The sequence below is a fragment of the Microcoleus sp. w2-18bC1 genome (assembly GCF_036700365.1).
Classification (GTDB): Bacteria; Cyanobacteriota; Cyanobacteriia; order Cyanobacteriales; family Microcoleaceae; genus Microcoleus.
On sequence record NZ_JAUBOS010000016.1, the window covers coordinates 1 to 57,671 of the forward strand.

Sequence of the window (57,671 nt, forward strand, 5' to 3'; positions counted from 1 at the left end):
TTTAGTTACCTCAGTAGATATATTCTCTTTGTTTACTTATCTTAACATAGTTCGGTTTTTTTGCGCCGACCTACTTACAGCAATATTGTTGATATTAATGCGAAAAATTATTATATCGAAAGTAATCCTAAAATCAAAAGTTTTTCCATTGAAGGTGGCAACTGGTGTTTTTGCTGAAGTTCCTGAGTTTGTGATCGCGCAAATATAAAAGCCAAGTTGAAAAATTCTTAAGCTACCTGATTGCTACTCAAGATTTGTTCCAGCAGACAACATCCACAATTTGCGGGATGTTGGAAATCGAACAGGTGGAATTGAACCGGAAGAAGAGAGGGAACGTCAGCGCGATCGCGAACAACTAGAATTATACAAACAAAAGGAACAAGAGCAGAAATATAGCACTCAAGAACAAATGGAAATCGGCAGGAAGAACGAAGACAAATAAACAAAAAACCGGGTTTCTGCTCAAACCCGGTCACCATAAACCCAAGCAATACTAACACAGATTAAACCTCAATTTTTTAATAATTTCACCCCCATTTTCACCTTATCCAAAATCGTCTTTTGCGAGACACAAGTAATCAGACAAAGCTTGCCGCAATTCAAAGTATCGCGACGGACTTCCTGAGCTTTTTCTCCGTACCAAATCTCGCGGGCGCTGGCATTTTTCACATTACCAATTACCGGGAACTCATCGCACAATTTCACATCGCCGCGCGTATCAATCCAGTAATTGCGGAGTCCAACGCGACAAGGACGAGTTGAATCAGGAGCTGTTTCTTCGGCAAAGTGAGGAATCATCAATCGCAACACTTCATCGCTGTTCATAATCGGAGCACCGTTGTTCTTCATTTCAATTAGCTGCTCGATTACTTGTGCAAATTCCTCCATGTCTTCTTTTTCAATCCACAATTCCTCGTATGTTTCTGGTGTCCAGCGGTTGACTGGTTGGAAGTTCACCGTCGTCGCCCCAATTCCCTGAGCCCAGGTGACTATTTCCGGGAGGTGGCGGAAATTGAGTCGGTTCATTGTCGGTTTGACGTTGATCGGAAACAGGACGTTCTGTTTTTCTTGTTCTTCGCGCAGATAACCGATTCCTTTAGAAAGCCGATCGAACAACCCCGGTTGACCCCGCAAATAATCGTGCAGTTCTGCATTCGGCCCGTCAACTGACATATTCACATTAAAAGGACGAGCAGCGACAGTTTTGGCTGCGTTTTCCCTGGTCATGCAATAGCCGTTGGTGGTGACGCCGGCGTGAATGCCATTTTTATTCGCAAAGGCAAGTAAGTCTAGAAAACCTTTTTTAATATAAGGTTCGCCGCCACTAAAGTTGATTGAAAATTCGCCCACAAATTCTTTGACGCTCAAGAGGGCATTTTGCCATTCTTCGATCGTCATTTCGTCTTTATATTCTTTGAGCCGCCAATACTCGCACTGCCGGCATTTTACATTGCAGCGCTCGTTGACAATCCCGTAAAAAGTGACTGGGCTTGTCACGTCGTATCCTGTATTGATCCGCAGCGATTCGGCCACTGCACTCTTGGTGTGCTTGACGCCCAGTCTCGATAATGTTAAAGCATCCATGTCTTTTTTTCCTTACGTGTTGTTACTTAAGTCAATTTCTCGCTCCCTCTTTTGTACGTATGATTACGTATTTTTGATTGCGTATTCCTTTTGAGTACGTATGCCCCATCCTAAGTGTTTAGTTTGGGTATGGCTAGATGTTTGTCAAATATTTATAATATTAAAACTTGTAACATATTAGTATTTCCAATTAATTAAGCAGATTTTTGTCTCCAAACATGAACGATGCTTAATAATTGCCAAAATATAGGGGTTTAAGATTGACTTAATTTAATAATTTTAGTTTTTGTTTAAATTGTGTTAAATAACTTAATATCAGCCCTCAGTAAAATTACTTACGCAAACAGTATCAATAATTTATTGTTATAGTGAAATGAGCAGCCATTACAGCAGTTAACTTCACACAAGCTTTACAATATGGGAATTTAAGTATTTACACGGCAAAAAATGGCGACAAACATGGGACGATATTTGCACGTACTGAAATTGTTCTGGGGTGCGGCGATCGCAGCCGAACTAGAATACCGAATCAACTTTGTCCTCGCGGCCATCAGCAGCCTCGGAAATCTTGCGGGCAGCTTGTTTGGGCTATTTTTGTTCTACCGTACCGGTTACACGTTTTCTGGGTGGAAATGGGAAGAAGCCTTAGTTGTACTCGGTATTTTCACCATTTTGCAGGGGTTTTCGTCAACGTTTCTCGCACCTAATCTCAGCCGTATTGTCGATCGAGTCCAGCAAGGTACTCTCGATTTCGTACTCCTCAAACCCATCAGTTCCCAATTCTGGCTATCTGCAAACACAGTTTCGCCTTGGGGAATCCCAGATTTAATCTTGGGAACAGTATTGCTGCTGTATGCTGCTAACAAATTGGGAGTAGCAATCGGCAACTATTTTTTAACAGCAATACCGCTGTTATTCGGAACTATTACTCTTTACAGTATATGGTTTATGTTAGGGGCAACCAGCATTTGGTTTGTCAAAATTTACAATGTTACCGAAGTTCTCGAAGGATTGTTAGAAGCGGGTAGATTTCCCATGGCAGCTTATCCTGCAGCTTATCGATTTTTCTTCACTTTCGTAGTTCCCGTTGCCTTCTTGACGACGGTGCCTGCAGAAGCCATGCTGGGGAGAGGTGAGATCGTTTGGATCGCAGGGGCGGGAATATTGGCGATCGGGCTGTTATTTTTCTCCCGCTACTTCTGGCAATTTGCCCTCCGCTTTTACACCAGCGCTTCCAGCTAGTTAAGTAGGTAGGTAAACTGCTGCACATCTAGATTGTTTATTAGGTTTGAGAGGGAGAGAATTTGACACGGGAATAGGAAAGTGAAATCTACATTTTCAAGGCAAAACAGCTTATCTAAAAAATATTTTACTCTATTTACTTAGATAGTTAAATAAATGTAATATTTCAACCTATCCTGGAAATGTAAACTGGAAATAAACCACGCAAACGCAGGCAAACCAATGAAAAGAAAAAAACTGGGTAACAGTAATTTTACTATCAGCGCGATCGGTCTTGGAGGTATGCCAATGTCCTTAAGCGGCCGGCCGCCAGAATCGCAATCAATTGCGGTAATTCACCGCGCCCTCGATTTGGGTGTCACCCTAATTGACACCGCAGATTCCTACTGCCAAGATCAATCCGACAAACACCACAACGAACACCTGATTGCCAAAGCTTTGGAACAGTATAGCGGAGATGTTAGGGCCGTTACAGTGGCCACTAAAGGTGGCTTAATGCGGCCTCAAGGTGCGTGGACGCGCAACGGCAATCCCCATCATTTACGCAAGACAATTCGGGAAAGTTTTGAAGCATTAGGCGGCAAGGAACCGATCGACCTTTGGCAATATCACTCGCCCGATCCCGCTTATACCATCGAAGCAGCCCTAGCACCCGCAAAAGAAGCCGTAGAAGCAGGAATGATTCGGTTTATTGGAGTTTCCAACTTTTCTGTAGAGCAGATCAAACGCGCCCGCGATACAGTAGAAATTGTCTCTGTTCAGAATCAATATAATCCGTGGCACAGACAGCCAGAATCAGACGGCGTACTGGAATATTGCGAAACCGAAAAACTGACATTTTTTCCTTGGAGTCCTTTAGGAGGAAGCCGTCGCGCCACAAGCTTGCAAGATATGCCCGCGATCGCCAAATTAGCTGCAGAAAAAAACGTTTCAGTTTATTGTATAGTATTAGCTTGGTTGATGGCTCAATCGCCCTGCGTCGTTCCGATTCCCGGTGCGACCAAAGTATCGAGTATTGAGGACTCTGTGCAGGCGCTCGAAGTTAAATTGACTGACGAGGAATTGCAACAAATTGCCGTAAGTTAAGTAGATAAGGGCAAAAAAACAATAGAACAGGCGAGATGCCTGTTCCACAAAGAGAACTTTATTGTGGGGTGGGCATCTTGCCCGCCCCTGAAAGCGGGATTTAATGAGTAAAGTTGACATTTTTTGAGGAATTGGGTTTTATGGAAGCTAATCAAGTGAATGCCGATCGAGACGTAGCAATTGAACATCAAAACGTACCTGTCGCCCATGAAGGACTGCACAACTTTTTATACAGTTCCGACTCAGAACACAGCGCAGCAGCGACTATTTCTGAATTAGAAAATGACGGCACGCAAGTAATGTCGATCGATACATGGCGCGATTTGGCAACTAACGCGAAAGTCGCCGGCGTTTACGCTGTAATGGACACTTCCCGCAACACTCAGTTTATAGGTTATTCGCGAAATATCCTGCTTTCGATCAACGGTCACATTGCCCAAAATGGCGTTGAAAATTGCGCTTTTCTGCGTGTGCAAACTTTCAAATTCCCAAAGCGGGAAGAAATGGAAAGTTTGCGGGATGCTTGGATAGCAGAAATTGGCAGCATTCCGCCTGGAAACGGTGCTGAAAGCGAAATGTGGGCGGCTACGGTAGGTCAAGCTGCGCGCGCTGCTATGTCTGCTGAGGAACAAAAAGCTTATGAAGAAAAAAAGCTAAAATTACGCAAAGCAATGGCAGATTCCACTCTTACCAAAGAGTTAGAAACAGCCGCCAAAAGTGATGGCGAACAGGCTAAGGATTTGGAAGCTGCTGTTAACAATGATGACTGGAGTGCGGTGATTCAATCCCAAACACAGGAAACAAAATCCGGTTCCTAAATTGGAAAAATGTTTGTAGTGCTGATATCTTGTACTATTGTTAGAACGGGCAAGATGCCCGTTCCACAATATATCAATTTTATGGTGGGGCGGGCATCTTGTCTGGGCAAAATACTCAATCTTAATCCTCAACAACTGCTCGGAATTAATGACTAACTTTTCGTTCAGTAACTAAAGTCAAACTTACCCATTCACCCCGATCGTTGTAACTGCGAATCATCCGAAACCGCAAGTCAGGTTCTACCAACCAACCAGCCTCGAAAAATATAGGTTTTCTGGATTCAATCTTGACAGGTAAAGTGCAAGAACCACCGTCAGGAAGCAGCACAACTTGCACGGGCATAGCACCTTTGTTAAAATTTAATACAGAACCGTCAATGCTGGCGCTAGAACTGATAACAGTAGCATTACTGCCAAAAGTAATTTTCTGCACTAGGCGATCGCTACTTTCCAAATGCAATTGTAAATTGGTAGAATAAAAGTCAGGAGAACGCGAATCTGGATACATTGTCACGGCCTCGCCCTGCCACTCTCCGAGCAAATCTTCAACAGTTAAAGGCGGACGTTCGGGGACATTTTTATCCGGCTGTTTTTCCCGAATTAAGGTAAGTTTGGATAAATTGCCGTCGGTATTGTATGTCAGAGGGAAGCGCAATCGGCGATAATTGTAGATAAAACCAAACTCGGCACCGCACTCAGAATAAGGCGCTAGTTGAATAGTTCCCTGACAAAAAGCTCCATTCTCAAAAAACAGGATATCTCGTCCCAAACTTTGATATTCTCGAACAAGTTCGCTCACTTCCGGTTCGCCGACACCGCTAGGATTTGGGGAAAAACGACGGAGTTTCAATCGCACTGTTTTGTTGTCATTGAAACCTTCGAGAGAAATAATGCTAGGAGTATCTTGAAGTACCTCTCCTCGTGGCGATAACTGGGTAAAAGAACCGTGCCATTCTCCCAAGTTTTGCAGAAAGTTTTCCCATTGTGATACCATATTTTTACTTTTGGATATATGTCTAAAAATAGAATTATAACTCTGCTGACGGATTTTGGATTAAGCGATGTTTATGTGGGAGTGATGAAAGGTGCGATCGCCCAAATTAACCCGCAGTTAAAAGTCATTGACATTACGCACCAAATACCATCTCAAAATATTGCGGCGGCGAGGTTTTGTTTGATGACTGCTTTTGCTTATTTTCCGCCGGAAACCGTACACGTTGCTGTCGTCGATCCGGGGGTGGGAAGCAAGAGGCGCCCGGTGGCGATTAAATGTGCTAATTGCTTTCTTGTCGGGCCGGATAACGGGTTGTTTAGCGGGGTGTTGAGTCGGGAAAGTGCGATCGCCTCTGTCGAACTCACGAATTCTCAATACTGGCGATCGCCTCAACCCAGCAGCACTTTCCACGGTCGCGATATTTTCGCTGCTGCGGGCGCTCACTTGGCGAATGGGGTGGCGTTGGAAGAGTTGGGGGAAAATCTCGACCCTGCAAGTTTAGTACAGTTAGAGATACCAAATTGTGCGGTTACAGCCACAGGTTTAGAAGGCAGCATCCAATATGTCGATCGCTTTGGTAATCTAATTACTAATATCCCCAATAATTGCATTATAGGTAATAATTGGTCAGTAACAATTAGCAATAGTTCTGATGCAATTCGCATCCCCAGCGGTAAAACCTACAGCGACAGCGAACAGGGAGATTTGATTGCCATAACTGGTTCTGACGGTTGGGTAGAGATTGCCGTTAATGGCGGCAGCGCTCAATCAGTATTAAAATTGGAATGCGGAGCGATCGTGCAATTGCTTTTTGAAACAAACAATTAAAACCATCTTTTTCAGTCCCTCTCTGCTGGAAATTGGTTCGTGTAGAAGCGATTTCAATATACTGTTTAATATCTGAATAAGAATTTGACTATTTAGCCAAATTAACAACAATAATTATTAACTTCAAAAAGGAGCCTATTTTGAGGTAAAATCACTCCTGATGCTTCCTCAGTTAACAATTCGTTGTATATTGTATTCGCTTCACCAAAAGATTCTTGAGGCAAAAATCTAAATATTGATGCAGCAACATATTGTTTTTCTTTTTCAAAGCTTATCCAGTTTCTTGATAATTGTTCTGCTGCATAACCCGTAGTATTAGAACCCGAGAAAATATCTACTACCAAGTCTCCCGCTTCAGTAAGAAAATTTATAAAAAATGACGGTAATTTTTGGGGAAAACGTGCCGGATGCGCCTTAACATTAAACTCTTTGCACCAACGCAAGTATTGAGAATTACTTTCCGAATTAGAAATTTCTAGCAAATTAGATGGAATAGCACCTCCGTTATCTTTGGCAAATCGATCGCTAATATTGTGACCGGAAGGACGTTCTTTGGGGGTGTAAAATTCATCAGCATTTTTTAAAAGTTTTTTCATTCTCTCAGAATACTCTACTTTGACTTTAGTAATATTCGCTTGAGGCTGATTAGTTTTGGAAAGCCACCAAACAGTATTCACTGAATCTTTAGCCCGGATTTTCTTTTTATTCACCCACTCTATAGGAGAAGGAAGTTTGGAAGGATTAAACCAGAAAAACTCTTGAGCAAGTTTAAATCCATACTCGTCGCATAACCTAATAAGGACGCGGTAATTATACAGCGACCGTACAGGTATTCCTTTTTGATAAGCACCTCCAAGGTCTATAACAAAACTTCCAGTATCCTTAAGAACTCTTTTAATTTCCGGAGCAAAGCCCAGCAGCCAATCAACATATAAATCTTGATCTTCATTTCCATAACTCTTTTGGCGTTGCAATGCAAAAGGAGGGGACGTAATCAACAAATCTACAGAATTGCTAGCCAGACTATTCAGGAGATGAAGAGAATCTCCCAAATAAGATTGACCGTATTGGGTGGTGTAAATTGGGGTGGGCAAAATGTTACTCATGCTTAATTTAGATTAGTTTAAGGTACAACAGACACAGCCTACTGTCATTATATCAAAATCCGTACTCTTAGTTCTACTAAATCCGTACTTTCAGTACGTTGTTTTATCAAAAAATTCTTCGTACCATTCAAAAAGCGAACTTTCAGTTCGTTTTTATGAATTGGGAGGGGTATGAATTACAAAGCAGCCAGACAACAATTTGCGGCCAAGGTAAGTCAGTTACGCAGAGAAAAAAGGATGACACAGGACGAGTTAGCAGAACTCATAGACAAGACTACTGACTATATCAGCTTATTGGAACGCGGTGAAAGATCGCCATCCTTTGAAGTTATTTTCGCTCTAGCTGAAGCGCTTGATGTACCCGCTACTTATTTAATCAGTTTTAGCCAAAGCGGCGAGAGTACAGCTCTCATTAGCACCCTAATAGCTGAACCAGTTTCTCCGTCAGTTGTAGAGCCTGTTGAAGAGGCTGTTACCACGGAAGCAGAACGCATTTCAGATGCTAAACGGCTAGAAAATGCTATGAAAAGCATCCAAGAATTGCAAAATCTGGCTAGTGAATATGGTATTGCGGATATTTTTCAAGATAACGGGGGAAAGACCTTACAGTTATTAATCCTTTTAGGGTTGCGGATATCGCCGGGACGTGAAGGAAACGATGCTATTGATGCTGAAGGAAAAGAATACGAACTTAAAACAATAAATATTGCTCTCAATAGAAGCGGTGGGGTCACTACTCACCATCATTTGAATGAAATTATACTTGACAAGTATCGCAGAGTAGAAGCTTGGTATATTGGACTGTATGAAGGCATAACTCTCAAAGAGATTTATAAACTTACACCTGAAATGCTGGAACCTAAGTTTAAAGAATGGGAAGAAAAGGTGAGGCTAAGAAACGAGCCGCTCAACAATCCTAAAATTCCCTTAAAGTTAGTAAAAAAAGGGCAACTTGTCTACTCTTACAGTAAATAATAGTTGCCCGATAGTGTTTAAAGGGGATTAGGTTGTGTTTGTGTAGAAACGATACGTTGCCTACAGGTAGCGACTTTTACACTCAAGCTACCACGAAATTAACCAACTTTCCCGGCACCACAATTACCTTTTTAATCTCCTTACCTTCAAGGTGACGCTTAGCCAATTCCGACTCGCGAGCAAACTTTTCCAACGCAGCTTTATCAGCACCAGAAGGCACTTGAATTGTGCCGCGAGTCTTGCCCATAACTTGAATTACCAGCGTAATTTCATCGGTAATTAATGCAGATGGATCGACACTCGGCCAAGTTTGCGTATGCACCGATTCACTGTTACCAGTATTATGCCACAATTCATCAGCAATATGCGGCGCAAAAGGCGCTAACAAGCGAATCAAAGTGTTAATTCCTTCTGCATAAATTGGCGAATCTTTACATTTAGCATCATTCAAAGCATTGCTGAGTTTCATCATTTCAGAAACAGCAGTATTGAACTGATAATCACCCTCCAAATCTTCGCTCACTTCCTTAATGGCAGTGTGAATTGCCCGCCGCAAATCCTTCTCAGATTTACTTAACACCTCTTTCTCCCCCCCTTGGCAAGGGGGGGCTGGGGGGGGTGAACCAAACTCTGTCACCACGCGCCAAACGCGATTTAAAAAGCGAAATTGCCCTTCCACATCAGCGTCGTCCCACTCCAAATCCTTCTCTGGCGGCGCTTTGAATAAAATAAACATCCGCGCCGTATCTACCCCATATTTGCTCATAACTTCCAAGGGGTCAACGCCATTGTATTTTGATTTAGACATCTTCTCGTAGAAGACTTCCAAAGCTTCGCCAGTTTGAGGATCTCTGGGATTTGCGGGGTCTATATCTGCTGGGGGAACGTATTTGCCAGTAACAGGATTTTTATAGGCCATTGCTTGCACCATGCCTTGAGTTAACAGGCGTTTAAATGGTTCGTCACAATTAATCAAACCCCGATCGCGCAAAACCTTGGTAAAGAACCGCGAATACAGTAAGTGCAAGATGGCGTGTTCGATGCCGCCGACATATTGGTCTACGGGCATCCAATCATTAGTTTTCGTACTGTCGAAGACTTGCTCTTGATTTTGAGCATCGGGATAGCGCAAGAAATACCACGAAGAATCTATAAAAGTATCCATCGTGTCTGTTTCCCGCTTCGCCGCAGTGCCGCAACTCGGACAAGGAACGTTTACCCATTCTTCCATCTTTGCCAAGGGCGAACCTTTGCCCGTAAATTGTACATTCTCCGGCAACAAAACGGGCAAATCCGATGCGGGGACGGGGACTGTTCCGCAGGTGGGACAGTGAATTACGGGAATCGGAGCGCCCCAATAACGCTGTCTAGAAATTAACCAATCTCTCAAGCGGTATTGGATTCGGGCTTTGCCATAACCTGCATTTTCGGCATGGTGAATAATCGCTGCTTTGCCTTTAATTGAATCCATGCCGTTGAAGCTTTCGGAATTAATCATAATTCCTGGTTCTGTGTAAGCTTCGGTCAGCGGAACTTCATCATCATCTACAATTACTACTTTAATTGGCAGTTGATATTGATTGGCAAATTTGAAATCTCGCGTGTCGTGGGCGGGTACTCCCATAACTGCGCCGGTGCCGTATTCGTACAGCACATAATCGGCAATCCAAATGGGAATTTCTTCGCCGCTGAAAGGATTGATTGCTTTGCCGCCTGTGGGGATGCCGCGCTTTGGTTTGTCTTCGGCTGTGCGATCGATCTCGCTTTGAGCGGCGACTTCTTTGATGAAGGTTTCTACGGCGGCTTTTCTGTCTGCAGTTGTCACGCGCTGAGTTAGTGGATGTTCCGGCGCTAAAACAAGGTAACTGACGCCGTAAACTGTATCGGGACGTGTGGTGAAAACGGCGATTTTTTCATCCATTCCGACAATGGGAAATTCTAAGTAAGCGCCGACTGATTTGCCGATCCAGTTGGCTTGCATTAATTTGACTCTTTCTGGCCAATCTGGCAATTTGTCTAAGTCGTTTAATAACTGTTCGGCGTAATCGGTAATTTTGAGGAACCACTGCCGCAATAATTTGCGCTCGACTTTGGCACCGGAACGCCAGGAACGACCTTCGTTATCTACTTGTTCGTTTGCTAAGACTGTTTGGTCTATGGGGTCCCAATTAACAGCGGCTTCTTTTTGATAAGCTAATCCGGCTTCTAAAAATTGCAAGAAAATCCATTGAGTCCACCGATAATAATCGGGAGAACAAGTTGTAACTTCTTTTGTCCAGTCGAAAGAAATACCCAGGCGGCGAAATAAGCCTTTCATTTGGGCGATGTTTTGATAAGTCCATTGTGCAGGAGGAATTCCTCGCTCGATGGCAGCATTTTCTGCGGGCAAACCAAAAGCGTCCCATCCCATCGGATTCAATACCCGATAACCTTGCATTCGCTTGAGTCTGGCAATTACATCAATGATTGTGTAGTTGCGGACGTGGCCCATGTGCAAGTTTCCCGACGGGTAGGGGAACATGGATAAGGCATAAAATTTAGGCTTTTGCGTATCTTCTGGCATCTGGTCTAAGTTTTGCTCAGCCCATGTCTGCTGCCATTTTTCTTCTATGGATTGGGGGTTATATCTGGAATCCACAACAATTGCTCCGTGCAGGGTTTAGTAATGTTTGCTTCAGTATTTTTACACATTCAAGGGGCCTCGATTCTGATTTTTCTGAGCTCCAAGGATTTTGGCTCAAATCTATGTATTATATATTGTAGTATATGTAATTTTAACTGGGGGGCGATCGACCAAATATCCCCGTTCGCCCTGAAAAAAGTAAATAACTGCAATCCCCAGAAACCAGATTTCTTTGACAAACCGGGTTTATTCTCCTGGTTCGAGCTTAGATGCTATCTGGATCGATGTTCAATTCGCGCAGTTTGGCGGCTAAACGTTAGGCTTTTTGAGCTTCTTGTTCGGCACGCTGCGAGGATTCTTCTGCGCGCAGAAATTGTCTTTCTGCACGCAGAAATTCTTGTTCGGCGCGCAGAAATTCTTGTTCCGCACGCCGTCGCTCTAATTCTCGCTGTTCATCTAATTCGGAATAGGAAAGAAACTTTTGTCCATCAGGTCGATAAATTTCTAACCCTTCCGATTCTAACTCAAACCGCACTCCCAATCTTGGACTTATCCAGCCCTCCATCGGTTCAATCACTTCTAACATTCCTTCAATTCTCTGCCAACCTGTTAACTCATTTTTTGCGGGATCATAAAGGTAATACTCCTCGACTCCGTAGCGATTGTAAAATGAAAATTTTTTGTTCATTTTTATTTGGCTGTCGCTGAAAGAGCGAATCTCAAACACGACTTGAGGAGGAATATTATCTTCACGAAATTGTAGATAAGAACGCCGATCGCCCTTTGGCCTCCCAAATACCACCATTACATCGGGCGCTTGAGAAATATCTGTTCTACCTTCAACCGGATACCACAGTAAATCGGCTGCTATAAATACGTTTGGGTCATCTTTCAACAGCGACTCGCAACCTTATTTGATTGTGACAATTAATTTGTATTGAATTGTGCTATCTGCCATCGGCTGACCGTCGCTGCCTGGATAAATAATTTCTTCGGTTGTGACTTGCATTGTGGTTGTCTCCGAGAAGTATCTCAGCTTAATTATACTATTGTTTGAAACCGCTATCAGCGCCGGAAATGGCACTGCTAGTTTCCTACTAACAGAATATTTAAAATAGCGAGCAGCGGCGCTTCAAAGCTGCTTGTAAAAGAGTGTTGTACAGTTTTTCCTTAACAGTATAAGCTCCGAATCTTTCCAAGTGCGGATTGTTCATTTGAGCGTCGAACATCAGATAAGATCGATCGCGCAATCTCTCCACCAACTTCACCATCGCCACCTTAGAACCCTCGGGAATTCGGTAAAACATCGACTCCCCAATAAACGCACCGCCGATCGACAATCCTAAAATACCACCCGCCAATTCGTCCCCGCACCAAGTCTCGAAGCTGTAAGCCCAACCGGCCTCATACAAACCCCAGTAAATCTTCTTGAGCTCCTTAGAAATCCAAGTCGTTTCGCGATCGGCACAACCCTCAACCACCGCCCCAAAATCGCGGTTCACAGCCACCGAAAATCGATTTTGATTGATTTGGCGACGCAGGGATTTCGGATAGGTAAATCTTTCATCCAGGGGAATCAGCGCCCGCTGCCGACTCGAATACCACCCCAAACTTTCCTCGCCGTCATTTGCCATCAAGAAGTAGCCTTGGGCATATCCTTGTATAATTGTCGGTATATCATATTGCATATATTTATCAGTTGTCATTTCTCAGTTAACTTTTCAAAGTCAACATTAGCAATTAGGAATAATCATGTCTGAAACCATTGAACCTATTACCTTACCGCCCGCCAAAAACCCCGAACAAGAAGGCCAATGGCTGCAACAAACGCTGCTGGCTTGGCTAGACTCCGAGTTTATCCCAGAAGCAGCCAACCAGCAAATAGCTAAAAGAGCTGCCCAAATCTATGTCCGCCAGCGCATGGAAGGCGAAAATGACGTGGGCAGCCTCGTAATTGCGATCGTCACCGAAATGCAGGCCTATGATTTTTCTAAAAGCTTCTACGGCGAATTTGCGATCGCCAACGCCGTCAGCGACTTGTTACTCGAAAGTCTCGGCATCGATAAATGCTGCGGCCAGTGAAGCAAGAAGGAGGAAAATATAACTCATAAGTCTGAAACAAAAATCAACCCCAAACCTAATCCTGCCGATTAATTGTGAGTTTTTTTCTTCCTTCTTCCTTCTTCCTGACATCCGTTACATCCGTTACATCCGTCGAGCGAATCCGTTGCCGAACTTCCTTCTTCCTTCGTGCTACCAGCTAGACTTCACAACACCGGGCAAAAGACCTTCGTGAGCCATTTCTCGCATCATGTTGCGAGACAGTCCGAAGTCACGATAGTAACCTCTGGGCCGTCCAGTTGCCCAGCAGCGGTTCCGCAAGCGAGTCCGCGAACTGCTGCGGGGTAGCTGTTGTAGTTGGCGGTGAATCGCCATTTTGTCCATCTGATTGTTAGCTTGGTCAAACTGGTCTTTCAGGTCTTCCCGCTTGTCGGCGTACTTGTCTACGAGTCTTTGGCGCTTTTTCTCGCGCTCGACCATGCTCTTCTTAGCCATAATCTGTTGATATCCTTAGATTAATCACAATCTACTATTGTACTATATTTTGGTGATTTCAGATCGCTTTTATTTGAATTATTTCTTTTGTTAACAAGATTTTTAGCAACAGGCAAGATGCCTGTTCCACAATAACTCAACATTTTTGTGGAACAGGCATCTTGCCTGTACTTAACATTGGTGCAACACCAAACTATTAGCAAAAGGGTACAAATCTGGAATAACTCAACATTTTTGTGGAACAGGCATCTTGCCTGTACTTAACCTTGGTGCAACACCAAAATATTAGCAGAAGGACACAAATCTGCAAGTTCGCAAATATTGCAAGCCGGATTTCTCGCATTACAAACTGCCCTGCCGTGATAAACCAACCGAATCGACCAATTTTCCCAATCCGGCTGCGGCAACAATATCATCAAATCCCGCTCGATTCTTATAGGATCGGTATGTTCGGTCAATCCCAACCGCTGAGTCAAACGTTTGACGTGAGTGTCTACGGTCACGCCCATATTAATACCAAAAGCGTGGGCGAGAACGACATTAGCCGTTTTGCGGGCAACTCCGGGCAATTCTAACAGCAGTTCCATCCGCTGCGGCACTTGATTGTTAAATTTATTGACGATCGCCTGACAAGCACCTTTAATATTTTTAGACTTATTCCGGTAGAAACCCGTCGATCGCACCAGACGTTCCAATTCTTCTAAATCAGCATTTCCCAAAGCTACCGCATCGGGAAAACGCTCAAACAAAGCCGGCGTTACCAAATTTACTCGATCGTCCGTACACTGAGCAGAGAGAATCGTCGCCACCAGTAACTGCACGGGAGTTTCGTAGTTGAGAGTGCAAGGAGCTTCGGGATAGAGGCGTTTGAGGCGAATCAGAATTTCGAGCGATCGTTGTTTCAAACTTAACTTTTTAGTCATTAGTCAGTAGTCATTAGTCATTAGTCAGTAATCAGTAGTCATTTGTTATTTGTTTTTAACTGGTTCCCATGCACAACCGGGGAACCCATAACCAGAGGCTCTGCCTCGCTTGCGTAGGAAAAAAAGAGAGGGAAAAATAGGAAAATCGGAAAAAGGAAAACTAGACATAATTCTTCCTTCTTCCTTCTTCCTTCTTCCTTCTTCCTTCTTCCTTCCTTCATTTACTATTGCATGAAATTTCGCAAATCAAACCCAGCCAAATTAGCAGTATCGCGAATAATCAAGAACACTCCCAAACCCAGCAACAACACCAAACCAGTCTGCATGACATTTTCCTGAATGCGGTTCGGCAGAGGCTTGCCCCGCAGTCCTTCTATTAACAGAAAAGCTAGCTGACCGCCGTCCAAAGCAGGTAAAGGCAAGATATTAATCACAGCCAAATTGACGCTAATTAACACCGCATATTGAAACAAACTCGCAGCATCCGATTTGGCAATCCCTGCACCAATCGCCACAATCGCCACAGGCCCGGACAACTTGTCGGCAGTCTGGCTGAAATTGCTAAGTAACTGCCCGAAACCTTGAACCGTCAGCACCACAATCCGCTCAAATTCTTTGGCGGCCTTGCTAAACGCCTCTACAAATCCGGCCCTCTGCCGCACCACAGTGCCGTTAGAAGTTAGCTGCACACCAATGCGACCTTTGCCGTCGGGCGACTCTTCAGGAGTTACTGTCACCACAAATTTTTGTTCTTGGCGCTGAATTTCCAACGCTAGGGGTTGGTTGGGATGATCTTGAATTGCTGTGACCAATAATTTGACTGCTTCGCGGGAAGCGCCCAATTCCTTGCCGTCAAGAGACAGAACAACGTCGCCCGATCGAATTCCGGCTTGTTTCGCCGCCGAACTGACTTCTGCGGCGACTTCCGGGACTTTAACTCCCGGTAGGTAGTTCATTTCTGCAGCGCCGACAGTGCTCAATTGCACCACCAGCAGAAAATAAGCAAAAATTAAGTTGGCAATTACCCCTGCACTAATGACGATCGCCCGATCGAGCACGGGGCGATTTTTGAGCAAATTCGGGTCATTTGGGGGAATTGTACTGTCTGGATCGTCATCCGGGAAACCCACGAAACCTCCCAGGGGAAAGGCGCGGAGGGCGTATTCAGTTTCCGGGCCTTGGTACTTCCAGAGGATGGGCCCGAAACCGATAGAGAAGCGGTTGACGTGGATGTGTTGAAGTCTCGCCGCCAAGAAGTGGCCGAGTTCGTGAACGACAATCAAGATACCTAAAACTGCGATCGCTGCCAAAACTGACATGAAGGATTCCACTAACACTTTTATTGGACTTTGATTTATTTTAATATCTTTTTAATATCGGTGGCTTCGGAGGGGCAATTTTCAGTCAAACTGGAAGGTGGTGTTTTTGTCGGAAGTCCCGGCTGCTGCGATCGACCCGACGCTGCCAAACCGATCGCGCGATCGTACCTGAGTTTACCTCTAAAACCAATTCCCATTACCAATTCCCTATTACAAATTACCCATTACCAATTCCCAGTTACCCATTCCCAATTATGAAAGACACTTCTTTGAATATTATCGCTATTTCTATCTTTGCCATCACCGTTTCAATATTGTTGGGTCCCCTATTCAACTTGCCAGAAGCCGTACCTGCGATCGCCACTTTTTGCCTGTTGGGGCTAGCAACCCTTGACAGTTTCCAGTGGCAAGGTCAAGGCGGTACTATTTTATTAGATTGGCTGGGGGGAACTTCCAAACAAAAGCGCGATCGTATCCTTCACCACGAAGCCGGACACTTCCTAGTCGCCCACCTGTTGGGAATTCCCGTAACCAGCTACGCCCTCAACGCTTGGGAAGCATTTAAACAAGGTCAAACAGCCCAAGGCGGCGTCCGATTTGAAGACGAACAATTAGCATCTCAACTGCAAAACGGCACTCTTTCCTCCCAACTTTTAGACCAATACTGCACCGTGTGGATGGCCGGAATAGTCGCAGAAAAATTTGTTTACGGCAGCGCACAAGGAGGAGCAGAAGACCGCACAAAAATTAGCGCAATTTTAACACAACTGCGCCGTCCCATTTCCGAAATTCAACTAAAACAAAACTGGGGTTCGCTGCGAGCAAAAAACCTGATCGAAAGCCACCACTCAGCTTACGAAGCCCTAGTAGCAGCAATGAAAAAAAGAGCCACTGTTGCCGAATGCTGCGACATAATTCAGCAAAATTTATAGGAAAAAGATTACGGAATCTTGCCTAATAAACCCGGTTTCTATCTAGATTATAGATATTTTTTTGCATAAAAACCGAGTTTAACAGCGTATTATAGGGATTAAAAATTCATGTCAGAACCAAATATTTTCCCAACAACACTGCAAACAGCGAACCCAAATACAGAAAAATTGTTGTGGCTGTTCGGTTTTCGGATCGACCCCGGCACCGAAATACCAAATCTATATACTCTAATTGTCTATGGAGAACAAGAGCCGCCCTTAGTAGCCGGCGGTCAACTTGTATTTTTTACCCGTCCAGAACTAGCGATTAACGCTCTCCAATTGTGCAATATCGATGTCAGCGAACTGGGAAAGCCACCCACACAAATAGACGCTATTTGCGACATTGCAGAAACGCTATACTTGCTCGATGCCGAAGATTTTGACGAGTCAGCTACTATCCTCAACTGTTTGAACGCGCTTTTCGATTTAGTGAAAGCTACTTTAATACCGATGCCAACGGAATACAAGCGCATACTTTATGATTTTGCCGACCATTTGAATATTGAGGAAGAGTTTGCAAGTTTTTTAGATGCAGAAGATATTCAGCGATCGGAAATTGTCAATGCCATTTTGTGGTGTGTGGGAGCAATTACAGCTAAATCTAGAGTGCTGACCTAGCAATTTCAGAAAAACTAGAATGTTAATCGATAATAGATAATATCCCCAAAGGAAATTGTGCCATGACTGTAACAGATGTACGCTTGTGGACTGTAGAGGAATACCGCCGCATGACGGAAACTGGCATTCTCAATCCCGATGAACGAGTCGAATTAATTGACGGGCAAATTATTTCAATAAGTGCAAAAAATCCTCCCCACGCAGCAACTAATCTCTGTGCAGCCGACTATCTCAGAAATCTGCTGGCAGGACTTGCTTTAATTCGCATCCAAGACCCGGTTACTCTAAGTTATAATTCAGAACCAGAACCGGATATTGCTGTAGTGCAAATCGACCCTCGGCTTTACCAAGATTTTCATCCCGCACCCGACAATATTTTCTTATTAATAGAAATAGCTGACACGACTTTAGAAACAGACCGCAGGCGGAAAACACCGGCTTATGCTAAGGCGGGAATTACTGATTATTGGATACTGGATGTTAATACGCGGCAAGTTTATGTTTTTCGCGAACCGGGCGAGGCAAACTACGGACAAGAAACAGTATTTAATGAAGATGATGTTTTGTCAATGCTGGCTTTTCCAGAAATAGAAGTTCAGATTTCGCAACTGTTTCCTTAAGTAGCGGCAGGTTTTACCAAAAATAATTGCTTCAGACAAATAATCTGGTAAACCCGCCCCCACTAACCTATCAATATAAATTTTCAGGCTCGTCCCGATCGCTACAAAAAACTTAGTATTAAGGCGTAGCATGAGCTATACTCCTACTGGAAAGACTATGACAGCCAAAAAATCCCAAAATCAAAGTTTATGAGCAACACTTCCCCGCCTCAACCAGCCGCCAACAATCCTGCAAGACAAAAACTCAGTTTATCAACAAAATTAGCTTACGGTGCCGGCGACCTCGGCCCGGCAATTACCGCTAATGTTTTGGCATTTTACCTCCTAGTTTTCTTTACCAATGTCGCTGGTTTACCTGCTGGCTTAGCCAGTAATATTTTAGTAGTTGGCAAGGTTTGGGATGCCATAAATGACCCGATTGTGGGGGTTTTGAGCGATCGCACTTCTCATCCTTGGGGCCGCCGATATCCTTGGATAATATATGGTGGCATTCCCTTCGGCATATTCTTCTTATTGCAGTGGATTGTACCTAGCACGGATCACACAGTGTTATTTTGGTACTATGTTGCGATCAGCATTTTGTTCAACACCGCCTACACGGCTGTCAATCTTCCCTACACTGCCCTCACTCCAGAACTTACTCAAGACTACAACGAACGCACTAGCCTTAATAGTTTTCGATTTGCTTTCTCCATTGGCGGCAGCATCTTTTCATTAATCTTAGCTCTAATTATCTTTCGTGTATTTGAAAAGGACCCGAATCAACAATATTTAGTATTAGGTTCAATCTGTGCAGTTATCTCTGTCTTGCCTTTGTACTGGTGCGTTTTGGGAACTCGCAAGCACGTCGCAGCCCAACTATTAGAAAACGCAGATCTAGATAATTCTACATCCTTGCCACTGAAAGAACAGTTGCAGATTGCATTTAGCAATCGCCCTTTTTTGTACGTCATTGGAATTTATCTTTTTTCTTGGCTGGGAGTGCAATTAACTGCTACTATTATTCCCTACTTTGTTGTTAACTGGATGCAACAGCCACAGTATGTTTTTAGCTTGGTTGCGATCGCAGTTCAAGGCACTGCATTAATCATGCTATTTGTTTGGAGTAAAGTCAGCGAGAGATACGGCAAAAAAGCCGTATATTTTATGGGCATGAGTTTGTGGATTATTGCCCAAGCTGGACTGTTTTTCCTGCAACCAGGACAAGTATTGCAAATGTACGTATTAGCAGTCATGGCAGGTGTCGGAGTTTCCACGGCTTATCTCATACCTTGGTCGATGATACCGGATGTGATCGAACTCGACGAACTGCAAACAGGAGAAAGACGCGAAGGCGTTTTCTATTCGTTTATGGTACTGCTGCAAAAAATCGGATTGGCAGGGGGTTTGTGGTTGGTAGGCCAAGCATTAGAAGGAGCTGGATTTTTATCTACAGTTCCGGGACAGCCTGCACCCGTACAGCCAGAGTCTGCACTGTTTGCGATTCGAGTTGCGATCGGGCCGCTGCCGACAATTGCTTTAATTGCTGGCATGATTCTTACCTATTTTTATCCTATAACCCGCGAAGTTCATGCAGAAATATTGTTGAAACTGCGAGAAAGAAAAGCACAAAATCAGTAAGCGCTAATAAGGAGTTGTTGGTAATTAGTCAAATCAAAAAACAACAACTACCGATAGCTAATCTGATCAAGATCAATAGCAATCCTCCCACCCTGTGCGAACTCTTTTTTTTCTTTAACAATGTGTCATCTTCTTATGGCATTGGTTAATTTCCCAAAAAGCCCGTTGCGCGTTTACCGAAAGGATTGCTATAGCTTGCTCGGAGGGCGAATAAAAGCGATAGTTTTAGTAATAGCCCCGGAACCCAGAAACCTAGCTTTTTTAGGAAAATACATAAACCGCGCCGCGCCCTCCGCCCCGGTAGAAAAACCCCGAAGGCTGGAGTTGTTCGAGATGTCGATCGAGCTTGAGAACACAACTTATTAAATTTTATGTCTGTCGCGCACTATAGAGATGAGGTGGTGATATAATTACCACGGTTAACTAAGTATATACACTTAATAAGTCATCCAACTCCTCAAAAAGTTTATAATTAAAAGAAGAAACAGATTTTTCTCGGAAATTGATTGGATTAGTTGCCGTTCCAAAAAATCTGCTGACTGTGGCTAATTATATCGACATGGGAAATGCAAAATCTTTTAGCCGATCAGTTAGCGCATAAGTTAATAAGTGCTTCTGCCGTTGACTCTGAACCGAAAAATGACATAGAGGACAAATCAATACCAGCGCAAGCAGCGGCTGAGGTGTTACGGTCAATTGTAAAAGTTTGGTAAAGTTATGGAACCCCCTGTCGGGAAGCTGAGCGACACCTGAAAAAGTTTGCTTCGTCGCCCGGAAACCCGAAATACAAGCACAACGCAGCAGAGCCAAATGCAGTCTGATATAACTCTCCAGCAGTTGTAAAAGAACTTTTACTGCCGACCTAGCATAGGGATTTAGTTATTTTTGTATACTATGTGAAAGTAGTGAGAACTATTAGAAGGAAGTGGGCTCAACCAACCAATAATTTCGTGTGATATCCTTAAGCCAATGCTCAAAGTATCAACCCGAAGGCTCGCAGAAGAAAGCTGATTTTACCCACAAAATATCCAAGAGGTCAACATGGAAAGAGAACAGGACGCTCATATCGTACCCATTAGCAACCAGAGCCGACAGGTGCAGCAATTTTCCGTTGACGAGGGAGAAGATTTAAGCGCGCAGCCTCAGAAAGGATTGAATGTAAAGCCGTTGTTGAGGACTTTTCAGCGACAAGCCCTAATCATTATTGGGATTATAAGTCTAGTTGGCGCTGGAGCTGTTTATCAGATCAAGGGAGGCAAGAAAACATATCAAGGCGATTTTCGGATGCTAGTGGAACCCGTGACAACGGAGGCCAGAATTGCTGATCCCTCTGCCCTAGCCAATCGCGGCGAGGGGGGGGCGGTGCCTAATCGAGATTTTTTTAGTTTGGACTACGCAACTCAACTTGAAATTCTCAAGAGTCCTCAGATGCTGTCGGCTATTGTTAAACAAGTCCAAAAACGATATCCAAAAGTAACCGAAAAAATTCTTGAAAAAGAATTAATCGTTTTGCGGATAGGAGAAGATGAGAGGACGCTGACTAAAATTTTGGAAGTTCGCTTCATGGAGAATGATACTAATTTAGTTGAGTTCGTTTTACAAGAAACTAAAAAGAAATATTTAAAGTACAGTCTTGATGAACGCAAGACTCGCATTGGTGAAGGTGTAAAATTTATTGAAGACCAGCTTCCGGGACTCAATAAGCGCGTAAACAGCCTGAAATCGGAGTTACAGGTGATACAGGAGAAGCAAAAGATTACCAATCCTCAAGAACAAGGCGCGCAATTAATCCAGCAAGTTCGTACCGTAGAAACTTTAGAGTTAGAAACTCAAAGGCTACTGCAAGAACAGAAAACGCTGTACGCTAACTTGCAAAAACAATTAGATTTTACACCAAATGAAGCTATTGCCGCTTCAGCTTTAAGCGAAGAGCCTCAATATAAAGAGTTGCTGACCAAGGTTAAGGAAGTAGAAGGTCAGATTGCTGTAGAAACAGCTCGTTTTAAATCTGCTAACCCTATAGTGGAAGCTTTAGAGCGCAAGCGGGCAAATTTAGTAGCTTTGCTCAACCAGCAAACTGATCGAATTTTGGGGCAAAATTTAGTCGGCACCCAAGCTAATTCTAAAGTTCAAAATTTTCAAAATTCTATTCGCATAGGCTTGATTAAACAATTGGTTGATACTGCTAACCAAGTTGAAGTCTTAGAAGCTCGCCTTCAGGCAATCACTCAAACTAAAAACAATTTAAACAGGCAAGCAACAGAATTCCCCACCATAGCCCGCCGCTACAACGAACTGCAACAGCAATTAGAAGTAGCCGCCCGCACCCGCGATCAACTTTTAAGCCAGCGGGAAACTCTGCGCGTCCAAGCAGCTCAAAGCCAAGTACCTTGGGAAATAATTTCTGAACCACGGATACCGCGAGATGAGAAGGGCAACCTGATACCAGTTCCATCGAAAGCTAAAAATAAATTAATGATGGCAGTTATTGGAGCGCTAGTTTTGGGTCTGGGAGCTGCTATCCTCATTGAAAAGTTCCGCAATATTTTCTACTGTGCTGATGACGTTAAAGATGCGGTTGATGCGCCTTTATTGGGAGCAATTCCTCTGGACAAAAATGCTAGAAAATTGCCGCCTTCTATTGCTAATGCCTATGCTTATATTGAAGGAAAAGAGGGTAATAAGAAAATTGCTGCAGAATTTATAGAAGCTTTTGACTCTCTTTATACTAATATCCGCTTTCTTTCTTCAAATCGAACGATTAGCTCTGTGGCAATTGGTTCGGCTACAGTTGGCGAAGGCAAATCTACCGTTGCTTTAAACTTAGCTCACGTGGCAGCGCTGGCGGGTCAGCGAGTGCTGTTAGTAGACGCTAATTTGCATTCCCCCAGCCTGCACTTGCTGTTGGAACTGCCTAATGTCAAGGGATTGAGCAACTTGCTCGACCATAAAAACGAACCCAATGAAATTATCCAACGATCGCATCTAGCAGATAATCTTTTTGTATTAACTGCAGGTCTCCCGAATCCTGGTACTGCCAGACGGCTGGCATCATCTCAGATGCAGTATTTAATGGAAGAACTTCAGGCAAAATTTGACTTAGTTATCTACGATACGCCGCCGCTCGTTGACAGTAAAGATACGAATTTTTTAGCGGCGCGCACCGATGGCATACTGATGGTTGTAGCAATTCAGCAGGTTCCCTTTTCTGTAGTCAAAAAAGTTTTCAGTCAATTAGAAAATTTTGGCATACCATGCTTGGGCACAGTTGCGAATCATGCCCCTAAACGCAAGAAGTATCCAGCATCGAGATCATCAGTTGTTGAAGATAAAAATGAATATTTGAATTTGACGCCAGCACCGTCTCGTATTCAAAAACTAGCTCCTAAAAAAGAGTGACACCCAACAAAGATGACCCCAAAAAAAAGGATACAAGCCTCCGATAGTAGTCATGGAACTCCCAAAATCTTAGACTCTTGTTCAATCTCCCAGATTTGTCTGTGGAGTAAATCGAAAATCTAAAATCGTTGGACTGAGCGCGACTTGACGCTCGCGCTCGCCGAACCTCTTAGGCCGAAGTCTAAAATCTAAAATCTAAAATCTAAAATCTAAAATCTAAAATTGACTCAGGGCGGACTAATTTCCATCTGGGTTGGTAGGAAATGTGACGATAAAATTAGTCCAGCCATTGCTGCTTTCAACCTCAATTTTTCCCTGCAACTGTTCCACAAGTTTTTGAACCAAAGCTAAACCCAAACCTGTACCTCCTTGTTTCCAAGGATCGGCGTTGGGAACTCGATAAAATTTCTCAAAAATTCGAGGCAATTCCTCTATGGAGATGGACGATTGATTGCGGAGTGTAAATTGGATTTCTGAAGCCATAGCACTTGCTTGTCGCGAATTTTTTCTTTGTCCTCTTTGTTCACCGTCTCCGTTTTTGCACTCGACTTTCAGAGAAATTTCGCCGTCATTGGCAGTATATTTGCAGGCATTGTTGAGGAGCTCGGCTAAAATTCGTCCCAAACTAGCGCGGTTGGAACTGATCGTGGGGAGGTGACGAGCGCACTCTACTCGCAAATCCTGGTGGCGGTCGTGGGCCCGGGTGTAAAACGGGTCGATAATAGTAGGCAGCCAGACTTCTAAGTTTACTGGTTCGAGGTCGATCGGACAAGTTGCGGCTTCGAGCCGCTGCAAATCTAGCAAAGCATTAATCAAATCTGTTTCTCTAGTACATTCTGTTTCTAAAATTCCTAGATAAATCTGGCGTCGCTCTGGTGTGGGAGAAATTCTCAGCATATGAATAGCCATTTTTATATTAGCTAAAGGCGTCCGCAGTTCGTGAGAAACGGTGCTGAGGAATTCATCTTTGAGGACGTTTAAATGCTGGAGTTCGTGAACTTTTTGCTGTAATTCGGCGGTGCGTTCTTGGACTTGGCGTTCGAGGTCGGTGTTGAGATTTTGGACTTGCTGATAGAGTTGGGCTTGCTGAATGGCGATCGCGATTTGAGTTGCCAGTTGCAGCAGCAAATCCACTTCCGAAGGTTGCCACTGACGCGATTGGGAACACTGATGAACACACATCATTCCCCACAAATTGCCGTCTTGCAAAATTGGTACAATCAAATAAGCTTTGATTTGCGCTTGCTGGAACCGCGCATATTTTTCGGCGTTCAAACAGGCTTGGTCGAGGTCTGGAACCGCATAAATTTCCTGTTCGATCACGGAAGCAGATTCTTGCCAAATATTATCCGGCATGATTTCTCCCAAGATTGAAGGCCAATTTTCGGCAACGGATTCTGCCACTACAATGCCGTAATTGCTGGACTCTAAATGCAGGATTGCTACTCGGTCAGCTTGCAAAACTTGGCGGACTTCATCGACGCTGGCGTGGAGAATTTCTTCGAGGTTTAAGGATTGATGAATCCGCAAGGAAATGTGAGTTAACAGCCGATCGCGCTGCAATTGTTCGTGGAGTTTTGCAGTCCGTTCCCGCACCTGCTGTTCCAGTTTGGCGTTGCGACTTTGCAACAGTTCCACTTTTTCGGCTTGCAATTGATAAACCGACTGCTGCAACTGTTTGACAACTCGGTACATTTCCGTGGGATCGAGGACTCTGAGCAAGCTGGTCTGAGTAATAATTCCCAACAGTTCTCCGCGCCCCCCGCACACGACCAACCGCTGCACTTGTTGCTGCTCCATTTCTTTGTGCGCCGTCCATAGGGAATCGGAAGGTTGAAGAAATTGCAGGGGAGTTCTCATGACTTTTTGAGCTGGGGTTTGCTCGAAATTTAGTTCGAGAAACTGTGCCTGCACAAGGTCATATTCGGTAATAATTCCCAGGGGTTGGTGAAAGGAATAGTGAAAAATGGAGGTATAGTCATCTTTGGGCTTCTCCATTGTTAATTCTTTGTTTTTTGTAATCACTACACAACTGACTTGATGCTCTGACATCAGTTCGGTTATGCTCAGCAGTGAGGCGGTGTGGGGCGCTGTAATTGGCGTAGTCATTAATTCTGCTACCCGCCGCAATTTAAGAATGTTTGAAGGCTGCAATACTTGGCGAATTCTTTCCCGTGTCAGCACTCCTACCAAGTGGCGAAATTGATTGACGATCGGCAAATAGCGAATCTTGTGCTGGCGAAATAAGGATAAAGCGGTAAACACGTCTTGGTCATCGGATTCTGTGAGGGATACCGACACCGGGGACATCACTTCGGAAATTGGTATTTTGTGCAGGGCTACTTTGTGCTGGCTGTCTATTTTGCCAGAAGCTATCAGCCTCACTAGGTCGGCGGGTGTTAATATGCCGATTAACAGCCCGCGGCTGGGGTTTTCGGATAAGTTGCCTGTGGTAATAGTCTGCTGGTTCTGCACGACGAAAACGCACCGGGCCCGCATCTTTTCCGGCGCCGATGTTTCGGTTATCGCCCCCCGGTCTGAGGGTACAGGTGTTTTGACTAGGGGACAACTGTTTTGCAACTGGCTCATCAGGGCGATCGCCACTGCTAAGGAAGTTTCTGGCCCGGCAGTGAGGGGGTAGCGATCGATCGCTTGTTCTAAGGCTGAGGAGTAAAAGGGCGGGTGGTAGAACGGCATAGTTGATCAGGTTGTCAGAGGGCGGCTAACTATCGGGCAAAGCCTTAGGGAACGGCAGAAACACCTCGCCTGTGCTTGGGATTTAAATAATAAACTTTCTCATTGATTATTTCCAGGCAATCTGAGCTTTAGATTAATCGTCTCACTAATCCGCAATCTTACTCATCTCAAATACGCAGGGCGGTTTTTACTGCCTGCTTTTCCCCTGAGACTCCCCTATAATCAAAATAACCCGAATGTAAAGTTTTACTACAAGATTTATCCATAATGACAACTTTAAGCTTAGAGCAAATTGCAGCCAAGTTAGAAAGCGAAAATTCCGCCGATCGAATGGTGGCTTTGGCCAACTTGCGGAATGTGCCTGCTGCAGAGGCGGTGCCTTTGATTAAAAAGGTGTTGAACGACGAAAGTTTGCAGGTGCGATCGATGGCTGTGTTTGCTCTTGGGGTAAAACCGACAGCAGAGTGCTATCCCATTCTAGTCAAATTGCTAGAAACAGACCCGGATTACGGCATTCGCGCTGACGCTGCGGGTGCTTTGGGCTATTTGGAAGATATCAGAGCTTTTGATTCTTTGGTGCGGGCTTTTTACGAAGATACTGAATGGCTGGTGCGCTTCAGTGCTGCTGTTTCTCTGGGAAATCTCAAAGATCCCCGAGCCCGCGATGTGCTGCTAAAAGCTCTCGACAGCGAGCAAGTGGTGATCCAGCAGGCGGCAATTTCGGCTTTGGGGGAAATTAAAGATCTTGGGGCGATCGATCGCATCCTCAATTTTGCTCAGTCGGAAGATTGGCTGATTCGCCAGAGGCTGGCTGAAGCTTTGGGCAATTTGCCGAGTGTTAAGAGCGTTTCGGCTTTGAAATACTTAGAAAAAGATAGCAATTCTCAAGTATCTCAAGCTGCAAAAATTTCTCTCGATCGTTTATCAAAAGCAGAAATGTGACATAAAAGTTTTAGTATGTTAAAAAACCCGGTTTATTCAATAAACCGGGTTAATCAGTATGTTAGCAATCTTAATAAAATTTATAGACTATTCAGTAAAACCAGAATGTATTATTTAAGCTGCGAGGCTAAATCGCAAGTTAAAATAGTTGTCGATCTCCTTTAACCGAAACTAACCATGAATCAAGCGCCCAATCCCTTTAACTCAAATCCCTCCAATCCGCTAGACCCCTTGGAGCAAGAAGTTGACGAGCAAGGTGAAGCATTGCCAAGACAGTACCACCCAGCTACTAAAAAAACTCTGCAAAAAGTCTTTATCATCCTGATAGTTGTTGGGGCAATCGTTGGGGGAATTCTATCTATAGGGGTGATTTCGCTGATGCAGAAAGCCGGACTCACTGATGTGCCGGCGCGGGTACAGAATCCGAAGTAATCAACTCCGAAGAATCTGTCGATTCTGAATGCACTGATTTTCTAGGATGAAGCTTGAGAAACTATGATGTTTTGTATGGATGTTTTCTAAATAATTGATGCTTAAAAATTCTACGGCTGCGCCCGATCGCATTTCACACCGACAGATTTCTGAAAAACTTGTCTCCGCAGGCTTTCACGCTCTTTCTGACCCCCTGCGGATTCAGATTTTGGAGTTGCTGCGAGAACAGGAGTTGTGCGTGTGCGAATTGTGCGATCGACTTTCTGTCCCCCAGCCTAAACTCTCTTTTCACCTCAAAGCCTTGAAGGATGCAGCTTTAGTCCGCAGCCGCCAAGAAGGTCGCTGGATTTACTACAGCCTCAATTTAGCTCAGTTTATCGCCCTCGAACAGTACCTAGCCGAATACCGCCGCTTCAGCCAAATCCTGCCGGCTCGTCCTTGTTCTGACGCGGGTTAACCCATCAATATTTCTTAATGTGTTTATGGGCTATTTGTCTTCCCTCATACTTGACATATCAAATTTTATTGATATGATTCCAGTGTACCCCTTAGTTATGGCATTGGGTGAGGTCAATGAACCCAGCAGAAAAGCCCAAAGTTTTCGCACTAAGTATAATTGCTGTGACCATAGGTGCGATCGGGCTTCTCAACTCCTGCGGACAAGTCCAGTCGCCAGAATCGCAAAGCATTAAAATTGACGGTTCCAGCACTGTGTATCCAATTACGGATGCGATCGCGAAAAAATATCAAAATACCAATCACAAAAAAGCATCAATTACTGTTGATTTTTCCGGTACAGGTGGAGGGTTGAGAAAGTTTTGTGCTGGCGAAACTGACATCAGCAACGCCTCGCGACCCATCAACCCAGGGGAAATGGAAGCCTGCAACAAAGCTGGCATCCGCTACTACGAATTACCTGTCGCATTTGACGCTCTCACAGTAGTAGTCAATCCCAAAAATAGCTGGGCAAAAGACATTACTGTAGCCGAACTAAAAAAACTTTGGGAACCCGCCGCCCAAGGAAAAATTACCCGCTGGAATCAGATCCGACCCAGTTGGCCAAACCAACCCATCACCCTCTATGGTGCAGGTCAAGATTCCGGTACATTTGACTACTTCACAGAAGCAACAGTAGGTACTGCGAAAGCTAGTCGTACCGACTACACAGACAGTGAAGATGATAATGTTTTAGTCCAGGGAGTTATCAAAGACCCAAATGCCTTGGGTTACTTTGGCTTAAGCTATTACGAAGTCAATCAAACTCAATTAAAAGCATTAGGAATAGACAATGGTAAAGGGCCAGTTCTACCCAGCATCGAAACTGTAGAGAAAGCTCAATATCAACCCCTCGCTCGGCCTCTTTTTATCTACGTCAGTTACACCGCTGTCCAAAATAAACCAGAGGTGGGCGAATTTGTGCAATTTTACATGAAAAAAGCACCAACTTTACTCCAGTCGATCGGTTACATTCCACTACCAAGCGAAGGCTATCAACTGATTTACAAGAATTTCTACAATGGCAAAGTTGGGACTTTTTTCGATGGCAAAGCTAAGTTTGACTTAACCATAGGAGAGTTATTACGAAAAGAGGCTAAATTTTGATTTTTTCTCATAAATTTTCACTTACCAGTTAACTAAAATGAACCATCCTCAAGCGACTAACTCACCTGTCCAAGCAGGAAGCAAGCTCAGTTTTTTTGAAAGATACCTCACCCTTTGGGTATTCTTCTGCATTTTAGCCGGTATTATTCTCGGTAGATTATTCCCCAGCGTCGCCGTCACCCTTGATGCTCTCAGCTTTTATCAGGTGTCAATTCCTATTGCCATTTGTCTATTTTTTATGATGTATCCTATCATGGTAAAAATTGACTTTACCCAAGCGGCTCATGCAGCGCGAACGCCCAAACCAGTGCTCTTAACATTGGTCGTCAACTGGCTCATCAAACCATTGACAATGGTAGCATTTTCTCAGTTTTTCTTAGGTTGGCTATTTCGCCCCCTCATTACCGGCACCGAAATAATTCGTGGCAGTGAAGTCTCCATCGCTAGTTCCTACATTGCGGGTACAATATTATTAGGAATTGCCCCCTGTACTGCGATGGTTTTAATGTGGGGATATCTGTCCTACGGCAATCAAGGACATACCCTCGTTATGGTTGCCATTAATTCCCTAGCAATGCTGTTTTTATATGCACCATTAGGCAGATGGCTGTTAGCAGCAAATGATTTAGTTGTTCCTTGGCAGACAATAGTATTGTCTGTATTCATTTATGTCGGTTTGCCCTTAGCCGCCGGAATGTATAGCCGTTTCTGGATTTTCAAACATAAAGGGCGAGAATGGTTTGAACGAGAGTTTATGCAATATCTGAGTCCAGTTGCTACGGCTGCCCTTTTGATTACGCTAATTCTTTTGTTTGCCTTCAAAGGAGAGTTGATTGTTAACAATCCTCTGCACATTCTTTTAATTGCTGTGCCTCTGTTTATCCAGACCAACTTCATTTTCCTGATTTCTTATGTAGCAGCTTTAAAACTCAACCTGTGCTACGAAGATTCAGCACCGGCCGCCCTGATTGGGGCCAGCAATCATTTTGAGGTAGCGATTGCTACGGCTGTGATGCTGTTTGGCTTAAACTCAGGTGCAGCCTTGGCTACAGTTGTCGGTGTTTTAATTGAGGTTCCAGTAATGTTAATGTTGGTAGAATTCTGTAAGCGAACAGCATTTTGGTTTCCCCGAAAACCAGAAACTGCCTCGCTGCGAGATCCTCGTTGTATTCCCCATTCCCATTGCTAAAATCTCATGAACGACTTTACTCATAAACCTCGAATTCTCTTTTTATACGGCTCTTTAAGAGAGCGTTCTTACAGTCGCTTGTTGGCGGAAGAATCGGCGAGAATTATTGAGGGTTTCGGTGCCGAAGTTAGGTTTTTTAATCCTCTGGAATTGCCGATTTACGGCAGCGTTCCCGATACGCATCCGAAGGTTCAGGAATTGCGGGAATTGAGCCTGTGGTCGGAGGGTCAAGTGTGGTCTAGTCCAGAAATGCACGGTAATATTACTGGCATTATGAAAAACCAAATTGACTGGATTCCTTTAAATATTGGGGCCGTCAGACCAACTCAAGGTCGAACTTTGGCGGTGATGCAAGTCAGTGGCGGTTCGCAGTCTTTTAATGCTGTGAATACTTTGAGAATTTTGGGCCGCTGGATGCGGATGTTTACGATTCCGAATCAGTCTTCGGTTGCTAAGGCTTATCAGGAGTTTAACGACGATGGAACGATGAAGGATTCGCCTTATCGCGATCGCGCGATCGACGTAATGGAGGAACTGTACAAGTTTACCTTGCTGTTGCGGGAGCAAACCGACTATTTGACCGATCGCTACAGCGAACGCAAGGAACAAGCAGCTAAAGAGGCGATCGCCCTAGCAAATCGCGCCCTTGAAACATCTAACTAACGACCAACAACTAACAACTCACACCCAACAAAAACCATGAAAAAAGTAATGTTTGTGTGCAAAAGAAACTCCTGCCGATCGCAAATGGCAGAAGGATTCGCTAAAACCATCGGCGCCGGCAAGATTGGAGTCACCAGTTCCGGGTTAGAATCAAGCAGAGTTCATCCAACAGCAATTCAAGTCATGTCAGAAATCGGCATTGACATCACCGATCAAACATCCAATCCATTAAACGAATTCAATGCAGAAGACTACGATGCAGTAATTTCTCTCTGTGGCTGCGGCGTGAATTTACCCGAAGCGTGGGTATTGCGAGAAGTGTTTGAAGATTGGCAACTCGACGATCCCGACGGACAACCCATCGAAACTTTTCACCGCGTTCGAGATGAAATTAAAGCACGAGTTGAAACATTAGTTGACTCTCTCAAGTAAGATTAAGTAGACGGGCGGGCAGGATGCCCACCCCACAAGAAAATTAACTTTTGTGGAACAGGCATCTTGCCTGTTCTTAAGAATGGTGCAAGATGTGAGTTTCAATTAACTTTGTTGCCAATCATTCAAATTAGTCGCTGTCGCATCCACATAATTAGTGCTAAATTATGAGAGGCGTTCCCCCGGAACGCCTCTACATTCGTTGCGAGCAGAGACCAAAAGGTTAGCACATGATTCAGACCGCAGTCACGCCTTTCAAAAACAAAATTCACTCAGCTTTAACTAAAAAGCAGATTACAGTTTTACAAATAAATCTCGGCAAACGCTGCAACCTCGCTTGCACTCACTGCCACGTAGAAGCTAGCCCAACACGAACAGAAGAACTTTCCCCGGAAATTTGCGACCAATTAATTGAAATCATTAGCCGCTTTCCTCAAATTCAAACTGTTGACCTGACCGGCGGTGCTCCCGAAATGCTTTACGGTTTTAAACCGCTAGCGGAAGCTGCCAGGGCTGCAGGTAAAGAGGTAATTGTTCGTTCTAATTTGACGATTTACTTTGAAAAAGGTTTTGAAGATATTCCCGCATATTGCGCGCAGCACCAACTCAGAATTGTGGCGTCCCTTCCCTGCTACCAAGCTGACAATGTGGACAAAATGCGTGGCAACGGTGTTTTTGACAGTTCGATTCTGGCGCTGCAAAAGCTAAATCAGTTGGGATACGGGAAAAACCCAAATTTAACTCTGGATTTGGTGTACAATCCACAAGTGCCCGCAACAGATAAATTTTCGCTAACACCGGAACAAGGTCAGTTAGAGCAAGATTACAAGGTTTATTTAGCCGAACATTTTGGGATTTGTTTTAATCAATTGTTCGCGATTACTAATTTGCCGGTGGGACGGACTAAGTTTCATTTGGAACATAAGAAACTTCACAAGCCTTATCTGGGGTTTTTGGAGGATAATTTTAATCCCGGTACTCTGGAACATTTAATGTGCCGCAACGAATTGTCGATCGACTATTTGGGCAATGTCTACGACTGCGATTTTAACCAAATGGAAAATCTGCCAGCGAAAACTGGCAGCGGGGAAAAGATAACTGTTGCTAAATTGCTCGCATCTGGCAGTTTAGATGTGATTCAAGAGGTGCAAACTGCTGCTTATTGTTACGGCTGTACGGCAGGTTGCGGTTCTAGCTGCGGCGGTACTTTGATTTAATTTAAGGGAAAAGTTGCGCTTTATTACAGAGTATTGCAGGGCTAAAGCGCAACTGCCAAGCTTAGGGTGTATGCAATGTAGACAGGGGAGTTTAAGCAATGAATGATTCGCGATCGCCCGATGAAAATCCGCCGCCATCAAATAGGTGGAAGCTGATTTTAGGGATTGGTTTAGCTGTGGCTTTGATTGCAGCGACCCAGTTTTTCAACTTTCAAGGAATTCTGAAAAATGCGCTGGAGTCGATCGCGAGTCTCGGCCCTTGGGGCCCGGCAGCTTTTATTCTAATTTACATTGTCGCAACGGTTCTATTTATCCCCGGTTCTTTGCTGACTCTTGGTTCTGGCGTTTTGTTTGGAGTCGTTGGCGGTTCGGTTTGTGTTTCCATCGGATCGGTTTTAGGCGCAACTTGCGCTTTTTTGGTAGGGCGGTATTTAACTCGCGACTGGGTTTCCAAACAGATAGAGGGCAATCAAAAATTTAAGGCGATCGACTCCGCAGTTGCTTCTGAAGGATGGAAAATTGTGCTGCTGACGCGACTTTCTCCCATTTTTCCGTTTAATTTGCTGAACTATGCTTTTGGAGTCACGCAGGTATCTTTAAAAGACTATTTTTTGGCATCTTGGATCGGCATGATTCCCGGAACAGTCATGTATGTTTATATCGGTTCCCTGGCCGGGAGTTTGGCTGCACTTGGATCTAGCGGGCGATCGCGCACTGCTGCTGAGTGGACTCTTTACGGCATTGGTTTGCTAGCAACGATCGCCCTCACCGTTTATGCAACCCGCTTGGCTAAAAAAGCTTTAGACGAAAAAATTTCCCCTTGAAACCACAGCACAAATCAGTAAAATTGTCAAGAGAGTTTTGCTCATACATTATAATACATTAGCAATCTAAAAAACTCCGTATTTTCTCTGTGTTATTTACAATTATTTTGTTATACAAACGAGATAGATATTAAAGATATCGTAAAGCACAAACCTCAAATAGGTAAATCGAAGGTCGAAATATAAAATTGATGCCAAAATAGAAGGCGAGTGCCCAACCATAAGAAAAATTGTTTGCAATCCGGAATGTAAGTCATATTATTTTAAATTTTAGATTTTAGATTTTAGATTGCGAATGACTGATGACTACGAGGGTTTGAATCTTGGCTACAGTTGCATTCTTTTCTTAAATTGTCTCACTACTTGCCTGATATTAAATCTGCCGAATGACGAAGACCGTTTGATGAAGTTGACTCTGAGGGAACATTTGATGATGCAAAACCCAGCAAATCAAGCCGGATCTGTGTCTGCGCCGCCGCCACAAACAAAAAAGCTGCGCCGCTTTTGGCAAAACATCAGCAATTCGACTCAATCGCGGTGGCAGCAAGCGCACAGTCTTTGGCAACACAGACGGCAGCGCCGCCATTTGCTGACCCTGCTAATTCTGGCCACCACCGCTTTAACCATTAGCACAACTGCTTGCATCAGCTATTTTTTTGTACGCGGACTAATCCTTGACAATTTAAAGCAAATAGCACTATTAAAACTAGAAAAAGGCACCGATGAAATCGACCGCTGGCTAAGCAGCCGCAAAGCAGAAATAGAAACCATTGCTTACGATCCTACGGTTGGCACTCTCAATTGGCAATTAGTCGAACCCCGGTTGCAAGGAGAAATATACAGATTAAAAGAGTATTTCATCCTGTCATTAACTCAATCGGACGGCTCATTTATCAACACTTTAGGCAACCGCGCGAACAGTAAAGACCGCCAACACTTTCAAAAAGCAATGGCCGGACAGCTCAACGTTTCCGACCCGCTGATAGGCCGCAGTACAAAAGTTTCTACGATTATTATTTCAGCTCCTATTTGGGCCTTGCCCCCCGCTCCCAATCAAGTAATGGGAGTCCTTTCGGGCAGCATTAAATTAGACCGAGTAACATCTGTCGCTAACAGCTTGCTGTACGGTTCCGACAGTTATGCTTTTGCGCTCAATTCACAAGGAGTGCCAATTGTTCATCCCAACAATAACTTAATCGGAAATATCGACCGGGAGGCCCCAAGCTTTTTACAGTCAAAAGACCCCGCACTCTCCACAATTGCGCGGCAGATGATCGACCGTCAGACGAACATCGAACTGGTAAAAATAGATAACAAATGGGTGTATGTAGCCTATGCTCCCCTCAAGGAAGTTAACTGGTCTATGGCTTTAGTAATTCCCCGCGAAAATATTGAATCCAAACTCCAAGCATTAAATTTGCTGACATCCGTAGTCGCCGGACTGCTCATCCCGGCAATGCTAGCAGCAATTTGGCTAATTTACTCCTCCGAAAATAATCGCGCTCAAGCGGAGCGAGAAGCCATGCTCAACCGGATTGCCGGACGCATTCGCGCTTCCCTGGAACTAGACAAAATTGTGCAAAGTACGGTCGAAGAAATAGTAAGTTTGCTGCACCTAGAACGGGCGGCTTTTGGATGGTACAAACCGCAAGAAAAAACGTTACAAGTTCTGTGGGAATGTTGTCCATCTGATTCTCCGACACAAGCCATAAAGTTTGAGTCTTACTTTCTCGAAAATGTGTTAGTACGGAGTGGTCAAGGCGAACCAATTATTCTTTCGAGCGACACTTGGGCGAAGGGTGTAACTCAACCGCCGGAACTTAAAGCTAATAGCTATTTAGCCGTACCTGTTCAGACTCAGAACCAGCCGCAGGGTTATTTAATTTGTAGCCACGCTACTCATTGGCTTTGGAGCGGGGAGGAAATCCAACTATTAAAAGCTGTGGCAGACCAATTGGCGATCGCAATTACTCAAGCTCACCTTTACAGTCAAACCCAAGATCAAGTAAAACTGCTTAATAGTGCCTTAAATGAACTGAAAAAAACTCAAACTCATTTAGTGCAGAACGAAAAAATGTCATCCCTAGGTCAAATGGTGGCTGGAATAGCACACGAAATCAATAACCCCGTTAACTTCATTTCGGCTAATTTGCCTCACACTAGCAAATATACTAAAGATTTATTAGAATTGGTGAGTTTATACAAAGAAGCCTTCCCAGAGGTTCCCCAGGAAATCGCAGATTTTACCGAAGAAATTGAGTTAGAATTTATCGAGGAGGATTTGCCGCATATATTGGATTCTATGAAAATAGGAACCGAACGCATTCGCAGCATAGTTCTTTCTTTGCGAAACTTTTCTCGCCTTGATGAATCTGACAAAAAGCAGGCGGACATTCACGAAGGTATAGAAAATACCTTACTGCTGCTCTCCAACCGCATAAAAAATAGAATTTATATAGTTAAGAAATACGGAAAAGTGCCTTCAGTCGAATGCTATCCGTCTCAGCTCAATCAGGTGTTTATGAACTTGCTGAGCAATGCGATCGATGCTTTGAACGAGATCGCTCGCCTGGATAAAATTATTACTATTTCCACGGGGGTAGTTCGCGAACATGGGGCTAAATTTCTGAAAGTGGCGATCGCCGACAACGGCCCCGGCATTCCCGACAGCGTTAAAGATCAAATTTTTAACCCATTTTTTACGACTAAAGAGGTGGGCAAAGGCACTGGTTTGGGATTAGCAATTAGCTACAAAATTGTAGTGGATGGACACGGCGGCAGCATCACAATTTCTCAACCTCCGGGCGGTGGTACGCAATTTTTGGTCAAAATTCCTATTAGTAACGGGAACTAAGACGATTTAAGATTTAAGATTTAAGATTTGAGATTTGAGATTGGGAAAGGACTGATGAAATAAGAGTTTAGAGCTTGTCTATAGTTGCATTGATTTGGGAAACTTCTCTAAGAAGAAAGTGGGAAAGGAAGCCCAGGGATTTTGTAACGGAGGTAACGGATACAGGGAAAAGAGAAGAGAGGATCAACAATTTTAATTAATGCTAAATTTACGGCCTTTGGCTAAAATTAGAAGAGTTTTTGTTAAAGGTGTTTTATGGCTGTTGGCAAGGATACAATTTTCGAGCGCTTTTTGTCGCCCCTGATTCGACTGGCGATCGACGAAGAAGCACTGAAACGACTCTACGAAGGTATTGACTGGGAAACAGCGGGCGATCGCTACCGACAACCCGATTTAGTTTATCCCGAATATTACAGCAGCCAAAACTTTCACGGCATTAAACGCGGCTACCTCAACCCCAGTGCCGCCGTTTCCTACGATCCAATCACGCAATATGTTTTGCCTCCCCACGAAACAGTCGTCAGACAAGGCTTAATTGACGCTGTGCGGGTGAAACCGCGCCGAATTATCGATTTGGGATGCGGCACCGGTTCGACAACGCTCATGCTCAAGCAAGCCTTTCCCGAAGCGGAAGTTGTCGGCTTGGACTTGTCGCCTTATATGCTGGTAGTTGCCGACATGAAAGCGCAAAAAGCCGGCTTAAATATCCAGTGGTTGCACGGAAATGCCGAAAGCGTTGCTTTTGGCGATGCCAGCTTCGATTTAGTCGCAGCTTCCTTGCTGTTTCACGAGACGCCACCTGCTGTATCGCGGGCAATTTTGCGAGAAAGCTTCCGACTGCTGAAGGTTGGGGGACAAGTGGCAATTTTGGACGGAAATCAAAAAACTTTGCAGCAGACAGAGTGGCTGACTGATATCTTTGAAGAGCCTTATATTAAGTCTTACGCGGCTGGCAGCCTTGATGCTTGGGCGGGGGCGGCTGGATTCGCGGCGGTGCAAACTCACGAACACTGGTGGGTGAATCAGGTGACGCAGGGCGTGAAACCTTTGCCTGGGGAAGATTTGGAAGAGGCAAAGGTGGCGAGGGGGTGGAATTGGGGCGATCGAACTCCTGATTTTGATGGCGATTTACCGGGCATTCCAGCTCCCGCTTGATGTATTAACTGTTGACTGTTGACTGTTGACTGCTGACTAATGACTAATGACTACTAACTAATGACTACTGACTACTGACTACTGACTAATGACTCTAAAAGCTGTTTTATTTGATTTTAATGGCGTGATTGTTAATGACGAGCCAATTCACGAGAAAATCATCGATCAATTGATGCTCGATGAAAATCTCCAGCTCAAACGTGGGGAGTTTCGAGAAATTTGTTTGGGAAGGAGCGATCGCGCTTGCATTACCGAACTACTCAAGCGCCGGGGACGATATCTAACAGAAACATATCTCGATCGACTGATGCAGCGCAAGGCAGAAGCTTACAAAGCTCAAATAGATACTTTGGAGAAACTGCCGATTTATCCCGGTTTGGCAGAATTTATTGATAAAATTCGGGTTGCCGGACTGAAAATGGCCGTTGTTAGCGGGGCAATGCGATCGGATATAGAATTGGTGTTAGATCGGGCCGGTTTGGCGGCAAACTTTGAGTTGATTGTCGCAGGGGATGACTTGACGGCGAGCAAACCAGCACCGGATTGCTATTTATTGGCTGTGGAACTTCTCAACCAGAAATATCCCGACTTTAACCTGCAACCGATCGAGTGTTTGGCGATAGAAGATACTTTTGCGGGGATTGAAGCGGCGAAAAAAGCGGGGATTCAGGTTGCGGGTGTGACTCACACTTACCCGTTTCACATGATCCAGCGCCAAGCTAATTGGACGGTGGACTATTTTGCTGATTTAGAGTTGGATAGAGTGGCGACACTTTGCTCGATCGCCCCCAATGAGCCGGCAGCAGAAAACACTTGACCTTTTTAGCAGTTACGTGCTAGTGTAAGTGACGGTCTGCGAACGTGAGAGCCAGCAAGACCTGTAAGCCTTTTAGATTCGGCAATCCGGCATCTAAAATGCTAAATTAAAACTCAATCAGGGGAATTAGCTCAGTTGGTAGAGCGCTGCGATCGCACCGCAGAGGCCAGCGGTTCGAGTCCGCTATTCTCCATAAATCAGGGGCATTTCTACAGGTGACGATCTCACTTCGCTTTGAGTTCAAAGCGAAGTGCGATCGTCACCTGCTTTGACACTTGCCTATTTTATGCGATCGACCCGGTTGCTGCCTAAGTTTTAGCATCAATAACCTGTGGAGAGCGAGAAACCCGCTTTCTATTTGGTGAAATGACCCCGTTGCTGCCTAACTCCTACCATCAATAAGATAATTTCTGTAAAGAAACCCGGTTTCTAATTTCACACTGATTGCTGAAAAGACGTATTTTGGTGTCTAAACGCGGTTTCAGAAAAGAATGCAACGGTAGGTAAACTCCAAAGGCTTATGTCATTAGTCAATCTTAAATCTAAAATGGTATCAGCCCAGTTTTTGCAGCAGTAGCCATCAATCCCCAGAAAAGTTTCTCTTTGTCAACAAATAATAACTTTTGTATCTAAAAATACAACAGTCTTCAGCAGCCAGTCTTAATATCAAGTCGCTATGTGTTATTATTCTCAATCATCTGACTCATCTATTCAAGAGTAACCAGAAAAAATGACAAAGCGATTCGATCGACGGAAATTTCTTTTATACGGTTCTGCTACCCTAACATCCAGTTTATTTCTAAAAGCTTGTAGAACTCCCACTCCAACAGGAACTCCCGCCGCTTCTCCCACATCAACAGGAACTACACCAGCAGCAGCCGGGGGCGGAAACACGATCAAAGTAGGAATTTTGCATTCCTTGAGCGGCACGATGTCAATCAGCGAAAAAAGCGTAGTCGATGCCGAACAATTAGCGATCGAAGAAATTAATAAAGCTGGTGGCGTCCTCGGAAAACAAATCGAAGCAGTAATAGAAGATGGCAACTCAGACTGGCCGACTTTTGCCGAAAAAGCCAAAAAATTGATCGACCAAGATAAAGTTGTCACCGTCTTCGGGTGCTGGACTTCCGCTAGTCGCAAAGCAGTATTGCCAGTATTTGAAGAAAAAAATCATATGCTCTGGTATCCCGTACAATACGAGGGTCAAGAGTGTTCCAAGAATATCTTTTATACTGGGGCGGCGCCGAACCAGCAAATCGAACCAGCAGTTGACTGGCTGCTAGAAAATAAAGGCAAAAAATTCTTCTTAGTCGGGTCGGACTACGTTTTCCCCCGCACGGCAAATACCATTATCAAGGCACAGCTAGCAGCCAAAGGCGGCGAATTAGTTGGAGAAGATTACATTCCTTTGGGCGGGACAGAAGTCACGCCAATTATTACTAAAATTAAGGCAGCTTTGCCAGACGGCGGCGTCATTTTCAATTCTCTCAACGGCGACAGCAACGTAGCATTCTTCAAACAGTTGCAGGGTGCAGGTTTGGGCCCGGACAAATATCCGTCAATGTCTGTCAGTATTGCGGAAGAAGAAGTAAAGGCGATCGGCGTAGAATATCTTAAAGGCCATTACGCCGCCTGGAATTACTTCATGACTGTAGAATCTCCGGCAAATACAAAATTTGTGGAAGCTTTCAAGGCAAAATACGGCAAAGATAGAGTGACCAATGACCCGATGGAAGCAGCTTATATCATGGTTTACCTGTGGAAGCAAGCTGTCGAGAAAGCAGGGACAGCCGACGATTTAGAAAAAGTGCGGGCTGCCGCTTTGGGTCAAACCTTTGACGCACCGGAGGGCAAAGTTACGATGGAAAACAACCACCACATCTCTAAATTTGTGCGCTTGGGCGAAGTGAGAGAAGACGGTTTGTTTAACATCGCTTATGCTACACCAGAAGCAGTGAAGCCGGTGCCTTGGAATCAATTTGTCGCTGAAACAAAAGGCTTTGCTTGCGATTGGTCAGACCCCGCAAAAGGTGGAAAATTCAAAGCTTGATAAGTAGGTAATACCAATTTTGTTAACGTTGGTAACGTATCCTCGATTCTCCTAGGGTATGTCTTTAAACCCGGAGATCCCCCCGGCCCCCCTTAATAAGGGGGGAGTAAGAGCATTCTTTCGTCAATCCCTACTCCCTTAATAAGGGCGAACTGGACTCTTCAAAGTCCCCCTTATTAAGGGGGATTTAGGGGGATCGAGACTCGGCTACAAGCGAAATATACAGAGGGTTTTAGTTCTAAGTTGACACCAATTGGATAAAATCCGCCCCTAATTATCCGCGAACAAAGTTGACGGACTTGATGCAGGAGTAACAAAAGTGGCGATATTAGATGGTTTATTTAACGGCATTAGCATCGGCGCTGTTTTACTAATTGCAGCCCTGGGATTAGCGATTATTTTCGGGCTGATGGGCGTGATTAATATGGCTCATGGCGAGTTGATGATGCTGGGGGCTTATACAACTTTCGTAGTGCAAAATGTCTTCAAAGGAATCGGAGGATTTGCTTTTGAAACCTATATTTTATTTGCAATTCCCCTAGCTTTTTTAGTAGCTGCATTAGTAGGATTAATTCTCGAACGCGGAGTGATTCGCTATCTTTACGGGCGACCGCTAGAAACTCTGCTGGCAACTTGGGGCGTAAGTTTAATTTTGCAGCAGTTTGTCCGCAGCGTTAGTTGGGTGATGGTAATTGGGATTGCGGTGTTTTGTTTGCTGTTTTTTGGCGGTTTGCGGGTGCTGAAATCTCGCATGGATTTCGATCGCATTCGCAGCCAAATTATTGCCCTAATTTTGCCTTTATCTTTGGGTATTTCCTGGGCGGTGAGCGCTTTTTTAGGGCAAACTTATAAACTGGCAGTAACTAAACCTTGGTTTGGCGCTCAAAATGTGGACGTAACTGCACCGCAATGGTTGCGGGGTGGCATACCGCTGGGCAATTTTCAGTTGCCCTACGCCAGAATTTTTATTATTGTGCTGACAGGAATTTGTTTGGCGGGAATTTACCTATTTTTGCAAAAGTCTGTGTGGGGATTGCGGATTAGATCCGTGACACAAAATCGCAGCATGAGTGCGTGTTTGGGAATTCCTACCGAACAAGTAGACGCGCTGACTTTTGCTTTGGGTTCGGGGTTGGCTGGTGTCGCTGGGTGTGCGATTAGTTTGATTGGTTCGGTAGGGTCAAATACCGGACAAAATTATATAGTCGATACCTTTATGGTGGTGGTTGTGGGCGGTGTAGGCAAGATTGTGGGGAGTGTCGTTGCTGCGATGGCGATCGGCACTGCGAATTACCTGATCGGTTCGGGAACCTTAGCATTAATGTTCGCTCCTATCAAGCCTTTAGCCGACTTCTTCACATTTTTCGCCACAACCAGCATGGCAAAAGTAATGGTATTCGCCTTAATTATGGCTTTTCTGCAAGTGAAGCCGGGAGGGATTTTCCCGCAAAAAGGGCGGACGGTAGAAAATTAAAAATTACAACTCCGAGTGTAGCGAAAAATGCAGAAAACACATCAAAAACCCTGGCTAAAAGAAGCGGCAATTGTCAGCGCGATCGCCCTCACATTCATCTTACTCCTCCCAGGAATACTCCCAGACGTTCGGCTCAATCAATTAGGGCGATTTTTAGCACTAGCAATTGCCGCCCTCGGCATAGACTTAATTTGGGGATACACGGGTTTACTTAGTTTAGGGCATGGGGTGTTTTTTGCGATCGGCGGTTACGCTTTCGCCATGCACCTAAAACTGCAAATTCCCTCAACCGCCAGCAGTCAATTGCCAGAATTTATGAACCTCTACGGCGTTACCGAACTCCCCTGGTTTTGGCAACCATTTTATTCATGTCCTTTTTCAGCATTAGCAGTAGTTCTCATCCCCGCTATCTTGGGCGCACTTTTAGGTTATTTAGTATTCCGCAATCGAATTCGAGGCGTTTACTTTTCAATTCTTACCCAAGCAGCAACCATTGTATTTTTCAACTTCTTTAACGGTCAGCAAAAACTGATTAACGGCACCAACGGACTCACAGACTTTAAAACCTTGTTCGGGGCCACAGTAAATGACCGAGATACTCAATATATTTTCTACATTCTCACCATACTCTTTCTAGCAGCAACTTACGCCCTGTGTCGATGGCTAACCAGCGGGCGTTTCGGTCGCCTGTTAGTAGCAATTCGCGACGACGAAGTGCGCCTGCGTTTCTCAGGTTACAATCCCACAGGCTACAAAGTTTTAGTCTTTGCAATTTCCGCCGGTTTAGCCGGGATTGCAGGCGCATTATTTACCGTACAAACCGGAATCATTTCGCCAAAAGCAATGGATATTGCCTTTTCAATTGAAATGGTAATCTGGGTTGCAGTGGGAGGTCGCGCCACATTATCTGGAGCAATATTGGGAACACTGCTAGTCAACTTTGGCAAAAGTTTCTTAAGCGAACAATTTCCCGAAGTGTGGCTATTTTTCCAAGGCGCGCTATTTTTAATAGTAGTAACAGTCCTGCCCGACGGCATAGTCGGATGGCTGCAAGATCAGAGTTTCGACCAAATCCGCAGCTTGTTCAGAAAACCGAAGTACGTATCTACTTACCCCAGCCTGGAACAAGACCCCCAAGTGCAGCTCGAAAAAGAAGAACTTGAACATTGAGTGCCAAAATATCGTGTAATTTATAAGTAGGCTGACATAAATAAATTTCACCTACAACAGACAAACAAAGCAATCGCAATAGACTTGACAAACGCTGCGTTTATATCTGTCTGAGGAAACGTAATATATATGTACCTACTTAGATATTCGTAGCAAGTAGCTTCGTTCTTTAACTTGAGGGGCAACATATGGCAGATATTATTGACTACAAAATCTACGGCGACGATTTGCAACTCATCGAGATTGAACTTGACCCCAAAGAAGGCGTCAGGGCTGAAGCTGGAACCATGACATACATGGAAGGCGACATCCAAATGCAAACATCCACAGGCGGCGGCTTATTTCAAGGTTTCAAACGAATGCTCACAGGAGCGGGTTTTTTCATTACCACCTTTGTCAACGCCGGAAATCGCAAGGCCCGCGTCGCTTTTGCCGCCCCCTATCCGGGTAAAGTAATTCCCCTAGATTTAGCCCAACTTGGTGGTAAATTTTTGTGTCAAAAAGACTCATTTCTCTGTGCGGCCAACGGCATTGAAATTGAGGTAGCTTTCACGAAGCGACTCGGTGCGGGTTTCTTTGGCGGAGAAGGTTTTATTCTGCAAAAATTGCAGGGTGACGGGCTAGCTTTTGTTCATGCGGGAGGAACAATAGTTGAGAAAAATTTGGGAGTTGGCGAAGTGTTGCGAGTAGACACCGGGTGTTTAGTAGCTTTTGCAGCGAGTGTAGATTACGATATTCAGTTTGTTGGCGGGTTTAAAAATGCTTTATTTGGAGGTGAAGGCTTGTTTTTGGCAAAGATGACTGGGCCTGGTAAAGTATATGTGCAAAGTTTGCCACTCTCGAAGTTAGCTGAACGCATTTTAGCAGCCGCTCCACCTCCAATGTCGAGCAGTTCTAGCAGTTTTAGTTTACAGTAAACTGCCAGCAAAAAGTAGTAAGGATGGTGTCAGCAAAGGGAAAAAATCTCCTTGATAAGGGAGGATATTTGCCTTCGTAACCTACAAGAGGTATGCGTTGTTTCTTATTAGTGAGTGAATAGTTAATTATGAATGGAAAAGTATTAGAAATAGAAAACTTGACTGTGAGTTTTGATGGTTTTAAAGCTATCAACGGTTTAAATTTCAGCATGGATGCGGGCGAACTGCGAGTTATCATTGGGCCCAATGGTGCGGGGAAAACGACTTTTCTCGATTCAATTACCGGGAAGGTGCAGCCGACAGACGGCAGGGTATTATTTAAGGGACAAAATTTACGCAAGTTGTCGGAAGATAGGATTTCGCGCTTGGGAATTGGCCGCAAGTTTCAGACGCCGCGAGTTTACTTGAATTTAACGCCACGCGAAAATTTGGAATTGTCTTGCAGCCGCCATAAAAATGTTTTTTCGACTTTGTTCAAGCCTGCTTCGGCTGCTGAAAAACGCACGGTTGCGGGTTTGTTAGAAACAATTGGTTTAGTTGCTAAAGCTGATATTTCGGCGGGTTTGCTTTCTCACGGGGAAAAGCAATGGTTGGAAATTGGAATGTTGGTGGCTCAATCTCCTGATTTGTTGTTGGTAGATGAACCTGTGGCGGGTTTGACGGATGAGGAAACGATGTTAACTGGAGAGTTGCTAATTTCGCTCGCCGAAAGTCATTCGGTGTTGGTAATTGAACACGATATGGAGTTTGTGCGGCAAATTGCGCGGCAGGTGACGGTGTTGCATCAGGGTGCGGTTTTGTGTGAGGGAACTATGGATGAGGTGCAAAATGACGATCGGGTAATTGAGGTATATTTGGGCAAACCAGAAGAGTAAGAAGTCATTAGTCATTAGTCATTAGTCATTAGTCATTAGTCATTAGTCATTAGTCATTAGTCATGGGTCATTACTCATTTGTTAGTTGACTGTTTCCGATTACCGATTGCCAATTACCAATTATTCATTACCAATCCAAAGAATATGCTACAAGTTTCTAATTTGAATGTTTACTACGGCGAAAGTCACATTTTGCGCGATGTCGATTTAAGCGTCAGGGCGGGGCAAATGGTTTGCTTGATCGGCCGCAATGGTGTGGGCAAAACTACGATGCTAAAAACGATTATGGGGTTGCTGCAACCGCGAAGTGGCACTATTGCTTTTGGCGGAGAATCTATTGCTTCTAAGTTGACTCACCAGCGGGCTAGATTAGGCATTGGTTATGTGCCTCAAGGGCGTGAAATTATTCCACGTTTGACGGTAAAAGAAAATTTATTGTTAGGTTTGGAAGCGAAACTAACCAAAATCAAAAATCCTGAAGTTCCTGATGAAATTTTTGATTTATTTCCTGTTTTGAAAACTATGCTCGATCGCCTGGGAGGTGATTTGAGCGGGGGACAGCAGCAGCAGTTAGCTATTGCTAGGGCTTTGATGGGTGAGCCGCAGTTGCTGGTTTTGGATGAGCCTACGGAAGGGATTCAACCATCGATTATTTTAGATATTGAAGCGGCTGTGCGCCGTGTGGTTGCGACTAGGGGAATTTCTGTTTTGTTGGTGGAGCAACATTTGCATTTTGTGCGACAAGCTGACTGGTATTATGCTATGCAAAAAGGCGGAATTGTGGCTTCTGGAAGCACTAGCGAGTTAAGTGATGAGGTGATTCAGAGGTTTTTGGCTGTTTGATTCAGAAGGAAGTTCGGCAACTGATTCTGTAACGGATGTAACGGATGGAAGGGAGAAGGAAGAAGGAAGAGGGAAACGAGGCAGAGCCTCTAGATATTTATTCCCAGGCAGAGCCTGGGAACAAGGAATCAAAAAACTTGTATTCAGTCCGCGCACCATCCGGGCTTTGTTTGAGAAGAAGCGATTTCAAGCGCTCAAAAAACGAGGTATATTCCTTCTTCCTTCTTCCTTCTTCCTTCTGCTATATTATTGATTTTTCCTGCCGTCGGGCATTGTGGTGCCGGCCATACTTGCTCGATCGATACTAGCGCCATCTATATTAGCATTGCGGAGGTTGGCATCGGAAAGATTGGCATCTCTCAAGTCGGAAAATCGCAAGTCTGCACCGTCTAGATTTGTCTTGGTCAAGTTGGCTTTTCTGAGGTTAGCGTTGCTGATTCTCGCTCCTACTAATTCGGCTCCGCTTAAGTTTGTGCGAGCTAGATTGGTGTTGACAAAATCTGATATCTCGAAGCGACTACCGCTGAGGTTGGCATCTGATAAATCTGCTCCTGTAAGGATGGGATTTTTTAAGTTAATGTTAACTAATTTTACGGCTCGGAGGTCGCAGCGCGAGCAGCTTTGAGTTAGCAGCAGCATTTCGACATTGGCGTTGATTTGGTCGATTTGTTGCTGGGAGAAATTTTCGGCAAATTCTGGGGAGACATAGCCGAGGTTTTTGGGGTCGGCTGGTTTTGGTTGGGGTGTTTGTATTGGGGGTGTTTGGATTTGTTGGGGTGTTTGGATTTGTTGGGGTGTTTGTGGTTGGGGTGTTGGGATTGGTTGGGGTGTTGGGATTGATTGGGGTGTTGGGATTGGTTGGGGTGTTGGGATTGGTTGGGGTGTTTCTATTTGCCCGATCGCACTTAGTTGCAGCCCCACCTTCGGCAAATCGAGAGTTGCTGCAAAAATTACTAGGGCGATCGACATGATTGTGAGTTTTTTCATAAATCTATAACTTTTTGTTTGCAAAAATACCATTTATATGGTATGATACCTCGAAAAGTGAACCCCCTACATTTCGCTAAATAGATCAAAATTCAGATAAAAAACTTCGGAACCATCAGGTGCGCGAATTAACTTTTCTATTACCGGAGGCAGTTGCTGTTGACGGTACAATTCGGGAATCTCGCAGAAGCTTTCTTCGGTAATTTCCAAAATTTTTGGCATATCAGGAAGGGGAATCCCCAACCGATCGCTTTTATTTAAGGTACAAATAATCAGGTATTTGCACTCAGCCATGCTCGGACTGCTGGGAAATATTTTGGATAAATTAATTATGGTAATCAGTTCTTCTTGATGCCGCAGTAAACTATTACCGTTAGGTAAAGTGCCGTAGGCATTAAAGTTTTTAACAATGCGCTCCACTCGTTCAATAGGAACAGCATAGTAAATATTTCCAAGTTCAAAGGAAACAAATTTTTTAGGGGCAATTCTAACAGTGGCTTGTTTCTTGCTCCGAAAGCGGCGATTGTAGTTGGCGTGAGTCATTCGATTTTAGATTTTAGATTTTAGATTTTAGATTGAGGATTATTTGATTTTAGATTGAGGATTATTTGATTTTAGATTGAAGATTATTGATTTTAGATCAACTACTCCCTTGGGATCTGAATTAGTCATCTCTCTCTTCCCTTTCTCTGTATCCTCTGCGTCCTCTGCGGTTAAATCATTCCGATACAACCGGAATAGATATTAGATTTTAAATTGAAGATTATTGGATTTTAGTAGGTGATTCGGCTGCGTAGCTTCGCACTATAATTCGCGGGTGGAATTATTTTTTGCCTAAGTTTTGTTTGAGATTAGGGATTATTTGATGGGAAATTTGAGATTGTGGATTAAATTATTGAGTGGTGGATTAATTTGGGGATAGCTTGTAAAAGTTGGGCTTCGCTGTAAGGTTTGGTGAAGTATTGATTTGCGCCTAATTCCATTGCCATTTGCCGATGTTTTGCCCCGCTACGGGATGTCAGCATGGCTACAGGAATCTTAGCAAACCGCTCAGTCGATCTGATCGATCGCAACAATTCAAATCCATCCATCCGGGGCATTTCAATATCCACGATCGCCAAACTGCAATCAAGACCATTTTGCAACTTTTCCAGGGCATCCACACCGTCTTTAGCCTGTACCACCCGGTAGCGAGCACGAGTCAGCGTCATAGACAGCAACTGGCGAATTGTATAGGAATCATCCACTACCAAAATCTGCGGTGACTGACTCGAACTCGCCGGCGTCTCCTGCACTTTACCGGAGACAGCGGCGATCGAACTATTTACCACAGGTTGACCCACCAAATCATCCACATCCAGAATATTCACCACGCGCCCGTCCCCCAAAATCGTAGTCCCCAAAACGCCGCGAGGCTTGGATAGAGGCGGTGGCAAAGGTTTAACCACAATTTCCTGCTGACCGATCAGCCGTTCCACGGCCACGGCCAGCATTCCTTCGGTAGAAGCCAAAACCAGGACAGGAATTTCGTCTAGGCTTAAAGGGTCAGGAGAGGGGGCATCCGGCCCGACGACGCTGTATTCGAGCAAATCTTGCATTCTCACCAAACGAATAAATTCCTCCCGCCACCACAGCATCGGCTGATTGCCTGCGATGTGAACTTCCGAGGCTTTAATGTGCAGAATTTCTTCGACTGCATCCAGTGGCACTGCTATTTTATTGTGATCGGTCTTGACCATCAAAGCATCAGTAATCGACAGCAGCAGTGGCAGTTTAATGATAAAACTCGTACCTTTTCCCAGGCGAGAGTCTACCTTCACAGTCCCCCGCACAGTCCGCAAATTTGTTCGCACCACGTCGAGTCCGACTCCCCGCCCCGAAAGGTCGCTGACCCCTTCTGTAGTGCTGAAACCCGGCCAAAACAGAAAATCGTAGAGTTCGGCAATGGAAAATTCTTGAGCTTGTTCCTCCGTAGCCAAACCCTTTGTTACAACTTTACGGCGAATCATTTCCGGGTCAATGCCTTTGCCGTCATCGGCGACAGTAATAATAGTTTGGCCGCCTTGGTGGCGGGCTTCTATTTCAATTTGACCGCTGGCCGGCTTGCCGCTTGCTTTCCGAACTTCGGGCATTTCGATGCCGTGGTCGAAAGCGTTTCTCACTAAGTGTATTAAGGGGTCGCGCAAAGCGTCGAGCAAACTTTCGTCAATTTTGGTATCTCTTCCCACTAGCAGCAGGTTGACATCTTTATCGTATGTGAGGCACATCTCCCGCAGAGCTCTGGGCAAGTGATCGACGGCGCGACTGAAACTCACGACTCGCAACTGCATGACGCGACTGCGTAGTTGTTCGGTAATGCGGCGCAGTTGGTCGGTACTGCGCTCGAATTTCATGGCTAAGGTGTCTAATTTGGTGGCGGAGTGAGAAATTGCTTGGGCAGTTTCGATGACTTCGGCGGCTGTCGAGTGGAACTCTGTATAACGATCCATCTCTAAGATATCGAAGTGAGCATGAACCGGAGAGGATTTGCCGTTAGCAATCATGGGCAATTCTGGTTCTGCTGCTGCAAGTTTTACCAATCCAGAGTTCCCGTTTCCCCCTCTCCACTCTGCAAAGCTCAGTCTGTCGTATTCTTCTCGCAACTGACCGCCGAATTGGTTCAAATCTACGATATTGCGGCGGATGCGCTTGACTTCGCCGCGCAGTTCGGATTCTTGAAGTTCTAAATTTGTACGGTTGATGACTAATTCCCCGACTAGATTCACCAATTCAGTTAAGCGTTCTAAGTCTACCCGGATTGTCGGCCTTTGCGGGTTGGCGACTGGGAGAGTCGGAGAGGGGGGGACAGTTGGGGATGGGGATGGGGAGATTTCCGGGGGAGTCGGGAAGTCGGGGAGTCGGGGGGAGTCGGGGGGAGTCGGGGAGGGGGAGATTTCCGGGGGAGTCGGGGAGTCGGGGGGAGTCGGGGAGGGGGAGATTTCGGGGATGTCGATCGCCCTTCCTTCCAATATTTGTTGGCGTGCGGTTTGCAAGTTTTGGGCGATCGCCCAACCCTCGGATTGCAACCGTTGTAGAGTCAAGTCAGGAGAGTCGATCAAAGCGCTGAGGGCTGCAGCGACTTTCGCAAAATCCGGCAATTGCAGCATTCCAGCCAAACCGGAGAGTTGGTAGTAAACCTGCTTGAGGGCGGTGACGCTTGTTGCCAAATCTGCCTCGGAAGCTTGGGAAAGCTCGGTTTCTAGGCGATTGAAGAGTGCCGGCACTTGCTGTTCAAAAATCAGTTTCAGGGTGTCGGGGGCGGGCGATTGGCTGGCTGCGGGGACTGGCGACTGTTCTGACTTGCCGTACTTGGCCTGGAACTGATCGAAAATTTGGGCGATCGCCTCCAAGTTTTCCGTTTGATCCGGAGTTGTGACATCGGAGTGTTGAACTGATTCGATCGTAATCTTTTTGAGAGCATCCACCCCTTGCAGCAAAACACTCACAGTAGTCGGTTCCAGGGCTGACAAGTCTGTGCGATCGCGCAAAATGACAAAACAGTCCTCCAGCGTGTGAGCCGCCGCCGATACGTTTTGAAAGCCCAACATCGAACCCGCACCTTTAATCGAGTGAGCCGCCCGAAACATTTCTTTAACTGCCGCTTGTCGCTCTTTCAAACCCGCAGCTTCCATCGCCAGCAGATTCGTCTCCATTGACTGGAGAAACTCTTCGCATTCTGCGGTAAAAGCATCTATTAATTCGTTTAAATCGTCATCATTCATATTAGTTTGTTGTCTGTTGTCTGTTGACAGTTAACTGTTGTCTGTTGACAGTTAACTGTTGTTTGTTGTCTGTTGGCAGTTTATATATAATATGTGCCGTTATTTAACTGTAATTGTTGTCAGGGTTGGTTCACGATTATCTATAAATTCGCATTCAGGATATTTGTCAACCCGCCCCGACAACGATAGTTATTAGTGATTCGTATAACTGTCAACTGTCAACTGTCAACTGTCAACTGTTAACAGTCAACTGAACTAACTACGGAAATTCGCCACCGACTTTTGCAATTGGCCCAGAGAACCAGACAGCTCGTCCAAAGATGCTTTGACATCAGCACCTTTTTGTGCAGTCGTATTAGCAATCTCGTTGACTTGCTGCATACTGTTAGCAATTCCCTCAGCCGAAACGGTTTGCTTGGCAGATGCGCTAGTAATATTCTGCACCAAAGCATTCATTTCTCGACTAACTTCGATGATGGCATTGAGGTGAGTTTTAGCTTCGCTTGCCAGCTTAGTGCCTTCCACTACCTCCAGCGTCCCCGATTCCATTGCCTTCATCACGCGACTGATTTCTTCTTGAATTGTACCGACAATTTCGGAGATTTCCTCAGTAGCGCCGGCGGATCTTTCTGCTAATTTCCGCACTTCTTCGGCAACAACTGCAAAGCCTAAACCTTGTTCGCCGGCTCGCGCCGCCTCAATAGTAGCATTCAGAGCTAATAAATTAGTTTGCGAAGCAAGTTGAGAAATCGAAGTCACAATTTTGCCAATTTGCTGCGAAGATTCGCCCAAACGCTTCATCATTTTCGAGGTAGAGGCGATCGTCAACCGAAGCCCGTTAATACCTTCAACAGCTCGATCGACCGCCATACCGCCGACTTCAGCCGTTTGAGAAGACTGCTGGGCGACTGTTTCGGCGCGCACCGAAACATCTCGCACGTCGCGGATCGAATTCACAATCCGCTCGATTTCGCGCATGATGGCAGATATTTTTGCTGCTTGAATTTCCGCCTGTTGGGTGAGTTGACTGGTATTGTTAATTGACTCGTCGGTGGCCGATGTTACCTGTTCGGCTAAAGTTTGAATTCCCGTTACCACTTTTCGCAGAGAACCGATTAAGAAGTTGAAAGAGTCGGCGACAGCACCTAAAACGTCGTTAGTCACTTCCGCCCTGACTGTCAAGTCGCCTTGAGCCGCGCCTTTAATTTCTCCCAACAATTTAAGGACTTGTTGCGTCAGAGAATCAGCTTCAGCTTTACGTTCTGCTGCCAATTTTCCTAGTCGTTCTTCTGCTTCTTTGCGCTCGGTGATGTCAAAGCGAATGGCGATATATTTGACTATTTTGCCACTGGTATCAAAAATGGGGGAGATCGTCGAATCTACCCAGTAAAACGAGCCATCTTTGCGTCGGTTTTTGATTTCCCCTTGCCACACCAAACCACGAGAAAGTGTCGCCCACATTTCTTCAAAAAATGATTGGGGATGGTAGCCGGAATTGACGAGGCGGTGGTTGCGGTGCAGGAGTTCTCCCATACTGTAACCGGAGATTTCAATGAATCTGTCGTTGACGTAAGTAATCATGCCTTGAACATCAGTTTCGCTGACGATCGCCGATTCGTCTAGGGCATTTTGCCGAGTTTTGAGTTCTTGCAGCAAGCGTTCCTGTGCCTCTGCCAACTGCTGCATTTGCTGCTGGGATGCTCTTTGTTCGGTGACGTTGCGGCAAACGACTACGCCGCCTTTAAGCGCCCCCGTTTCGTCTTTGAGCGGCCGACCGTTAATTTTCACCCACAGGCCCTCTGGCTTGCCTGCGTGGCGGGTGAAAAGGTCTACGTCGTCAACGGCTTCTCCTCGAACCGTGCGCGCTAAAGGTATGTCGGCTGGGGGAAAGGGAGTTACCGTATCGGGCAAGAATAAACCGTATCTTGCCGACCATTCGTTGAGAATAGCATCTGTCGCACCCATGCCAAACATATCTTCGGCGGCGGGGTTGAACAAAACAAAATTGCCTTTTTCGTCGGCAGCAATTATGCCGTCGCCAATGCTGTCTATTAGCAGTTGCAAGAGATTGCTTTGCTGGCGAAATTGGTCTTCGGAACTGGCTAATTGGGCAGTTGTTTTTTCCAGTTGCACCATCGCCTGTTTGCTTTCGGTAACGTCGCGAGCGACTGCATACATGAGCTGTTGTTCGGTTTCCGGTCGCACTTTCCACGACAGCCACCTGTAGGAACCGTCTTTGCAGCGGTAGCGATTTTCATAAGACTTTAATTCGGCGCCGCTGGCTACTTTTTCCGCTTGTTCTCGGGTTGATTCGCGATCGTCTGGATGGACTAAATCGATATAATAGTTGTCTTCAAGTTCATGCGCCTTATAGCCGAGCGTGTTTTCCCAAGAGGGATTGATGCGCTTGAATTTGCCTTCAAAACTTATAATACAAATCAAGTCTAGGGAAAGGGTAAAAAATCGATCGCGCTCTTCTTCTGCTTTTTTGCGATCGGTAATTTCGATCGCCACAGCCCCGATACCGATGGGTTTGCCGTCAGGGCCGGGCAAAGGAAAGTATGACGCCAGCCAATCTCGCAGGACGCCCGGTTCGTTGAAGAATGATCCCGATACCTCAACGTTTAACAACGGTTGGTTGGTGGCGAGAATCTGCTGCAACATCGGCACTTGGGTATCGCTCATTTCGGGTATAACTTCCCTCACCGTCTTACCGAAGTGTTCGGCAACTGAGACGCCGGTGGTTGCCGCTAATTTCTCGTTGACTTGCACGAAGCGCAACTGCTCGTCAAAAATACACATTGAGGTGGGGGCGGCTGTGAAAAATGCGTCAAAGCGGGTTTGACGCAAAACTAATTCTCGTTCTAGGGCTTTGCGATCAGTGATGTCGCGGCCTTCTGGAATTAGCATCAAGACTTTGCCACTGTCGTCTGTGATGGGTTTGATGGAGAAGTCAACGGTCGCTACTGCACCGTTGGCAACTAGCACATCCACTTCGTAACGGACTACCTCGCCGGCGGCGGCAGAGACGATCGCTTCTCGTATCTGTTGCTTGGTTTGTGGGGAAATCTGCCACCACAGGGTTTCGGAAAACGGAGTGCCTATTATTTCTTCGCTCTGCAAGCCTGCTGCGGCCAAGGCTGTTTGGTTGGCTTCCAAAACGGTGCCGTCCGGTTTTAGCAGACCTATGAATTGGAAAGATTGGTCAAAAATGGCTCGGAATAGTCTTTCGCGATCGCGCAGCATCTCTTCTGCACGTTTGCGATCGCTGATGTCGCGAGTAACTGTTGCCAACCCGATAGGCTCGCCGGTTTCTGGGTTTTTGACGGTAAATATGGTGAAGTCAACCGGAATGTTTTCGCCAGTTTGAAAGTTCCTCAAGCGGAATTCACCCTGCCAAAAACCGTCTCGCACAGTAGGCGGCAGGATTTCTTCTTGGAAAAACTTAACATCTTCTGCACAGAAGAACTCATAAACACTTTTATTTTTGACTTCTTCAATATTTGGCAATCCTACTAATTCCATTCCAGCGGGATTCAGGTATGTTGCCTCTCCATCCAGGGTTGCCGTGCCGATAAAATCCGAGCTGCTTTCTACGATGGAAATCAATCTTTGTTTTTCAATTTCGGCTTGCTTTCGACCCGTAATGTCGTTGTTAGTTTCTAAAATGGCTTTGGGTTTACCCTTTTCGTCCCGCTGCAAATTCCAGCGACTAAATACGGTAATTTTGGTATCATGATTTGTGGTGTGAATTACTTCTCCTTCCCAATAATCTTGATCTTCTAACTGTGCCGAAATTGCTGTTAGAGGCTGGGGAAAAATGGTGTGCAATAGAGTATGGGTGACTTTTCCCAAGGCTGCTTTTTTTGTCCAGCCGTACATCCGTTCGGCTCCCTGACTCCAATAATTAATCGTGCCGTCTATATCGCGAACGATCAAGGCGTCGCTGGCAAGGTCGAGCATTTGCAAGTTCTGCTGCAATACTTCTTCTGCGCGCTTACGTTCTGTAATGTTGCGGGCGATCGTTGAGAGAAATTCAACTTCTGAATTCTCGGATTTGTGGGCAATAATTACTTGAGAAACTGGTATTTCTTCGCCGTCTAAACTCTGCCAAACTGTCTCGCCACTCCACGCCCCGTCCCGGCAAGCTGCGGGGATGCCGACGTTCACAATAGTGTCGATACTTTTGGGGGATGTCAGGTCAGAAATGTTGATTCGGGTTAAATCTGCGTCAGAGCCAACTCCCAACATTTCTCTGGCGGCGCGGTTGAGATAAATGGTGCGCTGTTGGGTGTCGGCTATGCCTACCCAGTCTGTTGTGGTTTCTAAAATTGCTTTGAACCGCAAGAGTTCTTGTTCAGATTTCCGGCGCTGTGTGATGTCGCGCGCGAAGCCGAGCATTCCTAAAATGTTGCCTTCTGCATCTTTGAGGGGCAATTTCTGGGTGTCGAAGGTGTGTACTTTGCCGTCGGCTAAGGTGCCTAAGTCGTTGGAACCGGGCGCGAGGTGCTTGTCTGCCCGGAAGTTTTGGATTTGGTTTTGGGAATCGGTTTCGGCGTGGAAGTTGGCGAAGATTTGATCGACCGATATGCCGATTTCTGCGTCGTCTTTGCCAATAATTTCTGCTTGAGTTTTGCCGAAGGCGGCGGCGAAACCTGCATTGACTAGGGTATAGCGCGAGTTTCTATCTTTGACAAAGATGCAGTCTGGCGTAGCGTCAATGACTGTCCGCAGCAAGCTTTGGGAGCTTTGTGCTTCTGCGAGTGTGTGCCGCAGTTGTTCTTCCATTTGCACGCGCTTGGTGATATCTCTCATCGCGGAAACGAGAAATTTCCTGCCGTCGGTATCTACAAAAATAGATTTTTTGGCGGAGAGAAAGCGGGTGTTTCCTGCTGGATCTTGGATGGTTTTTTGGACTTCAGTGCTGGTATTTGTCAAGAAAACTAATTCGTCTTTTTCTCGATATTTCTCTGCTTCCTCTTTGGGCAAAAACTGGTCGTAGCATTTCCCAATTAGTTCTTCTCTGCTGTGACCTATATATTGACAAAAGGCATCATTTAATGTTATCCAGCGGTGCTGTTGGTCTTTGACGTAAAGCGGGTCGGGGATGCTGTTGAGGATGTTGTTTAAGAATTGTTCTGAGGCTTTTAATTGCTCTTGAGCTGCGGTGCGATCGAGAATTTCCTGTTCCAATTGTGCGTTAGTTTGCAGTATCTGCTCGGTTCTTTCATTCACTCGCTGCTCTAGTTCTGCGCTTAGCTGCTGCAAGGCGGCTTCGGCTTGTTTACGCTTGGTAATCTCCCGGCCTTCTGCGAGTATTTGAAATACTTCTCCTGTTGCATTTAACAGCGGCTTAAACGACAAGTCAATTACTGTTACCTGGTTGTTAGCTCCGGTGATTTCGTATTCTTCCCGGACAAAATTCCCGACCGAAACTTGTTGAATGTTCGTTTTTAGGCGCTGCTGGTTAGTTGGGGATGATGCCCAGCCTGGTGTCAGCCAAAATTTCATGCCCAGCACTTCTGATGCTGGGAAATCGCCCAATTTTAGCGCTGTCTGATTGGCTTCGAGCAGAGTACCGTCTGCATCCAATAATGCGATCGCTTGAAAAGCTTGGTCGAAGATTGCGTGAAATCGCTGGGTAGTTTCGCTCAGCGCTTGTTCTGTTTCTTTTTTAGCGTTAAGGATACGGGTGGAACCTACTAAGAAGCCGTAGCGGTTGGACAAACTCAAAAAAGCGATCGCCGCAATGACAGTGATCCAATCAAACACAGTTTGCACCACCGGAGAGTGCGGCAGTCCTAGGTATTCGGCGGCGTGGCCGCTGTGGCCGAAAGCGCAAGTCCAAAATATGCCTGCTGTGACTGTGGCGAAGATGTCGAACCCGAATTGACGGTTTCGCCACAAACTTAAGCTAATTAGCCAAGCGATGGCAAAGTAACATCCAGAAATAATGACATTAGCCGCCCCAGATACCAGCGATGGGGACAAGTCAGGCAATGTCAGGGTGAAAGTTGTTGCGAGCCAAGTATAGAGAAGTTTCATCATAAGATTAAGGATTGGCAAATCGGATGCGGGCGATCGTTAGTTAAATTTATAGATGCAAAGCCGTTGCAGACTTATGTGTATGGCGGATTTTTACCAGCGTTCGGAATGGGCGATCGCTTCTACATCGACAATCATTAGCAAGCGTCCTTCGGAATTGTACAGACCTTTTAAGAATGGAGCTAGGTCGGGACTGACATCTAGTGCTGAGACAATGCGATCGGGATTGAGAGGTAAAACTCCTTCGACGCGGGAGACGGCTAATCCCAGGCGCATTTTCGACAACAATCTCACGTCTCGTGGATCGGGCGCTTCTACCACTAAGATGCGGCTGTTTGGGTGGTAGGTGTCAACAGACTCAATACCGACAAACAGTCCAAAGTCTGCTGCTGCTAAGATTTCGCCCCGCAAGTTGGTTAATCCCAGCAAAAATGGCTGGGTATTGGGAACCAGGGAAATGGGTTGTTCCTTGAGTGAAAGGACTTCCCGCACTGCATCTAATTCTATGCCGAACAGACTGCCTCCTTGACCGAACAAGAGAAATTGCTTTGTTGCACTTGTCTGATTCCCCCCAGCGGGGGGAGCCGTTATTTTCATGGCTTATTTTTAGTTTATAGTGTAGCTTACCAATTAGAGTTTTGCGACCCTAAAGCCGATCGCCCATCAAATTTTTCACCATCAGTTTGGGTGGCTCAAATGTACCCGTTAAATAAATCACGGTGGCGTAAAATAAGCAGGTTTTTATCATTAAACATAAACTTTTATGTGGTTCAAAAACCCTGTCTATTAAAAAAACGGGGTTTATCTGTATAATGTTTTTTGGGAAGCGGTCGATGAATTTATATTTTGTTTACGCCGAAAGCAGACGCTGCACTATGTGGACGAGTTGCTGAGGTTCAAAGGGTTTGCTGACGTAAGCATCGGCCCCTAAATCAGTTCCCCAAGCTTTATCGATCTCTGTGTTTTTATGAGTACAAAATACTACGGGCAATTTGGCAGTTGTGCGATCGCCCCGCAATTCTCTGATCACTTCAAACCCATTCATTCGTGGCATCACTACATCTAAAACGACCAAAGCCGGAGGAGTTTTGCGGATCATGGCGATCGCTTCTTCGCCGTCACCTGCCCGCATCACATCCAATCCGGCATCTTGAAGAATGCGACAGATGATTTCTAGTTCGCTCTTTACGTCGTCCACTACTAAAATTTTTGACATAATTCCACACTTCCTTGCTGTTACTGACAGCGGACTACGTTTATTCAGAAGCTGGCGCCACCGGCGGCGATGGGACTATACCGCTTTGCGGACAAATTAATGTACTTCTAAATACAATATAGCCGATCGTATGGCTGAAGGTTAGCTGTAAGCGATAAAAAGCGATAAAAATTTACTTTGCTAACGGAATAGCTCTGAATAAATTAATCGGCAATTAGTAATTA

46 protein-coding genes, 1 tRNA gene and 1 pseudogene are annotated in these 57,671 nt (G+C 45.1%); 31 read left to right on the forward strand and 17 right to left on the reverse strand.

Going from position 1 to position 57,671, the window contains the following annotated elements:
- Positions 1-280 precede the first annotated feature (280 nt).
- Positions 281-442: a hypothetical protein gene (locus tag QT979_RS11675; protein ID WP_333212266.1), complete on the forward strand. Its 162-nt coding sequence runs from the start codon at positions 281-283 to the stop codon at positions 440-442.
- Between the two features lie 68 nt (positions 443-510).
- Here QT979_RS11675 and QT979_RS11680 read toward each other — a convergent pair whose 3' ends face one another.
- Positions 511-1,584 carry a radical SAM protein gene (locus tag QT979_RS11680; RefSeq protein WP_333212268.1) on the reverse strand — a complete coding sequence of 358 codons (1,074 nt, stop codon included), beginning with the start codon at positions 1,582-1,584 and terminating at the stop codon, positions 511-513.
- A gap of 447 nt (positions 1,585-2,031) precedes the next feature.
- Between QT979_RS11680 and QT979_RS11685 the strand changes: the two genes are divergently transcribed.
- The 3 genes from QT979_RS11685 (at position 2,032) to QT979_RS11695 (ending at position 4,730) form a co-directional block, all read left to right on the forward strand.
- A complete protein-coding gene (locus tag QT979_RS11685; protein WP_445304778.1) occupies positions 2,032-2,826 on the forward strand; it encodes an ABC transporter permease in 795 nt (264 codons plus the stop codon).
- 222 nt (positions 2,827-3,048) lie between these two features.
- Complete coding sequence (locus QT979_RS11690; protein WP_333212270.1) at positions 3,049-3,912, forward strand: aldo/keto reductase; 864 nt, start codon at positions 3,049-3,051, stop codon at positions 3,910-3,912.
- A 140-nt stretch (positions 3,913-4,052) separates the two neighbouring features.
- Positions 4,053-4,730 carry a GIY-YIG nuclease family protein gene (locus tag QT979_RS11695; protein WP_333212272.1) on the forward strand — a complete coding sequence of 226 codons (678 nt, stop codon included), beginning with the start codon at positions 4,053-4,055 and terminating at the stop codon, positions 4,728-4,730.
- A 145-nt stretch (positions 4,731-4,875) separates the two neighbouring features.
- On the opposite strand, the gene QT979_RS11700 is transcribed toward QT979_RS11695, so the two are convergent.
- Positions 4,876-5,724 carry a DUF3598 family protein gene (locus QT979_RS11700; RefSeq protein ID WP_333212274.1) on the reverse strand — a complete coding sequence of 283 codons (849 nt, stop codon included), beginning with the start codon at positions 5,722-5,724 and terminating at the stop codon, positions 4,876-4,878.
- A gap of 18 nt (positions 5,725-5,742) precedes the next feature.
- Between QT979_RS11700 and QT979_RS11705 the strand changes: the two genes are divergently transcribed.
- Positions 5,743-6,552: an SAM-dependent chlorinase/fluorinase gene (locus QT979_RS11705; RefSeq protein ID WP_333310040.1), complete on the forward strand. Its 810-nt coding sequence runs from the start codon at positions 5,743-5,745 to the stop codon at positions 6,550-6,552.
- Between the two features lie 101 nt (positions 6,553-6,653).
- Here the strand turns inward: QT979_RS11705 and QT979_RS11710 are convergent, their stop codons facing one another.
- The gene (locus QT979_RS11710; RefSeq protein ID WP_333310042.1) at positions 6,654-7,658 is read right to left on the reverse strand and encodes a site-specific DNA-methyltransferase; all 1,005 of its coding nucleotides are present in this window, start codon (positions 7,656-7,658) and stop codon (positions 6,654-6,656) included.
- A gap of 171 nt (positions 7,659-7,829) precedes the next feature.
- Here QT979_RS11710 and QT979_RS11715 point away from each other — a divergent pair, with 171 nt between their 5' ends.
- Positions 7,830-8,633 (forward strand): helix-turn-helix domain-containing protein, encoded by an 804-nt coding sequence (locus QT979_RS11715; RefSeq protein WP_333310044.1) that lies wholly within the window; start codon positions 7,830-7,832, stop codon positions 8,631-8,633.
- Between the two features lie 82 nt (positions 8,634-8,715).
- Here QT979_RS11715 and leuS read toward each other — a convergent pair whose 3' ends face one another.
- The 3 genes and pseudogenes from leuS to aat form a co-directional block, all read right to left on the reverse strand.
- On the reverse strand, positions 8,716-11,271 hold the full coding sequence (gene leuS / locus QT979_RS11720; protein WP_333310047.1) for a leucine--tRNA ligase: 2,556 nt from the start codon (positions 11,269-11,271) through the stop codon (positions 8,716-8,718).
- A 301-nt stretch (positions 11,272-11,572) separates the two neighbouring features.
- Positions 11,573-12,265 (reverse strand): annotated as a pseudogene (locus QT979_RS11725) (Uma2 family endonuclease).
- 100 nt (positions 12,266-12,365) lie between these two features.
- The gene (gene aat, locus QT979_RS11730) at positions 12,366-12,962 is read right to left on the reverse strand and encodes a leucyl/phenylalanyl-tRNA--protein transferase (RefSeq protein ID WP_006633846.1); all 597 of its coding nucleotides are present in this window, start codon (positions 12,960-12,962) and stop codon (positions 12,366-12,368) included.
- A 46-nt stretch (positions 12,963-13,008) separates the two neighbouring features.
- On the opposite strand from aat, the gene QT979_RS11735 reads away from it, so the two are divergent.
- Positions 13,009-13,338 carry a hypothetical protein gene (locus tag QT979_RS11735; protein WP_190740107.1) on the forward strand — a complete coding sequence of 110 codons (330 nt, stop codon included), beginning with the start codon at positions 13,009-13,011 and terminating at the stop codon, positions 13,336-13,338.
- A gap of 171 nt (positions 13,339-13,509) precedes the next feature.
- On the opposite strand, the gene rpsN is transcribed toward QT979_RS11735, so the two are convergent.
- The 4 genes from rpsN to QT979_RS11755 form a co-directional block, all read right to left on the reverse strand.
- On the reverse strand, positions 13,510-13,812 hold the full coding sequence (rpsN, locus tag QT979_RS11740) for a 30S ribosomal protein S14 (RefSeq protein WP_006633844.1): 303 nt from the start codon (positions 13,810-13,812) through the stop codon (positions 13,510-13,512).
- Between the two features lie 260 nt (positions 13,813-14,072).
- Complete coding sequence (gene nth, locus QT979_RS11745) at positions 14,073-14,735, reverse strand: endonuclease III (RefSeq protein WP_333212280.1); 663 nt, start codon at positions 14,733-14,735, stop codon at positions 14,073-14,075.
- Between the two features lie 224 nt (positions 14,736-14,959).
- Positions 14,960-16,054 (reverse strand): RIP metalloprotease RseP, encoded by a 1,095-nt coding sequence (rseP, locus tag QT979_RS11750; RefSeq protein WP_333310051.1) that lies wholly within the window; start codon positions 16,052-16,054, stop codon positions 14,960-14,962.
- A gap of 35 nt (positions 16,055-16,089) precedes the next feature.
- A complete protein-coding gene (locus QT979_RS11755; protein WP_333105714.1) occupies positions 16,090-16,251 on the reverse strand; it encodes a hypothetical protein in 162 nt (53 codons plus the stop codon).
- 57 nt (positions 16,252-16,308) lie between these two features.
- On the opposite strand from QT979_RS11755, the gene QT979_RS11760 reads away from it, so the two are divergent.
- The 5 genes from QT979_RS11760 to QT979_RS11780 all read left to right on the forward strand — a co-directional run bounded on the left by QT979_RS11760 (position 16,309) and on the right by QT979_RS11780 (position 23,285).
- Positions 16,309-16,986, forward strand: a complete 678-nt coding sequence (locus QT979_RS11760) for an ATP-dependent Zn protease (protein ID WP_333212283.1) — start codon at positions 16,309-16,311, stop codon at positions 16,984-16,986.
- Positions 16,987-17,094: 108 nt separating this feature from the next.
- Positions 17,095-17,646, forward strand: coding sequence for a hypothetical protein (locus QT979_RS11765; protein WP_333310054.1), 552 nt, complete (start codon positions 17,095-17,097; stop codon positions 17,644-17,646).
- 62 nt (positions 17,647-17,708) lie between these two features.
- A complete protein-coding gene (locus QT979_RS11770) occupies positions 17,709-18,266 on the forward strand; it encodes a Uma2 family endonuclease (RefSeq protein ID WP_333212286.1) in 558 nt (185 codons plus the stop codon).
- A 189-nt stretch (positions 18,267-18,455) separates the two neighbouring features.
- Positions 18,456-19,886 carry an MFS transporter gene (locus QT979_RS11775; protein WP_333310057.1) on the forward strand — a complete coding sequence of 477 codons (1,431 nt, stop codon included), beginning with the start codon at positions 18,456-18,458 and terminating at the stop codon, positions 19,884-19,886.
- 1,041 nt (positions 19,887-20,927) lie between these two features.
- A complete protein-coding gene (locus tag QT979_RS11780) occupies positions 20,928-23,285 on the forward strand; it encodes a polysaccharide biosynthesis tyrosine autokinase (protein ID WP_333310060.1) in 2,358 nt (785 codons plus the stop codon).
- A 237-nt stretch (positions 23,286-23,522) separates the two neighbouring features.
- On the opposite strand, the gene QT979_RS11785 is transcribed toward QT979_RS11780, so the two are convergent.
- Positions 23,523-25,982, reverse strand: coding sequence for a CBS domain-containing protein (locus QT979_RS11785; protein ID WP_333211335.1), 2,460 nt, complete (start codon positions 25,980-25,982; stop codon positions 23,523-23,525).
- Between the two features lie 267 nt (positions 25,983-26,249).
- On the opposite strand from QT979_RS11785, the gene QT979_RS11790 reads away from it, so the two are divergent.
- From QT979_RS11790 to urtE, 19 genes are all read left to right on the forward strand, one after another.
- Positions 26,250-26,924 carry a HEAT repeat domain-containing protein gene (locus QT979_RS11790; protein ID WP_333211333.1) on the forward strand — a complete coding sequence of 225 codons (675 nt, stop codon included), beginning with the start codon at positions 26,250-26,252 and terminating at the stop codon, positions 26,922-26,924.
- Positions 26,925-27,101: 177 nt separating this feature from the next.
- Positions 27,102-27,356 (forward strand): hypothetical protein, encoded by a 255-nt coding sequence (locus QT979_RS11795; RefSeq protein ID WP_333211331.1) that lies wholly within the window; start codon positions 27,102-27,104, stop codon positions 27,354-27,356.
- Positions 27,357-27,453: 97 nt separating this feature from the next.
- Positions 27,454-27,813 carry a metalloregulator ArsR/SmtB family transcription factor gene (locus QT979_RS11800; RefSeq protein WP_333211329.1) on the forward strand — a complete coding sequence of 120 codons (360 nt, stop codon included), beginning with the start codon at positions 27,454-27,456 and terminating at the stop codon, positions 27,811-27,813.
- 116 nt (positions 27,814-27,929) lie between these two features.
- Complete coding sequence (locus QT979_RS11805; protein ID WP_333310065.1) at positions 27,930-28,958, forward strand: PstS family phosphate ABC transporter substrate-binding protein; 1,029 nt, start codon at positions 27,930-27,932, stop codon at positions 28,956-28,958.
- Positions 28,959-28,995: 37 nt separating this feature from the next.
- Complete coding sequence (gene arsB, locus QT979_RS11810) at positions 28,996-30,147, forward strand: ACR3 family arsenite efflux transporter (protein ID WP_333310068.1); 1,152 nt, start codon at positions 28,996-28,998, stop codon at positions 30,145-30,147.
- A gap of 6 nt (positions 30,148-30,153) precedes the next feature.
- A complete protein-coding gene (gene arsH / locus QT979_RS11815; protein WP_333310070.1) occupies positions 30,154-30,810 on the forward strand; it encodes an arsenical resistance protein ArsH in 657 nt (218 codons plus the stop codon).
- Between the two features lie 36 nt (positions 30,811-30,846).
- The gene (gene arsC, locus QT979_RS11820; RefSeq protein ID WP_190732266.1) at positions 30,847-31,242 is read left to right on the forward strand and encodes an arsenate reductase, glutathione/glutaredoxin type; all 396 of its coding nucleotides are present in this window, start codon (positions 30,847-30,849) and stop codon (positions 31,240-31,242) included.
- 230 nt (positions 31,243-31,472) lie between these two features.
- Entirely contained in the window at positions 31,473-32,459 is a 987-nt protein-coding gene (arsS, locus tag QT979_RS11825; RefSeq protein WP_333310072.1) for an arsenosugar biosynthesis radical SAM (seleno)protein ArsS, read from the forward strand.
- 98 nt (positions 32,460-32,557) lie between these two features.
- A complete protein-coding gene (locus QT979_RS11830; RefSeq protein ID WP_333310074.1) occupies positions 32,558-33,283 on the forward strand; it encodes a TVP38/TMEM64 family protein in 726 nt (241 codons plus the stop codon).
- Between the two features lie 295 nt (positions 33,284-33,578).
- Entirely contained in the window at positions 33,579-36,137 is a 2,559-nt protein-coding gene (locus tag QT979_RS11835) for an ATP-binding protein (RefSeq protein WP_333211317.1), read from the forward strand.
- Positions 36,138-36,392: 255 nt separating this feature from the next.
- Positions 36,393-37,292 carry a methyltransferase domain-containing protein gene (locus QT979_RS11840; RefSeq protein ID WP_333211316.1) on the forward strand — a complete coding sequence of 300 codons (900 nt, stop codon included), beginning with the start codon at positions 36,393-36,395 and terminating at the stop codon, positions 37,290-37,292.
- Between the two features lie 88 nt (positions 37,293-37,380).
- On the forward strand, positions 37,381-38,109 hold the full coding sequence (locus tag QT979_RS11845; protein WP_333211314.1) for an HAD family phosphatase: 729 nt from the start codon (positions 37,381-37,383) through the stop codon (positions 38,107-38,109).
- Between the two features lie 120 nt (positions 38,110-38,229).
- Positions 38,230-38,302 (forward strand) — tRNA-Ala (locus tag QT979_RS11850).
- A 537-nt stretch (positions 38,303-38,839) separates the two neighbouring features.
- Positions 38,840-40,159 carry an urea ABC transporter substrate-binding protein gene (gene urtA / locus QT979_RS11855; protein ID WP_333211312.1) on the forward strand — a complete coding sequence of 440 codons (1,320 nt, stop codon included), beginning with the start codon at positions 38,840-38,842 and terminating at the stop codon, positions 40,157-40,159.
- Between the two features lie 319 nt (positions 40,160-40,478).
- Positions 40,479-41,633 (forward strand): ABC transporter permease subunit, encoded by a 1,155-nt coding sequence (locus QT979_RS11860; RefSeq protein ID WP_333211309.1) that lies wholly within the window; start codon positions 40,479-40,481, stop codon positions 41,631-41,633.
- Between the two features lie 27 nt (positions 41,634-41,660).
- Positions 41,661-42,803: an urea ABC transporter permease subunit UrtC gene (gene urtC, locus QT979_RS11865; protein WP_333310079.1), complete on the forward strand. Its 1,143-nt coding sequence runs from the start codon at positions 41,661-41,663 to the stop codon at positions 42,801-42,803.
- 188 nt (positions 42,804-42,991) lie between these two features.
- Positions 42,992-43,720 carry a TIGR00266 family protein gene (locus tag QT979_RS11870; protein WP_333211304.1) on the forward strand — a complete coding sequence of 243 codons (729 nt, stop codon included), beginning with the start codon at positions 42,992-42,994 and terminating at the stop codon, positions 43,718-43,720.
- A 128-nt stretch (positions 43,721-43,848) separates the two neighbouring features.
- Positions 43,849-44,595 (forward strand): urea ABC transporter ATP-binding protein UrtD, encoded by a 747-nt coding sequence (urtD, locus tag QT979_RS11875; protein ID WP_333310082.1) that lies wholly within the window; start codon positions 43,849-43,851, stop codon positions 44,593-44,595.
- A gap of 144 nt (positions 44,596-44,739) precedes the next feature.
- Positions 44,740-45,438, forward strand: coding sequence for an urea ABC transporter ATP-binding subunit UrtE (gene urtE / locus QT979_RS11880; protein ID WP_333310085.1), 699 nt, complete (start codon positions 44,740-44,742; stop codon positions 45,436-45,438).
- Positions 45,439-45,684: 246 nt separating this feature from the next.
- Here the strand turns inward: urtE and QT979_RS11885 are convergent, their stop codons facing one another.
- From QT979_RS11885 to QT979_RS11910, 6 genes are all read right to left on the reverse strand, one after another.
- Positions 45,685-46,425, reverse strand: coding sequence for a pentapeptide repeat-containing protein (locus QT979_RS11885; protein ID WP_333310088.1), 741 nt, complete (start codon positions 46,423-46,425; stop codon positions 45,685-45,687).
- 66 nt (positions 46,426-46,491) lie between these two features.
- Positions 46,492-46,968, reverse strand: a complete 477-nt coding sequence (locus QT979_RS11890) for a chemotaxis protein CheW (RefSeq protein ID WP_333310091.1) — start codon at positions 46,966-46,968, stop codon at positions 46,492-46,494.
- A 344-nt stretch (positions 46,969-47,312) separates the two neighbouring features.
- On the reverse strand, positions 47,313-50,186 hold the full coding sequence (locus QT979_RS11895; RefSeq protein WP_333310093.1) for a hybrid sensor histidine kinase/response regulator: 2,874 nt from the start codon (positions 50,184-50,186) through the stop codon (positions 47,313-47,315).
- A 255-nt stretch (positions 50,187-50,441) separates the two neighbouring features.
- Positions 50,442-56,234: a PAS domain S-box protein gene (locus QT979_RS11900; protein ID WP_333310095.1), complete on the reverse strand. Its 5,793-nt coding sequence runs from the start codon at positions 56,232-56,234 to the stop codon at positions 50,442-50,444.
- Between the two features lie 90 nt (positions 56,235-56,324).
- Positions 56,325-56,828, reverse strand: a complete 504-nt coding sequence (locus tag QT979_RS11905) for a chemotaxis protein CheW (RefSeq protein WP_333080154.1) — start codon at positions 56,826-56,828, stop codon at positions 56,325-56,327.
- A gap of 253 nt (positions 56,829-57,081) precedes the next feature.
- Entirely contained in the window at positions 57,082-57,447 is a 366-nt protein-coding gene (locus QT979_RS11910; protein ID WP_333211293.1) for a response regulator, read from the reverse strand.
- Positions 57,448-57,671: the final 224 nt, after the last annotated feature.

What these genes read in the sequence shown, in the direction of transcription:
- QT979_RS11680 (WP_333212268.1), bottom strand. Translation starts at nt 1,584, where the DNA reads ATGGATGCTTTAACATTATCGAGACTGGGCGTCAAGCACACCAAGAGT.
- QT979_RS11685 (WP_445304778.1), top strand. Translation starts at nt 2,032, where the DNA reads ATGGCGACAAACATGGGACGATATTTGCACGTACTGAAATTGTTCTGG.
- QT979_RS11690 (WP_333212270.1), top strand. Translation starts at nt 3,049, where the DNA reads ATGAAAAGAAAAAAACTGGGTAACAGTAATTTTACTATCAGCGCGATC.
- QT979_RS11695 (WP_333212272.1), top strand. Translation starts at nt 4,053, where the DNA reads ATGGAAGCTAATCAAGTGAATGCCGATCGAGACGTAGCAATTGAACAT.
- QT979_RS11700 (WP_333212274.1), bottom strand. Translation starts at nt 5,724, where the DNA reads ATGGTATCACAATGGGAAAACTTTCTGCAAAACTTGGGAGAATGGCAC.
- QT979_RS11705 (WP_333310040.1), top strand. Translation starts at nt 5,743, where the DNA reads ATGTCTAAAAATAGAATTATAACTCTGCTGACGGATTTTGGATTAAGC.
- QT979_RS11710 (WP_333310042.1), bottom strand. Translation starts at nt 7,658, where the DNA reads ATGAGTAACATTTTGCCCACCCCAATTTACACCACCCAATACGGTCAA.
- QT979_RS11715 (WP_333310044.1), top strand. Translation starts at nt 7,830, where the DNA reads ATGAATTACAAAGCAGCCAGACAACAATTTGCGGCCAAGGTAAGTCAG.
- aat (WP_006633846.1), bottom strand. Translation starts at nt 12,962, where the DNA reads ATGACAACTGATAAATATATGCAATATGATATACCGACAATTATACAA.
- QT979_RS11735 (WP_190740107.1), top strand. Translation starts at nt 13,009, where the DNA reads ATGTCTGAAACCATTGAACCTATTACCTTACCGCCCGCCAAAAACCCC.
- rpsN (WP_006633844.1), bottom strand. Translation starts at nt 13,812, where the DNA reads ATGGCTAAGAAGAGCATGGTCGAGCGCGAGAAAAAGCGCCAAAGACTC.
- nth (WP_333212280.1), bottom strand. Translation starts at nt 14,735, where the DNA reads ATGACTAAAAAGTTAAGTTTGAAACAACGATCGCTCGAAATTCTGATT.
- rseP (WP_333310051.1), bottom strand. Translation starts at nt 16,054, where the DNA reads ATGTCAGTTTTGGCAGCGATCGCAGTTTTAGGTATCTTGATTGTCGTT.
- QT979_RS11755 (WP_333105714.1), bottom strand. Translation starts at nt 16,251, where the DNA reads ATGGGAATTGGTTTTAGAGGTAAACTCAGGTACGATCGCGCGATCGGT.
- QT979_RS11760 (WP_333212283.1), top strand. Translation starts at nt 16,309, where the DNA reads ATGAAAGACACTTCTTTGAATATTATCGCTATTTCTATCTTTGCCATC.
- QT979_RS11765 (WP_333310054.1), top strand. Translation starts at nt 17,095, where the DNA reads ATGTCAGAACCAAATATTTTCCCAACAACACTGCAAACAGCGAACCCA.
- QT979_RS11770 (WP_333212286.1), top strand. Translation starts at nt 17,709, where the DNA reads ATGACTGTAACAGATGTACGCTTGTGGACTGTAGAGGAATACCGCCGC.
- QT979_RS11775 (WP_333310057.1), top strand. Translation starts at nt 18,456, where the DNA reads ATGAGCAACACTTCCCCGCCTCAACCAGCCGCCAACAATCCTGCAAGA.
- QT979_RS11780 (WP_333310060.1), top strand. Translation starts at nt 20,928, where the DNA reads ATGGAAAGAGAACAGGACGCTCATATCGTACCCATTAGCAACCAGAGC.
- QT979_RS11785 (WP_333211335.1), bottom strand. Translation starts at nt 25,982, where the DNA reads ATGCCGTTCTACCACCCGCCCTTTTACTCCTCAGCCTTAGAACAAGCG.
- QT979_RS11790 (WP_333211333.1), top strand. Translation starts at nt 26,250, where the DNA reads ATGACAACTTTAAGCTTAGAGCAAATTGCAGCCAAGTTAGAAAGCGAA.
- QT979_RS11795 (WP_333211331.1), top strand. Translation starts at nt 27,102, where the DNA reads ATGAATCAAGCGCCCAATCCCTTTAACTCAAATCCCTCCAATCCGCTA.
- QT979_RS11800 (WP_333211329.1), top strand. Translation starts at nt 27,454, where the DNA reads ATGCTTAAAAATTCTACGGCTGCGCCCGATCGCATTTCACACCGACAG.
- QT979_RS11805 (WP_333310065.1), top strand. Translation starts at nt 27,930, where the DNA reads ATGAACCCAGCAGAAAAGCCCAAAGTTTTCGCACTAAGTATAATTGCT.
- arsB (WP_333310068.1), top strand. Translation starts at nt 28,996, where the DNA reads ATGAACCATCCTCAAGCGACTAACTCACCTGTCCAAGCAGGAAGCAAG.
- arsH (WP_333310070.1), top strand. Translation starts at nt 30,154, where the DNA reads ATGAACGACTTTACTCATAAACCTCGAATTCTCTTTTTATACGGCTCT.
- arsC (WP_190732266.1), top strand. Translation starts at nt 30,847, where the DNA reads ATGAAAAAAGTAATGTTTGTGTGCAAAAGAAACTCCTGCCGATCGCAA.
- arsS (WP_333310072.1), top strand. Translation starts at nt 31,473, where the DNA reads ATGATTCAGACCGCAGTCACGCCTTTCAAAAACAAAATTCACTCAGCT.
- QT979_RS11830 (WP_333310074.1), top strand. Translation starts at nt 32,558, where the DNA reads ATGAATGATTCGCGATCGCCCGATGAAAATCCGCCGCCATCAAATAGG.
- QT979_RS11835 (WP_333211317.1), top strand. Translation starts at nt 33,579, where the DNA reads ATGACTGATGACTACGAGGGTTTGAATCTTGGCTACAGTTGCATTCTT.
- QT979_RS11840 (WP_333211316.1), top strand. Translation starts at nt 36,393, where the DNA reads ATGGCTGTTGGCAAGGATACAATTTTCGAGCGCTTTTTGTCGCCCCTG.
- QT979_RS11845 (WP_333211314.1), top strand. Translation starts at nt 37,381, where the DNA reads ATGACTCTAAAAGCTGTTTTATTTGATTTTAATGGCGTGATTGTTAAT.
- urtA (WP_333211312.1), top strand. Translation starts at nt 38,840, where the DNA reads ATGACAAAGCGATTCGATCGACGGAAATTTCTTTTATACGGTTCTGCT.
- urtC (WP_333310079.1), top strand. Translation starts at nt 41,661, where the DNA reads ATGCAGAAAACACATCAAAAACCCTGGCTAAAAGAAGCGGCAATTGTC.
- QT979_RS11870 (WP_333211304.1), top strand. Translation starts at nt 42,992, where the DNA reads ATGGCAGATATTATTGACTACAAAATCTACGGCGACGATTTGCAACTC.
- urtD (WP_333310082.1), top strand. Translation starts at nt 43,849, where the DNA reads ATGAATGGAAAAGTATTAGAAATAGAAAACTTGACTGTGAGTTTTGAT.
- urtE (WP_333310085.1), top strand. Translation starts at nt 44,740, where the DNA reads ATGCTACAAGTTTCTAATTTGAATGTTTACTACGGCGAAAGTCACATT.
- QT979_RS11885 (WP_333310088.1), bottom strand. Translation starts at nt 46,425, where the DNA reads ATGAAAAAACTCACAATCATGTCGATCGCCCTAGTAATTTTTGCAGCA.
- QT979_RS11890 (WP_333310091.1), bottom strand. Translation starts at nt 46,968, where the DNA reads ATGACTCACGCCAACTACAATCGCCGCTTTCGGAGCAAGAAACAAGCC.
- QT979_RS11895 (WP_333310093.1), bottom strand. Translation starts at nt 50,186, where the DNA reads ATGAATGATGACGATTTAAACGAATTAATAGATGCTTTTACCGCAGAA.
- QT979_RS11900 (WP_333310095.1), bottom strand. Translation starts at nt 56,234, where the DNA reads ATGATGAAACTTCTCTATACTTGGCTCGCAACAACTTTCACCCTGACA.
- QT979_RS11905 (WP_333080154.1), bottom strand. Translation starts at nt 56,828, where the DNA reads ATGAAAATAACGGCTCCCCCCGCTGGGGGGAATCAGACAAGTGCAACA.
- QT979_RS11910 (WP_333211293.1), bottom strand. Translation starts at nt 57,447, where the DNA reads ATGTCAAAAATTTTAGTAGTGGACGACGTAAAGAGCGAACTAGAAATC.